The sequence below is a fragment of the Streptomyces sp. NPDC008137 genome (genome assembly GCF_042957035.1).
In the GTDB taxonomy this organism is placed as follows: Bacteria; Actinomycetota; Actinomycetes; order Streptomycetales; family Streptomycetaceae; genus Streptomyces.
Window position 1 is genome coordinate 1 of the sequence record NZ_JBIBHN010000009.1, and the last position, 55,358, is coordinate 55,358.

The 55,358-nt window shown below is 71.4% G+C and carries 57 protein-coding genes, 1 tRNA gene and 1 riboswitch (1 of these 59 running past the window's edge); of the genes, 42 read left to right on the plus strand and 16 right to left on the minus strand.

The genetic code is table 11. From position 1 onward, the window contains the following. Positions 1-492: 492 nt before the first annotated feature. Entirely contained in the window at positions 493-1,041 is a 549-nt protein-coding gene (locus ACFZBT_RS16770) for a MarR family transcriptional regulator (RefSeq protein ID WP_391103698.1), read from the minus strand. A gap of 122 nt (positions 1,042-1,163) precedes the next feature. On the opposite strand from ACFZBT_RS16770, the gene ACFZBT_RS16775 reads away from it, so the two are divergent. Further along, positions 1,164-2,429 (plus strand): MFS transporter, encoded by a 1,266-nt coding sequence (locus ACFZBT_RS16775; RefSeq protein ID WP_391104445.1) that lies wholly within the window; start codon positions 1,164-1,166, stop codon positions 2,427-2,429. A 10-nt stretch (positions 2,430-2,439) separates the two neighbouring features. On the opposite strand, the gene ACFZBT_RS16780 is transcribed toward ACFZBT_RS16775, so the two are convergent. Together ACFZBT_RS16780 and ACFZBT_RS16785 are read right to left on the minus strand one after the other, a co-directional pair. After that, the gene (locus ACFZBT_RS16780; RefSeq protein WP_391103701.1) at positions 2,440-4,101 is read right to left on the minus strand and encodes a SpoIIE family protein phosphatase; all 1,662 of its coding nucleotides are present in this window, start codon (positions 4,099-4,101) and stop codon (positions 2,440-2,442) included. 173 nt (positions 4,102-4,274) lie between these two features. Continuing rightward, positions 4,275-5,654 (minus strand): FAD-dependent oxidoreductase, encoded by a 1,380-nt coding sequence (locus ACFZBT_RS16785; RefSeq protein WP_391103703.1) that lies wholly within the window; start codon positions 5,652-5,654, stop codon positions 4,275-4,277. A gap of 376 nt (positions 5,655-6,030) precedes the next feature. Between ACFZBT_RS16785 and ACFZBT_RS16790 the strand changes: the two genes are divergently transcribed. Further along, positions 6,031-6,798, plus strand: a complete 768-nt coding sequence (locus ACFZBT_RS16790) for a TetR/AcrR family transcriptional regulator (RefSeq protein ID WP_215120508.1) — start codon at positions 6,031-6,033, stop codon at positions 6,796-6,798. 207 nt (positions 6,799-7,005) lie between these two features. After that, complete coding sequence (locus ACFZBT_RS16795) at positions 7,006-8,961, plus strand: sigma-70 family RNA polymerase sigma factor (RefSeq protein WP_391103707.1); 1,956 nt, start codon at positions 7,006-7,008, stop codon at positions 8,959-8,961. Between the two features lie 248 nt (positions 8,962-9,209). Here ACFZBT_RS16795 and ACFZBT_RS16800 read toward each other — a convergent pair whose 3' ends face one another. Continuing rightward, complete coding sequence (locus ACFZBT_RS16800; RefSeq protein WP_391103709.1) at positions 9,210-11,324, minus strand: asparagine synthase-related protein; 2,115 nt, start codon at positions 11,322-11,324, stop codon at positions 9,210-9,212. A 725-nt stretch (positions 11,325-12,049) separates the two neighbouring features. Between ACFZBT_RS16800 and ACFZBT_RS16805 the strand changes: the two genes are divergently transcribed. The 4 genes from ACFZBT_RS16805 (at position 12,050) to ACFZBT_RS16820 (ending at position 17,262) form a co-directional block, all read left to right on the plus strand. Further along, positions 12,050-13,474, plus strand: coding sequence for an MFS transporter (locus ACFZBT_RS16805; RefSeq protein ID WP_391103711.1), 1,425 nt, complete (start codon positions 12,050-12,052; stop codon positions 13,472-13,474). A gap of 71 nt (positions 13,475-13,545) precedes the next feature. Beyond that, positions 13,546-14,751, plus strand: a complete 1,206-nt coding sequence (lhgO, locus tag ACFZBT_RS16810; protein ID WP_391103713.1) for an L-2-hydroxyglutarate oxidase — start codon at positions 13,546-13,548, stop codon at positions 14,749-14,751. Positions 14,752-14,948: 197 nt separating this feature from the next. Then, positions 14,949-15,812 (plus strand): tRNA (guanosine(46)-N7)-methyltransferase TrmB, encoded by an 864-nt coding sequence (gene trmB / locus ACFZBT_RS16815; RefSeq protein WP_391103715.1) that lies wholly within the window; start codon positions 14,949-14,951, stop codon positions 15,810-15,812. 58 nt (positions 15,813-15,870) lie between these two features. After that, positions 15,871-17,262: a PrsW family glutamic-type intramembrane protease gene (locus ACFZBT_RS16820; RefSeq protein WP_391103718.1), complete on the plus strand. Its 1,392-nt coding sequence runs from the start codon at positions 15,871-15,873 to the stop codon at positions 17,260-17,262. Positions 17,263-17,609: 347 nt separating this feature from the next. Here ACFZBT_RS16820 and ACFZBT_RS16825 read toward each other — a convergent pair whose 3' ends face one another. The 4 genes from ACFZBT_RS16825 to ACFZBT_RS16840 all read right to left on the minus strand — a co-directional run bounded on the left by ACFZBT_RS16825 (position 17,610) and on the right by ACFZBT_RS16840 (position 21,499). Then, a complete protein-coding gene (locus tag ACFZBT_RS16825) occupies positions 17,610-18,554 on the minus strand; it encodes an aldo/keto reductase (protein ID WP_391103720.1) in 945 nt (314 codons plus the stop codon). A 191-nt stretch (positions 18,555-18,745) separates the two neighbouring features. Further along, the gene (locus ACFZBT_RS16830; RefSeq protein WP_391103722.1) at positions 18,746-19,780 is read right to left on the minus strand and encodes a peptidoglycan DD-metalloendopeptidase family protein; all 1,035 of its coding nucleotides are present in this window, start codon (positions 19,778-19,780) and stop codon (positions 18,746-18,748) included. 11 nt (positions 19,781-19,791) lie between these two features. Next, positions 19,792-19,948: riboswitch (cyclic di-AMP (ydaO/yuaA leader) on the minus strand. A 295-nt stretch (positions 19,949-20,243) separates the two neighbouring features. Then, positions 20,244-20,317 (minus strand) — tRNA-Met (locus ACFZBT_RS16835). Positions 20,318-20,371: 54 nt separating this feature from the next. After that, entirely contained in the window at positions 20,372-21,499 is a 1,128-nt protein-coding gene (locus ACFZBT_RS16840) for a dihydrofolate reductase family protein (protein ID WP_391103724.1), read from the minus strand. Between the two features lie 98 nt (positions 21,500-21,597). Between ACFZBT_RS16840 and ACFZBT_RS16845 the strand changes: the two genes are divergently transcribed. From ACFZBT_RS16845 to ACFZBT_RS16855, 3 genes are all read left to right on the plus strand, one after another. Further along, complete coding sequence (locus ACFZBT_RS16845) at positions 21,598-22,113, plus strand: MarR family transcriptional regulator (RefSeq protein ID WP_391103726.1); 516 nt, start codon at positions 21,598-21,600, stop codon at positions 22,111-22,113. Positions 22,114-22,280: 167 nt separating this feature from the next. Next, positions 22,281-22,922 (plus strand): GTP cyclohydrolase II RibA, encoded by a 642-nt coding sequence (gene ribA / locus ACFZBT_RS16850; protein ID WP_391103728.1) that lies wholly within the window; start codon positions 22,281-22,283, stop codon positions 22,920-22,922. Between the two features lie 116 nt (positions 22,923-23,038). Beyond that, positions 23,039-23,545, plus strand: a complete 507-nt coding sequence (locus tag ACFZBT_RS16855) for a MarR family transcriptional regulator (protein ID WP_391103731.1) — start codon at positions 23,039-23,041, stop codon at positions 23,543-23,545. Between the two features lie 17 nt (positions 23,546-23,562). Here the strand turns inward: ACFZBT_RS16855 and ACFZBT_RS16860 are convergent, their stop codons facing one another. The 5 genes from ACFZBT_RS16860 to ACFZBT_RS16880 form a co-directional block, all read right to left on the minus strand. Further along, positions 23,563-24,657, minus strand: coding sequence for a SpoIIE family protein phosphatase (locus tag ACFZBT_RS16860; RefSeq protein WP_391103733.1), 1,095 nt, complete (start codon positions 24,655-24,657; stop codon positions 23,563-23,565). After that, positions 24,657-25,100 carry an ATP-binding protein gene (locus ACFZBT_RS16865; protein ID WP_391103735.1) on the minus strand — a complete coding sequence of 148 codons (444 nt, stop codon included), beginning with the start codon at positions 25,098-25,100 and terminating at the stop codon, positions 24,657-24,659. Before ACFZBT_RS16865 ends, ACFZBT_RS16860 begins: the two co-directional genes overlap by 1 nt. Then, positions 25,100-25,519, minus strand: coding sequence for an STAS domain-containing protein (locus ACFZBT_RS16870; protein WP_391103738.1), 420 nt, complete (start codon positions 25,517-25,519; stop codon positions 25,100-25,102). The genes ACFZBT_RS16865 and ACFZBT_RS16870 overlap by 1 nt, the downstream gene beginning before the upstream one ends. Beyond that, positions 25,516-26,433 (minus strand): RsbRD N-terminal domain-containing protein, encoded by a 918-nt coding sequence (locus ACFZBT_RS16875; protein WP_391103741.1) that lies wholly within the window; start codon positions 26,431-26,433, stop codon positions 25,516-25,518. The genes ACFZBT_RS16870 and ACFZBT_RS16875 overlap by 4 nt, the downstream gene beginning before the upstream one ends. A 140-nt stretch (positions 26,434-26,573) precedes the next feature. Next, a complete protein-coding gene (locus tag ACFZBT_RS16880; protein ID WP_391104448.1) occupies positions 26,574-27,734 on the minus strand; it encodes a SpoIIE family protein phosphatase in 1,161 nt (386 codons plus the stop codon). A 133-nt stretch (positions 27,735-27,867) separates the two neighbouring features. Between ACFZBT_RS16880 and ACFZBT_RS16885 the strand changes: the two genes are divergently transcribed. Both ACFZBT_RS16885 and ACFZBT_RS16890 read left to right on the plus strand, forming a co-directional pair. Next, the gene (locus ACFZBT_RS16885) at positions 27,868-28,371 is read left to right on the plus strand and encodes a MarR family transcriptional regulator (protein ID WP_391103744.1); all 504 of its coding nucleotides are present in this window, start codon (positions 27,868-27,870) and stop codon (positions 28,369-28,371) included. A 204-nt stretch (positions 28,372-28,575) separates the two neighbouring features. Then, positions 28,576-29,436 (plus strand): SigB/SigF/SigG family RNA polymerase sigma factor, encoded by an 861-nt coding sequence (locus tag ACFZBT_RS16890; protein WP_391103747.1) that lies wholly within the window; start codon positions 28,576-28,578, stop codon positions 29,434-29,436. Between the two features lie 350 nt (positions 29,437-29,786). Here the strand turns inward: ACFZBT_RS16890 and ACFZBT_RS16895 are convergent, their stop codons facing one another. The 3 genes from ACFZBT_RS16895 to ACFZBT_RS16905 form a co-directional block, all read right to left on the minus strand. Further along, a complete protein-coding gene (locus ACFZBT_RS16895) occupies positions 29,787-31,445 on the minus strand; it encodes a site-specific integrase (RefSeq protein WP_391103750.1) in 1,659 nt (552 codons plus the stop codon). A 105-nt stretch (positions 31,446-31,550) separates the two neighbouring features. Next, positions 31,551-31,775, minus strand: coding sequence for a hypothetical protein (locus ACFZBT_RS16900; RefSeq protein WP_391103753.1), 225 nt, complete (start codon positions 31,773-31,775; stop codon positions 31,551-31,553). Between the two features lie 156 nt (positions 31,776-31,931). Continuing rightward, complete coding sequence (locus ACFZBT_RS16905; protein ID WP_391103756.1) at positions 31,932-32,363, minus strand: hypothetical protein; 432 nt, start codon at positions 32,361-32,363, stop codon at positions 31,932-31,934. Between the two features lie 280 nt (positions 32,364-32,643). Between ACFZBT_RS16905 and ACFZBT_RS16910 the strand changes: the two genes are divergently transcribed. From ACFZBT_RS16910 to ACFZBT_RS17055, 30 genes are all read left to right on the plus strand, one after another. After that, positions 32,644-32,934, plus strand: coding sequence for a helix-turn-helix domain-containing protein (locus ACFZBT_RS16910; RefSeq protein ID WP_391103759.1), 291 nt, complete (start codon positions 32,644-32,646; stop codon positions 32,932-32,934). Next, on the plus strand, positions 32,931-33,251 hold the full coding sequence (locus ACFZBT_RS16915) for a helix-turn-helix transcriptional regulator (RefSeq protein ID WP_391103762.1): 321 nt from the start codon (positions 32,931-32,933) through the stop codon (positions 33,249-33,251). The genes ACFZBT_RS16910 and ACFZBT_RS16915 overlap by 4 nt, the downstream gene beginning before the upstream one ends. Before the next feature lie 16 nt (positions 33,252-33,267). Continuing rightward, complete coding sequence (locus tag ACFZBT_RS16920; protein ID WP_391103765.1) at positions 33,268-33,750, plus strand: hypothetical protein; 483 nt, start codon at positions 33,268-33,270, stop codon at positions 33,748-33,750. A 223-nt stretch (positions 33,751-33,973) separates the two neighbouring features. Continuing rightward, complete coding sequence (locus ACFZBT_RS16925; protein WP_391103768.1) at positions 33,974-36,820, plus strand: DUF927 domain-containing protein; 2,847 nt, start codon at positions 33,974-33,976, stop codon at positions 36,818-36,820. Between the two features lie 326 nt (positions 36,821-37,146). Beyond that, positions 37,147-38,757: a DEAD/DEAH box helicase family protein gene (locus tag ACFZBT_RS16930; RefSeq protein WP_391103771.1), complete on the plus strand. Its 1,611-nt coding sequence runs from the start codon at positions 37,147-37,149 to the stop codon at positions 38,755-38,757. 59 nt (positions 38,758-38,816) lie between these two features. Next, the gene (locus ACFZBT_RS16935; protein ID WP_391103774.1) at positions 38,817-39,341 is read left to right on the plus strand and encodes a hypothetical protein; all 525 of its coding nucleotides are present in this window, start codon (positions 38,817-38,819) and stop codon (positions 39,339-39,341) included. Continuing rightward, positions 39,338-39,505, plus strand: coding sequence for a hypothetical protein (locus ACFZBT_RS16940; RefSeq protein WP_391103777.1), 168 nt, complete (start codon positions 39,338-39,340; stop codon positions 39,503-39,505). The genes ACFZBT_RS16935 and ACFZBT_RS16940 overlap by 4 nt, the downstream gene beginning before the upstream one ends. Then, positions 39,502-39,840: a hypothetical protein gene (locus tag ACFZBT_RS16945; RefSeq protein ID WP_391103780.1), complete on the plus strand. Its 339-nt coding sequence runs from the start codon at positions 39,502-39,504 to the stop codon at positions 39,838-39,840. Before ACFZBT_RS16940 ends, ACFZBT_RS16945 begins: the two co-directional genes overlap by 4 nt. Further along, the gene (locus ACFZBT_RS16950) at positions 39,837-40,082 is read left to right on the plus strand and encodes a hypothetical protein (RefSeq protein ID WP_391103783.1); all 246 of its coding nucleotides are present in this window, start codon (positions 39,837-39,839) and stop codon (positions 40,080-40,082) included. Before ACFZBT_RS16945 ends, ACFZBT_RS16950 begins: the two co-directional genes overlap by 4 nt. After that, positions 40,079-40,693: a hypothetical protein gene (locus ACFZBT_RS16955; protein WP_391103786.1), complete on the plus strand. Its 615-nt coding sequence runs from the start codon at positions 40,079-40,081 to the stop codon at positions 40,691-40,693. Before ACFZBT_RS16950 ends, ACFZBT_RS16955 begins: the two co-directional genes overlap by 4 nt. Positions 40,694-40,880: 187 nt before the next feature. Next, positions 40,881-41,420: a hypothetical protein gene (locus ACFZBT_RS16960; protein ID WP_391103789.1), complete on the plus strand. Its 540-nt coding sequence runs from the start codon at positions 40,881-40,883 to the stop codon at positions 41,418-41,420. Continuing rightward, on the plus strand, positions 41,417-41,632 hold the full coding sequence (locus ACFZBT_RS16965) for a hypothetical protein (RefSeq protein ID WP_391103792.1): 216 nt from the start codon (positions 41,417-41,419) through the stop codon (positions 41,630-41,632). The genes ACFZBT_RS16960 and ACFZBT_RS16965 overlap by 4 nt, the downstream gene beginning before the upstream one ends. Then, positions 41,629-41,847, plus strand: a complete 219-nt coding sequence (locus ACFZBT_RS16970) for a hypothetical protein (protein WP_391103795.1) — start codon at positions 41,629-41,631, stop codon at positions 41,845-41,847. The genes ACFZBT_RS16965 and ACFZBT_RS16970 overlap by 4 nt, the downstream gene beginning before the upstream one ends. Further along, positions 41,844-43,127, plus strand: a complete 1,284-nt coding sequence (locus ACFZBT_RS16975) for a hypothetical protein (protein ID WP_391103798.1) — start codon at positions 41,844-41,846, stop codon at positions 43,125-43,127. Before ACFZBT_RS16970 ends, ACFZBT_RS16975 begins: the two co-directional genes overlap by 4 nt. Beyond that, entirely contained in the window at positions 43,124-43,441 is a 318-nt protein-coding gene (locus ACFZBT_RS16980; protein WP_391103801.1) for a hypothetical protein, read from the plus strand. Before ACFZBT_RS16975 ends, ACFZBT_RS16980 begins: the two co-directional genes overlap by 4 nt. Before the next feature lie 83 nt (positions 43,442-43,524). Then, entirely contained in the window at positions 43,525-43,773 is a 249-nt protein-coding gene (locus tag ACFZBT_RS16985) for a hypothetical protein (RefSeq protein ID WP_391103804.1), read from the plus strand. Between the two features lie 22 nt (positions 43,774-43,795). Further along, the gene (locus ACFZBT_RS16990; protein WP_391103807.1) at positions 43,796-44,017 is read left to right on the plus strand and encodes a hypothetical protein; all 222 of its coding nucleotides are present in this window, start codon (positions 43,796-43,798) and stop codon (positions 44,015-44,017) included. Next, on the plus strand, positions 44,010-44,180 hold the full coding sequence (locus ACFZBT_RS16995; RefSeq protein ID WP_391103809.1) for a hypothetical protein: 171 nt from the start codon (positions 44,010-44,012) through the stop codon (positions 44,178-44,180). The genes ACFZBT_RS16990 and ACFZBT_RS16995 overlap by 8 nt, the downstream gene beginning before the upstream one ends. Before the next feature lie 84 nt (positions 44,181-44,264). After that, positions 44,265-46,346: a cell division protein FtsK gene (locus ACFZBT_RS17000; protein WP_391103811.1), complete on the plus strand. Its 2,082-nt coding sequence runs from the start codon at positions 44,265-44,267 to the stop codon at positions 46,344-46,346. A 149-nt stretch (positions 46,347-46,495) separates the two neighbouring features. Next, the gene (locus tag ACFZBT_RS17005) at positions 46,496-46,720 is read left to right on the plus strand and encodes a hypothetical protein (protein WP_391103814.1); all 225 of its coding nucleotides are present in this window, start codon (positions 46,496-46,498) and stop codon (positions 46,718-46,720) included. A gap of 15 nt (positions 46,721-46,735) precedes the next feature. Continuing rightward, positions 46,736-46,936 carry a hypothetical protein gene (locus ACFZBT_RS17010; RefSeq protein ID WP_391103817.1) on the plus strand — a complete coding sequence of 67 codons (201 nt, stop codon included), beginning with the start codon at positions 46,736-46,738 and terminating at the stop codon, positions 46,934-46,936. Positions 46,937-47,818: 882 nt separating this feature from the next. Then, the gene (locus tag ACFZBT_RS17015) at positions 47,819-48,298 is read left to right on the plus strand and encodes a hypothetical protein (protein WP_391103820.1); all 480 of its coding nucleotides are present in this window, start codon (positions 47,819-47,821) and stop codon (positions 48,296-48,298) included. Next, positions 48,282-49,919 (plus strand): hypothetical protein, encoded by a 1,638-nt coding sequence (locus tag ACFZBT_RS17020; protein WP_391103822.1) that lies wholly within the window; start codon positions 48,282-48,284, stop codon positions 49,917-49,919. The genes ACFZBT_RS17015 and ACFZBT_RS17020 overlap by 17 nt, the downstream gene beginning before the upstream one ends. Positions 49,920-49,931: 12 nt before the next feature. Continuing rightward, the gene (locus ACFZBT_RS17025) at positions 49,932-51,443 is read left to right on the plus strand and encodes a phage portal protein (protein WP_391103824.1); all 1,512 of its coding nucleotides are present in this window, start codon (positions 49,932-49,934) and stop codon (positions 51,441-51,443) included. After that, entirely contained in the window at positions 51,440-52,405 is a 966-nt protein-coding gene (locus ACFZBT_RS17030) for a hypothetical protein (RefSeq protein ID WP_391103826.1), read from the plus strand. The genes ACFZBT_RS17025 and ACFZBT_RS17030 overlap by 4 nt, the downstream gene beginning before the upstream one ends. Positions 52,406-52,450: 45 nt before the next feature. Then, positions 52,451-53,233, plus strand: a complete 783-nt coding sequence (locus ACFZBT_RS17035) for a hypothetical protein (protein ID WP_391103828.1) — start codon at positions 52,451-52,453, stop codon at positions 53,231-53,233. 16 nt (positions 53,234-53,249) lie between these two features. Then, the gene (locus ACFZBT_RS17040; RefSeq protein WP_391103831.1) at positions 53,250-54,113 is read left to right on the plus strand and encodes a P22 coat protein - protein 5 domain protein; all 864 of its coding nucleotides are present in this window, start codon (positions 53,250-53,252) and stop codon (positions 54,111-54,113) included. Between the two features lie 15 nt (positions 54,114-54,128). After that, on the plus strand, positions 54,129-54,500 hold the full coding sequence (locus tag ACFZBT_RS17045; protein WP_391103833.1) for a hypothetical protein: 372 nt from the start codon (positions 54,129-54,131) through the stop codon (positions 54,498-54,500). Then, positions 54,500-55,006 carry a hypothetical protein gene (locus ACFZBT_RS17050; protein ID WP_391103835.1) on the plus strand — a complete coding sequence of 169 codons (507 nt, stop codon included), beginning with the start codon at positions 54,500-54,502 and terminating at the stop codon, positions 55,004-55,006. Before ACFZBT_RS17045 ends, ACFZBT_RS17050 begins: the two co-directional genes overlap by 1 nt. 13 nt (positions 55,007-55,019) lie before the next feature. Continuing rightward, positions 55,020-55,358, plus strand: partial view of a hypothetical protein gene (locus ACFZBT_RS17055; protein ID WP_391103837.1) — the 5' portion only. The gene runs 255 nt beyond the window's last position; 339 of the gene's 594 nt are visible here — the first part of the coding sequence; the start codon lies at positions 55,020-55,022; the stop codon falls past the right edge of the window.

Sequence of the window (55,358 nt, forward strand, 5' to 3'; positions counted from 1 at the left end):
TCAAGGAACGGTCGCTTCCTTTGTACTCACCCTCTCGGGCTTTCCTCCGGGCGCTTCCCTTCGGTCTTGCGTTTCCGACTCTATCAGATCTTTCCGATCCGATTTCCTCGGTGCTTTCCAGGTTCCCGCTTCCGCGTTTCCCTTTCCGGCGGTTCCGACTCTATCAGATCCTTTCGGGCCTGATCCCCAGTCAGTGGGGTTTGTCTTTGCGGCTGTTGGGCCGTTCCGACGTGTCCAACCTTAGCGCGGTCTCTCGCCGTTTCCCAAATCGAGCCGATGTCGAGTCGATCAGGCCGTCGAGTCCCAATTCGAATTGAATTCGGGCACACCGAAATCAACCCCGCTGGGAGCGATCTTGCTAGTGGTTGGGTGCCGCTTGAGCGGCGGAAGTGCCGTCGCAGAACCGTTACGGCTCCGCGGCAACCCGAAGAACTTTACGGATCAGGCAGGGGGGGTGTCAAGCGGCCCTTGTCAAGATCTTTTGTGTGACCGTCAGTCCAAGTCCGAGAGGCGGCCGCCGGCGTCCGGCTGGGCGTCTTCCACTCTGCGCAACAGGCGGGTGAGGACGCCGCCGAGCGCGTTGCGCTCCACGGGGGACAGGTCCTGGAGCAGGTCCTCCTCGAAGACCGTCGCCAGGCGCATTGCCTCCAGCCACTTCTCACGCCCCTCGGATGTCAGCTCCACGATGACTCGTACGCGGTTGCTCTCGTCTCGCTCCCGGGTAACCAGCCCTTCGCCGACCATGCGGTCGATCCGGTGGGTCATGGCGGCCGGGGTGAGACCGAGGCGCTTGGCGAGGTCGCTGGGGCCCAGACGATAGGGAGCGCCGGAGAGGACGAGGGCCTTGAGGACCTCCCACTCCGTGTTGCTGATGCCGAGGGTCGAGGTCTGACGGCCGTAGGCGACGTTCATGCGGCGGTTCAGGCGGGAGAGGGCGGAGACGATCTGCTCCACCTGGGGGTCGAGGTCCTGGAACTCGCGCTGGTACGCGGCGATCTGCTCTTCGAGGGTCGGCTCGCTGGGGCCGGGGGTGTCGCCCATGGCGGCAGTATGGCACGGCCGTTCTTTGCCTTGAAGTCCTTGGGTATGTACTCTTTAGCTTCGAACTTTAGCTTCGAAGTCTTCACTCCTAACTTGTGGAAGAGGTGACCGTGACCAGGGCGATGGGCGCAGCGATGCGCCGGATTCACGTGGGTAACGCACTCAGCGCGTTCGGGCTCGGCTTCACGGTCCCGTACCTGTACGTCTATGTGGCGCAGGTAAGGGGACTGGGGGCCATGACGGCGGGGCTCGTGCTCGCCGTCTTCGCTGTGGCCGCGCTGGTCGTGCTGCCGTTCGCCGGGCGGGCCATCGTCCGGCGTGGCCCGCTGCCGGTGCTGCTCGCCGCCCTGATCACCGCCGCGATAGGTGCCTTGAGTCTGGGGGTCGCGAGCAGTGCGGCGGCCGTACTGGTGTCGGCCGCCCTGCTGGGGGCGGGTCAGGCCGTGATGCAGCCGGCGCTGGCGACGATGATCGTGGACTGCTCGTCGGCGGAGACGCGGTCGCGAGCGTTCGCCATGCAGTTCTTCCTGCAGAATCTCGGACTCGGTGTCGGCGGGCTCATCGGTGGTCATCTGGTCGACACGTCCAGCGCCGCCTCCTTCACCCTCCTCTTCGCGATCGAGGCGGCGATGTTCCTGCTGCTGGTCGTGGTGATGGTGACCGTGCGGATGCCGCATGCTCCGCGGATCGAGGACGCGCCGACGGCGTCGGGGCGGGGCAGTTGGAAGCGGCTGCTGGGCAACCGGGCCATGGTGCAGCTGTGTGTGCTGGGCTTCGTGTTGTTCTTCGCCTGCTACGGGCAGTTCGAGTCGGGGCTGAGCGCGTACGGGGTGGAGGCCGCCGGGATATCGACGTCCGCGCTGGGGACGGCTCTCGCGGCGAACACCTTGATGATCGTCGTGGCGCAGTTCGCCGTGCTGCGGTTCGTGGAGCGGCGTCGGCGGTCGCGGGTGATCGCGGCCGTGGGGCTGATCTGGGCCGTGGCGTGGGCCGTCGCGGGGTACGCGGGGCTCGGGCACGGGAGCCAGGAGATGGCGACGGCCGCGTTCGTCTCGACGTACGCGTTGTTCGGGCTGGGCGAGGCGATGCTGTCGCCGACCGTGGCCCCGCTGGTCGCGGATCTCGCGCCGGAGGGGATGGCCGGGCAGTACAACTCGGCGTTCGCCCTGGTCAAGCAGCTCGCGCTGGCGGTCGGGCCGGCGGTGGGCGGGCCGCTGGGGGCTTCGCTGCACGCGCCGTACATCGTGGCGTTCCTGGTGTTCTCCCTCGGGATCACCGTGCTGGCCGTGCGGTTGGGGCGGCAGCTGACCGAGGCGCAGGATCAGCCGTGGCTCGCGAAGAGCAGGGTCGTGGCGCGGGGCGGGGCGCCCGTTTCCGCTGACGTCTGATCCCGCCCGGCTACGACGGCCCGGTGCGTGGCAGGGCGAATTCGCACCACACCGCCTTGCCGCCGCCCGGGGTGCGTCTGCAGCCCCAGTTCGACGCGATCGTGGCGACGATGGCGATCCCTCGGCCCGACTCGTCGCCCGGTTCCGCGCGGCGGCGCCTGGGGAGGTGGTCGTCGCCGTCGGTGACCTCGATGATCAGGCGGCGGTCGGTGCGGCGCAGACGCAGGCGCATCGGCGGGGTGCCGTGCTGGAGGGAGTTGGCGACCAGTTCGCTGGTGGCGAGGACGCCCAGGTCGTGGAGGTCGGCGGGGAAGCGCCAGCTGGTCAGGACTCCGGAGGCGAAGGCACGCGCGCGGGGGGCCGCTTCGACGCCGCCGAGGAGTTCCAGGGCGGCGTTGCGGAAGAGCTCGCCCTCCGCGCCTGTGCGGGAGGGGTGCTGAAGGACCAGGACGGCGACGTCGTCGTCGTGGTCGGGTGTCACGCCGGCCGAGCGGACCAGGCGGTCGCAGACGACCTGGGGTGTGCCGGTGGCGCCGGCCAGGGCGCGTTCCAGGGCGGCGATGCCCTCGTCGAGGTCGGCGTCCCGGCGTTCGACCAGACCGTCCGTGTAGAGGACGGCCGTGGAGCCGGGGCTGAGGGGGATCGAGCCGGAGGAGTGCATCCAGCCGCCGGTGCCGAGCGGGGGGCCGGTGGGTTCCTCGGCGCGCAGGACCGTGCCGGTCTCGTCGCGGACCAGGATGGGGAGGTGGCCGGCCGAGGCGTAGACGAGCTTGCCCTCGTTCGGGTCGTGGACGGCGTACGCGCAGGTGGCGATCTGGTTGGCGTCGATCTCGGCTGCCAGGCCGTCGAGGAGCTGCAGGACCTCGTGCGGGGGCAGGTCGAGGCGGGCGTAGGCGCGGACCGCCGTGCGGAGCTGGCCCATGACCGCGGCCGCTCGGACGCCGCGGCCCATGACGTCTCCGATGACCAGGGCGGTGCGGCCGCCGCCCAGGGTGATCACGTCGTACCAGTCGCCGCCGACCGCGGCCTCCGTGCCGCCGGGGTGGTAGGTGGCGGCGATGCGCAGGTCGTCGGGTTCTTCGAGTTCCTGGGGGAGCAGGGATCTCTGCAGGGTCACCGCTGTTTCGCGCTGGCGGCGTTCGCTGGCGCGCAGGCGTTCGGCGGCTTCGGCGTGGTCGGTGACGTCGGTGGCGAAGACGAGGACGCCGCGGCCTTCGCTGCCGCCGTCGCCCGGGGCGACCGGGGTGCAGGTGAAGGTGTAGGAGCGGCCGTCGGGGGCCTTGCGGGACTTCACCGTGCGGGGCTTGCCGCTGCGCTGGACCTGGTCCAGGAGGGGGAACAGGCCGAGGGCGTCCAGCTCCGGGAGGACCTCGCGGGCGGGTTCGCCCAGGGGGCGTGCGCCGAAGGCGGTCGTGTAGGCGTCGTTGACGTAGGCGATGCGGTGGTCGGGGCCGTGGACCAGGGCGACGAGGGACGGGACGCGGTCGAGGACCTCACGCACCCGCAGTTCGTCGACGGCGGGTACGGACGGTGTCTCGTCGGTCAGTTGTTCGGCGCGGGCGGCGGGTACGGAGCCGTCCCCCCGCCGGTCCGGGGAGGCCGTCTGCTCGGTCCGCGCTGCGGCGCGGCGCTGCGTTCCGGGGAGCCGGGCGCTCCAGCGCGTGAAGTTCACGAATCCTTGCCTCGTGTAGTCGTCGGCGGCCGGCACCGGAACCGGCCGGGGCCCCGGGGGCCCGCACCGGGGCGAGCGGTGGCGCGCCCGCGGTGGTGGACCAGTCTGGCAGTGCGTCGGCCGGACCGGCATCCGTCAGACGCCGGGCCGGCCGGAGGAGTTCCTGGGTCCGGTCAGGACGACCCCTTCGGGTTGTGCGGGGGGTCTTGAGAAGGCTTTCCACCGGCCGCGAGTTCGAACTCCGCCCGGGGGTGTTCGAGTGAACCCAGGGAGACGATCTCCCGTTTGAACAGACCGGCCAGGGACCATTCGGCGAGCACGCGCGCCTTGCGGTTGAAGGTGGGCACGCGGCTGAGGTGGTAGGCGCGGTGCATGAACCAGGCGGGGTAGCCCTTGAGCTTGCGTCCGTAGACGTGGGCGACGCCCTTGTGCAGGCCCAGGGAGGCGACCGAGCCGACGTACTTGTGGGTGTAGGTGGTGAGGGGTTCGCCGCGCAGGGCGTGCACGATGTTGTCGCCGAGGACCCGGGCCTGGCGGACGGCGTGCTGGGCGTTGGGGGCGCATTCGCTGCCGGGTGCGTCGGCCGTGACATCGGGGACGGCGGCGGCGTCTCCCGCCGCCCACGCGTGCGTGGTGCCCTCGATCGTCAGTTCCGGTGTGCACCGGAGCCGTCCGCGGTCGTTGCGGGGCAGGTCGGTGGCGGCGAGCACCGGGTGGGGTTTCACACCGGCCGTCCAGACGACCGTACGGGTGGGGAAGCGGGCGCCGTCGCTGAGCGCCGCCACCCGGTCCGCGCAGGAGTCCAGGCGGGTCCGCAGGCGTACGTCGATGTTGCGGCGGCGCAGTTCGGTGACGGTGTAGCGGCCCATCTCCTCGCCGACCTCGGGCAGGATGCGGTCCGAGGCCTCGACGAGGATCCACTTCATGTCCTCGGGCCGGATGTTGTGGTAGTAGCGCGCGGCGTAGCGGGCCATGTCCTCCAGTTCGCCGAGTGCCTCCACACCGGCGAAGCCGCCGCCGACGAAGACGAAGGTGAGGGCCGCGTCCCGGATCGCGGGGTCGCGGGTGGAGGAGGCGATGTCCATCTGTTCGATGACGTGGTTGCGCAGGCCGATGGCCTCCTCGACGGTCTTGAAGCCGATGCCGTGGTCGGCGAGGCCGGGGACCGGCAGGGTGCGGGAGACGGAGCCGGGGGCGAGGACGAGCTGGTCGTAGGCCAGCCGCTCTCCGCCGGTGCCCTCTTCCGCGGTGGCGAGGGTGCTGATGGTGGCGGTGCGTTTCGCGTGGTCGACGGCGGTCGCCTCGCCGATGACGACGCGGCACCGGTCGAGGACTCGGCGCAGCGGTACGACGACGTGACGGGGGGAGATGGCTCCGGCGGCGGCCTCGGGGAGGAAGGGCTGGTACGTCATGTAGGGGTCGGGGGTGACGACCGTGATCTCCACCTCGCCCCGGTCCAGTTCCCGTCTCAGTCTGCGCTGCAGGCGCAGGGCCGTGTACATCCCGACGTAGCCGCCACCGACAACGAGAATGCGCGCACGTTCCTTCACCATCCCATGACGCACCCGTCGCTTGCGTTTGTCCACAGCCTCGACCAATTGTGTGACCGGCGCGGGAGAGCGCACGGAGTTGGCCGGATTATCGAGCCGCGCCTGATACGCGCAGGTCAGATGGGGTGGTGCGGGGGGCGCGCAGGGTCACATTCAGGACGTATACGGCCCGTACTCCGATCGGTGGGCGCTCCGTGCGGAACCTGCCCCTTCTGAATTGACTCCCTCTCAACTATGTTCGTGTGTCGACGGGGTGTAGGGGGATGCGCTCACCGGGTCCGCGACGGGCGGTCCCACGGACCAGGGCCTGTTCCCTCGCCCCGGCATCGAATGGCGGGGAGTGTCTCCGGGGGGAGACGTCATTACCGGGGGAATGCGTATGCATGTTCAGGATTCTCATTGGTCGTCCGCATCCGCTCTGGCGGGTGGCGCGACGTTGAGCGCGGCGGTGGGCGGCGGGCGCGGGGACGGCCCGCGCACGACACCGCTGCGCGTGGACGCACAGCGCAATCTGGAGCACGTGCTGCGTGCGGCGCGCGAGGTCTTCGGCGAGCTGGGGTACGGCGCGCCGATGGAGGACGTGGCGCGGCGCGCGCGGGTCGGTGTGGGCACGGTGTACCGGCGGTTCCCGAGCAAGGACGTCCTGGTGCGGCGGATAGCCGAGGAGGAGACCTCCCGGCTGACCGACCAGGCGCGTGCGGCGCTCGGGCAGGAGGACGAGCCGTGGTCGGCCCTGTCGCGCTTCCTGCGTACGTCGGTGGCCTCCGGCGCCGGGCGGCTGCTGCCGCCGCAGGTGCTGCGGGTCTCGGTCGAGGAGGACCGTGCCGGCCAGGCGCGGGTGCCGCAGCAGCGGACCCAGCCGGGTACGACGGAGCTGCGGCTGGTTCCGGAGGAGCCGGTGGCGGTGGCCGCGGTACCGGCGGTCGCCGCGGAGGACGATGCCGGGGCGGCGGCGCTGCTCGAGGTCGTGGGGCAGCTCGTGGAGCGGGCTCGTGCGGCGGGTGAGCTGCGGCCGGACGTGTCGGTGTCGGACGTACTGCTGGTGATCGCGACGGCCGCACCCTCGCTGCCGGACGCGGCGCAGCAGGCGGCCGCCTCGGCCCGGCTGCTGGACATCCTGCTGGAGGGGCTGCGCTCGCGGCCGTGAGTGGCCGTGATCGGCCGTGAGTGGAAGGGCCAGAGGGACCCGGAGTAAAGGGGAAGCCTTCCCCGACTGGGTGATGGCTAGTACCGACGTGCGATAAATCCCCACGGATGAGTGATCGTCCGAACTCCGGGGTCCCGTCCTGGAGCCCCTGTGGCACTCTGACCCGGTGGTCTGGACGGGTTGGGCGGCTGGCGGGGGCTTTCCGCGATGAACGTTGACGGGCGGGGCGAGCAGGTACCGAGCCAGGGCGGGCGCGCGAGCGTCCCGTCGGGCGGGCACCCCGCCGACGGTTCGGTCCCGGCACAGCGCGACCGGCACGAGGACGGCGTCCTGCCACCGCCTCGCGAGGTCCCGCCGGCCGACGCCGAACTCATCGTATGGATGCGTTCGGGCGACGACTCGGCGTACGAGGAGCTGTACCGGCGCCATGCGCAGGCCGTGCGCCGGTACGCCCGGACCTGCTGCCGTGACGCGTACACCGCTGACGACCTGACCGCCGAGGTCTTCGCCCGCATGCTCCAGGCGGTGCGCGGCGGCTCCGGCCCCCAGCACGCCGTCCGGGCGTATTTGCTCACCTCCGTACGGCGTGTCGCCGCCTCCTGGACGAGGTCGGCGCGGCGGGAGCAGCTCGTCGACGACTTCGCGGTGTTCGCCGCCCAGTCCGCGCACGGCCCCGACGTGTCCGACGGCGACACGGTCGAACTGGGCGCGGACGTCCGGGCGATGCACCAGGCCGAGCGGTCCATGGCCATGCAGGCCTTCCGGTCGCTGCCCGAGCGGTGGCAGGCCGTGCTCTGGCACACCGAGGTCGAGGACGAGTCGCCCAGCGAGGTCGCCACGCTCTTCGGCCTGGACGCCAACGGCACAAGGGTGCTCGCCAGCCGGGCCCGTGAGGGCCTCAAGCAGGCCTATCTCCAGGCCCACGTCAGCGCCACCCTCACCGGCGACGAGGAGTGCGCGCGCTACGCCGACCAGCTCGGCACCTACGCCCGCGGCCGGCTGCGCACCCGTGCCGAGCGAGGGCTGCGCAAGCACCTGGACGAGTGCGCGAAGTGCCGGCTGGCCGCGAGCCAGATCGCGGAAGTGGCCGGTGGCATCCCCGCGGTCGTCCCGGTCGCCGTCCTCGGCTGGTTCGGTGCCGCCGGGTATGCCAAGGTCGCCGGGCTCCTCGCCGGAGGGGCGGGGGCGGCCGGTGCCGCGGGTGCGGCCGCCGGTGCGGCCTCGACGGGGGGCGCGGGCTCGTCCGGCGCGGGTGCGAGTGCGGGTGCGGGTGCGGGCGCCGGTTCGTCCGGTGGGGCGGGAAGCGGTGGTGCGGCGGCTGCCGAGGGGGTCGGCGCGCCGGTCAAGGCCGGTATCGCGGCCGGTGTGGTCGCCGTAGGTGTCGTGGCCGCCGTGGTGATGGCCCTGGCCGGCAACGAGAAGCCGAAGGAGGAGGCGAGGACACCTCCCCCTTCCCCGGCTTCGCCGACGTCGCCGGTCGTGCGGCCCGGCGAGCCCACGCCCACGCCCGCCCCCTCGAAGCGGGAGCCCGGGCCGCGCATCGTGCCCGCGCGCGCCGAGGCACCCGCCCCGGCGCCGACCACGCCGGAGACCGGCCCGCGTCCCACCCGGTCCTCGGCCACAACGCCGGCTCCGACGCCCGAGCCCACCCCGCCGCCCGCGTCCCCGAAGCCGACACCGCCCCCGGCATACACGCCCACACCGCCCCCGACCGAGGCGCCACCCGCCCCGGTCGTCTACCAGTGGAGCGAACTGTCGTACGACATCAGCGGTGACGGCACCGAGCCCGAGATGCGGATCGGGTTGAGCAGCTGGGTCTGGAAGCGGTACGGCATGTCGATCGGCGACCAGCGGTACGCGCACGGCGTCACCGTGCACGGCCGGTCCTCCGTCACCATCGACCTCAACCGGTCCTGCTCCTCGTACGACGCGCTCGTCGGGGTGGACGACCTGACGCTGAGACTCGGCACGGTGCGCTTCTCCGTCTACGCCGACGGGGTCCGGCTGTGGCGGTCCGGGCTGGTCGACGGCGGGGACCCAGCCGTCCCCGTCCATGTGAATCTGGCTGGCCGCAGCACCGTACGGCTTGTCGTGGAACCGCGCGGCGCCCTCGACAACGTGGCCCTGGCGGACTGGGCGGAGTCGCGGTTCACCTGCGCCTAGCGTGGCTCGGCGGTGTACGAACCGCTCGCCTCGGCCAGCTCGCGTCCTTGGCCTCCTCGAAACGGTCGCGGGCCATGGTGGGGGCGCCGGGGGTGTTGCGCGGCTCGGCGCGAGGAGGTGCGCGGCGTTGGTGCTGGAGGCGGGGGGTGCGCGCAGCCCGGCGTAGCGAGGTGCCGCTGCGCCCACCCGTGCCGCCCCCAGCGGCACGCATGCCCGCAGCTGAGGCGGTGCGCATGCCCGCAGCTCGGTTATAGCCGCCGTCCCCCGGCCCCCGCTCCCAACGCCCCCCGCTGCGGCGCGATCCCCGCGGGAACCGCTCGCTGGCGAGCAGGCGTGCCCGTCCAGCACGTGCCTCGGCGGGCCAGGAGGCGGCGGAGCCAGAGTTCCAGGGAGACCAGGTCGGCGAGGCCGTCCAGGGGGAGGGGTTCGCCGGCCGCCGCGGAGCGCAGGGCCTTGCGGACCACGCGGGCCTCGACCAGGCCCGCTTCCGCGAGGAGGGGCGTGTCGAAGAGCGTCACCAGGGTGTCCGCCGCGACTCTCAGGCCCGTTCGGGCCGCGGCCGCCTCGGTCGCCTGGGTCGCGACGCCCCACCCGGGCGGCAGCTCCCGCACTCCGGCGCCCTCCAGCACCGTACGGAGGATCGCCGCCCGCGCCCCGGGGCGTACGCGCAATGCCTCGGGCAGCGCGCGCGCCGCGCGCACCACCTGGTTGTCGAGGAAGGGCGCGTGCAGCCGCTGGAAGCGGATCTCCGCGGCCTGTTCCAGGACCCGCAGGTCCGCCGCGTGCCGTGCCAGCGCCGCACGCGCGCGGAAGTCGCCCGGCCGCTGTCCCGGTCCCACCAGCTCCGACCGGTGTGTGGACGCCTGAAGGCGAACCGATACTTCAGCGAGTGCCTCACCGGTCAGCCAGCGCGCGGCCGGCCCGGGTCTGCCCCAGGTCAGCGCGGCGAGCGAGGCCTCCACAGCGCCCCCGGGCGCGTCGGGGCCGTCGCCCGGCCGGTGGTCGAGCAGGAGCTCGGCCAGGGACTCTATACCCGACCGGTACGGCGTACGGGACAGCCGTCGCGCCGCCGCGTACACGCGCGCGGGGACCAGCACCGAACCGTCCGCCTTGGCCAGCGCGGCGACCGGCCGCACGAGATGACGCCGCCGGCGGTCCATCAGCAGGTCGGCCAGCCGGGCCGGATGGGCGTCGAGGACCTGGCGTGCTCCGTGGCCGGTGAAGTGGTCCGCACTGCCGGACGCCAGCCGTGCCCGGTGCCGGGCCGCCGACACCAGGCACGGCCCGGGTTCGTCGGTCAGCGGGCCGTCCAGGTCTGCGTACGGGAGGGTCTCCTCACCGCCCGCCACGACCACGTGGTGCAGCCGCGGGTTCGCCGCCAGCGCGCCCGCCCGCTCCAGCTCGGCCTCCTGCCCCGCGACGGCGAGGTCGTTGAACGTGACCGCCAGCAGCCGCTCCCCCGCGCCCGTGCCGTGTCCCAGCACCGTGCCCGGCATCCCGGGCAGCCCCGAGGCCAGCAGCGCCAGCGTCCCCGAGGCCGGTCCGCCGGACAGGTCCGCCCCGATGCCCGGGACGGGCATCCCGCGCGCGGCACGCCGCTCGGCGGGTCCCATGCCGGGCACGGGGCCGGGGTCTATGTCCGCCCCGGGGACGTGCCGCGGCGCGGACAGCCGGGTCCGTACGGCCTCCACGAGCGCGTCGCGCACGGCGTCGACCGCGCTGTCGGGGTCGGCCGGAGGCGCCGCGACCGCGAGCGAGGCGACGGGCTCGTACCCGGCGATCTCCCTCGCACCGGCGCGCAGGATCAGCGCATGCCCGGGCGGAATGCGCTTCACGCCGTCGTACGGCGTGGAGTCGTGCAGCGCGGCGGGCACGTCGGGGGCGGCCAGCAGCGCGGCGAGGTGCCCGAAGTCGAGGTTGGCCTCGATGAGGTCGGCCAGCGGCAGCGCGGCCGTCGCGTACGCCGTGCCGCCGGCCCAGGGGGTGTGGAACACCGGCCGCGCGCCCGCGAGATCGCCGCAGACGGTGAGCCTCCTGCCGACCTGCACGATCGCGGTGTAGCTGCCCGGCCAGGCGGTCAGATGCCGAAGTGCCCCGCCGCGCGCGGCGAACAGCGCGACGCGCAGCTGCTCGTCGGTGGCACCGCAGATGCCGAGGACGGCGATTCGGGTCCGGTCGTCGGCCTTCACCACCCGCACCTCGTCGGGGCGCCAGTCACCGACCGCCCACAGCGGATCGGGGTCGCCCCACAGGAGTTGGGATCCCACCGGGTGCACGGTCTCGCCGTCCGGCCCCGTGGCCCCCGCCGAACCGGCAGCGAGTGCTCCCGCGGCGGTGCTGCTCCATCCCACCAACCACCGCATCGCCGCCTCCACAGGCTGTGGACAACCAGTGCACCGTACGAACCGGTTCACCATGCTGCCATGAAGGAAGCACTCCAGAGGGCCCCGACGCCGCTTGCGCTCCGTCGAATGCGCCCCGGCGGCGACACCCGCACCGCCCCGAGGGCCTCGAACGCAGAAAGGACGGCCAGGGCGCAAGGCGTACCGACGACACATCTCGCACACGATTGCGGCGCGAATGCGCCCCCGATTCGCGCCCCGACTACGCCCGATGCGCCCTCAACTGCCATGGTCGGAGCGTTGATACCCCACGACCGGCGGGGTCGATTTTCGGCCAAATCGCCGTTCCGTGGACAGCGTCGAACACGCTCCGTACAGGTTCGGCGCACCACCGCCCGCTCGCGCAGTCCGGGAGACGGAGCACGCCTCCCGGACCGTTCCGCCGCCCGCGGGGATGGAGGCGGCGGTGTCCCCCAGCCCACTGGATCCAGTACAGCGGGCCGACCCACGCAATGACCATGGAACCGCTCCCGCGATGGCTGGAGAAGAGCGCACGGGCGGGCGCACGGCCACACAGTGGGAGCACGCCGCAACAGCCCGTATCTGAACCGCACTTCAGTACGGACCACAATCCCGCCAACCGGAACAATGCCCCTTAACGCTTGGGATGCGGCGAACTACGCTGGGTTTACGAATGCCGCGTGGTTATGCCAGTGCCGGCAGCCGTCTGTGTCGAGGGGTGGCTCATGTCCAGGGAGCAACGCGGGCCGAACGAGAAACTCGGCGCCGTTCTCGCCCTCGCGGGAATCAGCAACGCGGGCCTCGCGCGGCGGGTCAACGACCTCGGCGCCCAGCGCGGTCTGACGCTTCGCTACGACAAGACGTCGGTGGCGCGCTGGGTGTCGAAGGGCATGGTGCCCCAGGGTGCGGCGCCGCACCTCATCGCCGCCGCCATCGGCCAGAAGCTCGGCCGCCCGGTGCCGCTGCACGAGATCGGCCTGGCGGACGCGGATCCCGCGCCCGAAGTCGGCCTCGCCTTCCCGCGGGACGTCGGCCAGGCGGTGACGTCCGCGACGGAGCTGTACCGCCTCGACCTCGCCGGCCGCCGGGCCGGGACCGGCGGCATCTGGCAGTCCCTGGCCGGATCGTTCGCGGTGAGCGCGTACGCGACGCCCGCCTCGCGATGGCTGATAACCCCGGCCGACAGTTCGGTCGCGCGTGACGTGGGCCCCGGCGATGGCTCCGGCGCACCGCTCAAAGTCGGCCACAGCGATGTGCAGAAGCTGCGGGAGGCCGCCGAGGACGCGCGGCGCTGGGACTCCAAGTACGGCGGCGGCGACTGGCGTTCTTCGATGGTCCCCGAGTGCTTAAGGGTGGAGGCGGCCCCCCTGCTGCTCGGCTCCTACTCCGACGAGGTCGGCCGGGCCCTCTTCGGCGCCTCCGCGGAACTCACCCGGCTCGCCGGCTGGATGGCCTTCGACACGGGCCAGCAGGAAGCGGCCCAGCGCTACTACATCCAGGCCCTGCGCCTGGCCCGGGCGGCGGCGGACGTCCCCCTCGGGGGCTACGTCCTGGCCTCCATGTCCCTCCAGGCCACCTACCGCGGCTTCGGCGACGAGGGCGTGGACCTCGCCCAGGCCGCCCTGGAACGCAACCGGGGCCTGGCGACCGCCCGCACCATGAGCTTCTTCCGTCTCGTCGAGGCGCGCGCGCATGCCCGCGCGAGTGACGCCCCGGCGGCCGGCGGCGCGCTGAAGGCGGCCGAGAGCTGGCTGGAGCGCGCCCGTCCCGGAGACAACGACCCGAGCTGGCTCGGCTTCTACTCCTACGACCGTTTCGCCGCCGACGCGGCCGAGTGCTACCGCGACCTCAAGGCGCCCCGCCAGGTCCGCCGCTTCACCGAGCAGGCCCTCTCCAAGCCGACGGAGGAGTTCGTCCGCTCGCACGGGCTGCGCCTCGTCGTCTCGGCGGTGGCCGAACTGGAGTCGGGGAATCTGGACGCGGCGTGCGAGCAGGGGGTGCGGGCGGTGGAGGTCGCCGGGCGCATCTCGTCCGCCCGGACCACCGAGTACGTGAAGGACCTACTGCACCGGCTGGAGCCGTACGGGGACGAGCCGCGGGTGGTGGAGCTCCGCGAGCGGGCCCGGCCGCTGCTGGTGGCTCCCGCGTGAGCGTCGGACCCGCCGCCGTCCCGCGCGTTTGAAGGCGATGTCAGTGGCGCAGTGCACTATCGAGGTGGGAGGTGGTGCTCGTGCGGTTCGCTTACGACTGTGACGTGCTGGTGATCGGCGGCGGGATCGTCGGTCTGTCGACGGCGTACGCGATCACCCGCGCCGCACCGGGCACACGTGTCACGGTGCTGGAGAAGGAACCGGGCCCCGCCCGGCATCAGACCGGCCGCAACAGCGGCGTCATCCACAGCGGCGTCTACTACCGCCCCGGCTCGCTCAAGGCGCGCTACGCGGTGCGGGGCGCCGCCGAGATGGTCAAGTTCTGCGCCGAGTACGGCATCGCGCACTCCGTCACCGGCAAGCTGATCGTCGCGACCGACCGCGCCGAGCTGCCCCGCCTGCACGCGCTCGTGCAGCGCGGCCGGGAGAACGGCATCCCGGTGCGGGAGCTGTGCGCGTCCCAGATCATGGAGTACGAGCCGGAGGTGCGGGGCCTCGCCGCCATACACGTCGGCACGACCGGCATCTGCGACTTCGTCGCGGTCGCCCGGCAGCTGGCCCACGGGTCGGGCGCGGAGATCCGCTACGGCACAAGGGTCGTGCGCGTCGACCGCCGTCCCGAGCTGGGCGTCGCCGCGCTCACCTCGGCCGGGGACGTGGTGCGCGGCCGGGTCCTGGTGAACTGCGCGGGCCTGTACAGCGACGAGATCGCCCGGCTGACCGGGGACGACCCGGACGTCCAGATCGTGCCGTTCCGGGGCGAGTACTACGAACTCGCCCGGCCGGAGCTCGTACGGGGCCTGGTCTACCCCGTGCCCGACCCGGCGTTCCCGTTCCTCGGGGTGCATCTCACCCGCGGCATCGACGGCGGTGTCCATGTCGGGCCCAACGCGGTGCCGGCCCTGGCCCGCGAAGGGTACGGCTGGGGCACGGTCCGCTGGCGCGAGCTGGGGTCGACGCTGGCCTGGCCGGGATCCTGGCGGATCGCGCGCCGGCACTGGCGGTACGGCGCGGGTGAGCTGCGGCGGTCGCTGTCCAAGGCGGCGTTCACGGACGCGGTGGGGAGGCTGCTGCCCGGGGTGACCGAGGGGGACCTGGTGCCGACGGCCGCGGGGGTGCGGGCCCAGGCCGTCCTGCGGGACGGCACGCTGGTGGACGACTTCCTGATCCGCGAGGGCGCTCGCACGGTGCATGTGCTGAACGCGCCGTCCCCCGCGGCCACGGCGAGCCTGCCGATCGGGCGGGAGGTGGCGCGGAGGGCGCTGAGCGGGCTGTGACGCCGGGCACGGATGGTTGTCGGGTGCTCGGCGTTGGTGCTGGGGGCGGGTGGGTCCGCAGCCCGGCGTGGCGGGGTGCCGCTGCGCCCACCCGTGCCGCCCTGGGGGCACCTGCCAGGCCCTTAAGGCACTGGGGGAGGCACGCATGCCCCGCAGCTCGGGCAGCTGAGCGTGAGGGCCGTAAAATCGGCCTCACTGTGTCTGACTCCGTGAATACCCCCGAAAGCACCCAGCAGCCCAGCACCCCCGACGGCGGGCACCCCGACCACGCGCCCGGTGTGTCCATCCGGCACACGCGGGCCAAGGGTGAGCCGCGCTTTCCCGACGGACCGAAGGCCGATCCCGCCGGGTCGCACTTCGAGCGGCGGATCCGGAGTTTCCAGCCTCGGCGGAGCCGGGTGACCGCAGGGCAGGCGGACGCGCTGCAGCGGTTGTGGCCCAAGTGGGGACTGGACATCGACGGGCAGCGGGGGCTCGACCTCCCCGACCTGTTCGGCAACGACAACCCCGTCGTCCTGGAGATCGGCTTCGGCATGGGCGAGGCGACCGCCGAGATGGCCGCCGCCGACCCGCGCACCAACATCCTCGCCGTCGACGTCCACACCCCCGGCCAGGGCAATCTGCTCAACCTCGCCGACCAGAACGGCATGTCCAACATCCGGGTCGCGAACGGCGACGCGATCATCCTGCTGCGCGAGATGCTCGCCCCGGACTCCCTCGACGGCCTGCGCGTCTACTTCCCCGACCCCTGGCCCAAGAAGCGGCACCACAAGCGCAGGCTCATCCAGCCCGACTTCCTGACCCTCACCGCGTCCCGCATCAAGCCCGGCGGGACCGTGCACTGCGCCACCGACTGGGAACCGTACGCCGAGCAGATGCTCGAGGTCCTCACCGCACACCCCGACTTCGAGAACACGCAGGCGGACGGCGGTTTCGCGCCCCGTCCCGACTTCCGTCCCCTGACCCGTTTCGAGGGCCAGGGACTGGACAAGGGACATGTCGTGAACGACCTCCTCTTCCGTCGCGTACAGCACATGGAGCAACCCCCCGCCGGCGCCTGACCGCCCCCGAATCTCTCCCGCCTGCGGACAGCGCCCATCCGTCGTTAGGGTCAATGCCGTGGCCACCTGCCCCCCGTATCCGTCGTACCCCAGCGGTCCACCCGACGGTGTGCCCTTCGCCGGCGCGGCCGCCGGCCCCCTGCGGCACGCCCACTGGTGGCAGCGCGCCTGGGTGCGCTACGGCGCGCTGTCCACGCTCCTCGTGATCTCCGGCCTGGTCATCCTCGCCCTGGTCCGCGAGGAGACCGGCACGGAGGGGTTCCTGGTCGGGCTGGGGCTGGCCGTTCTCCCGGTCCCTCTCCTCATAGCCGCGTTCCGCTGGCTGGACCGGGTCGAACCGGGCCCCTGGCGGAACCTGCTCTTCTCCTTCGCCTGGGGCGCCTGCGCGGCGGCGCTGATAGCGATCGTCGCCAACAGCTTCGCGACCCAGTGGATAGCGACGGCGACCGCGGACCCGACGAGCGCGGACACCCTCGGCGCGACCGTCATCGCGCCGGTGGTCGAGGAGTCCGCCAAGGCGGCGGCCGTTTTACTGGTCTTCCTCTTCCGGCGGCGTGACTTCACCGGCATCGTCGACGGAGTCGTCATAGCCGGCGTCACGGCCACCGGCTTCGCGTTCACGGAGAACATCCTCTATCTGGGCATCGCCTTCGGTACCGACCAGCTCGCCGGGCACAGCGGCATCGCCTCCGTCACGGCGGCGACCTTCTTCGTGCGGATCGTCATGTCGCCGTTCGCGCACCCGCTCTTCACGGTACTCACGGGCATCGGCTTCGGCATCGCCGCGCTCTCGGCGGACCGCCGGCACCTGCGCCGCGTCGCCTTTCCGCTCGCCGGGCTGCTGCTCGCGATGGGCATGCACGCGATGTGGAACGGCTCGTCGGCGTTCGGCGAGTACGGGTTCCTCGCCGTGTACGCGGCGTTCATGGTGCCCATCTTCGGGCTGCTGACCTGGCTGGTGATCTGGACCCGGCAGCGGGAGCTGAGGACCGTACGGGCGGAGCTGCCCGCGTACGCCGTCGCCGGCTGGCTGACCCCGGCCGAGCCGTACGCGCTCGGCTCGATGCGGGCCCGGCGGATCGCCCGCCAGTACGCCCGCCGCCACGCGGGGAAGACCGCGGCGCTGGCGGTGGCACAGTACGAAGCCTACGCGACATCTCTGGCGTTCCTGCGCCACCGGGGCCGCCGCGGCCGCGCCGGTGCCGACTTCGTCGTACGGGAACGGGAGCTTCTGGAGGAACTGTGGCGCCGCCGCGAGGCCGCCCGCCCCGCACTGGACCACGCGGCCCGGATCACGGCCCCACCCGTCCCGGTGGCGGCGCCGCCCTGGCCGGTGCACGGGGCATACGGCTACGGCCACCCGACAGGGGTGTACGGCTACGGCTATCCGACGACGCCCTACCCCGCCGCGCCGATGCCGTACCCCGCGTACAACCCGTACCGCTCGTAGCCGAGACGCCGACGGCAACCGCGGACAACTGGGCCGGTCGCCGGGGGCCGGTCGACGGCCGGTCCGGGGCAGGTCGCCCGCCCGGCTCCGGGCGTGGCGCCATCGCACGGACCGTTCCCGGCGATGCCTTCCGAGGCCGGTCGGCGCGACCGCAGGCAAGCCGGGTCTGCCGCCGGCCTTGTGCCGGGCGCCGCGGCCACAGCCCCACCGCACAGACCAGCCCCAGCGGCACGCGCCGAGAGCGGTCAGCCCGCACCCGCCGACAACACAGCCGGGGCGCTGCGCCCCAGCCGTTCAGACGGCGAGCGCGCTCACCCGGCCGGACGAAACCCCGCCGCGGCGACCGCTCAGGCCGAGGCCGCTGTGAGGCGGTCGACCTCCGGCTCCGTCAGCGTGAGCTCCCCGACCCCGACCAGTGCCGGCAGTTGCTCCACCGTGCGTGCGGACGCGATCGGGGCCGCCACCGTCGGCTGGGCCGCGAGCCAGGCCAGGGCGACCGTGGCGACGGGGACGTCGTGGGCCGCGGCGATCTCGTCGAGGGCGTGGAGGACCCGGAGGCCCCGCTCGGTCTCCAGGTGCTTGGCGGCGCCGCCGGCCCGCGCGCTGTCGACGGTCGTACCGGGCCGGTACTTGCCGGTGAGGAAGCCGGACGCGAGCGCGTAGTAGGGGACGGCCGCCAGGCCGGAGCGCTCGGCGAGGTCCTGGAGCTCGCCCTCGTAGGTGTCGCGGGAGACCAGGTTGTAGTGGGGCTGGAGCGCCACATAACGGGCGAGGCCCTCGCGGTCGGAGAACTCCAGGGAGGCCCGCAGCCGCTCCGCCGAGATGTTCGAGGCGGCGATGTGCCGCACCTTCCCGGCCTTCACCAGCTCGTCGAGCGCCCCGATGATCTCCTCCACCGGCACGTCGGGCCGGTCGAAGTGGGTGTAGTAGAGGTCGATGTAGTCGGTGCGCAGGCGGCGCAGCGAGGCGTCGGCGGCGGCCTTGATGTTGGCGGCGGACAGACCCTGGAACTCGGGGTGCTGACTGACCTTCGTGGCGACGACGACATCGGCGCGGTTGCCGCGCGCCTGAAGCCACTTGCCGAGGACGGTCTCGGACTCGCCGCCCTGGTTGCCGTCGACCCACGCCGAGTAGACGTCGGCGGTGTCGACGAAGTTGCCGCCGGCGGCGGTGTAGGCGTCGAGGACGGCGAAGGACTGTGCCTCGTCGGCGGTCCAGCCGAAGACGTTGCCGCCGAGGGCGAGCGGGAAGATCTCGAGGTCGGAGGAGCCGAGCTTGCGAAGAGAAGTCATGCCTCTCGTCAACGGCCCTACCGGAGCGGCTCATTCCAGGTCGGGAGCAAAGGTCCTGTAAACGCGCCCGCGGCGCACAGCGGGACCGCTGCCCGCAGCGCACAGCGGGACCGCAACACGCCGAGAACCGGCAGCCCTGACGTCGGGGGGTCGTCGTCAGGGCTGCCGGTGCTTCGACTGGCTTGTGGCGCTTACGGGTTGAGGCCCTTGCCCCGCAGCCACGCCGTCGGGTCGATCCCGCTGCTGGAGCCACCGGTGTGAACCTCGAGGTGCAGGTGGGCACCGGTGACGTTGCCGGTGGCACCGACTCGGCCGATGACATCACCCGTGCTGACCTTCTGGCCGACGCTGACGCCGATGGAGGACTGGTGCGCGTACCAGATCTCGGTGCCGTCATCGAGCGTGAGGACGGTCTTGTAGCCGTACGAGCCGTTCCAGCCCGCCTCGGTGATGGTGCCGCTGTGCACCGCCTTGATCGGCGTGCCCGTGGGGGCGGCGAAGTCGAGACCCGTGTGGTAGCCGGAGGACCAGTAGGCGCCGGCCTGACCGAAGGTCGAGGTGAGGGTGTAGGAGGAGGTCGGCAGCGTGAACTGCTTGGCGAGGGCGGCGAGCCGCTCGGCCTCGGCCTTCTTCTCGGCCTCCTCCTCCGCCTTCCGCTTGGCCTCGGCGGCCTTGGCCTTGGCCTCTTCCTCGGCCTTGGCCACGGCTTCCGCGGCCGCCTTCTCGGCGGCGTCGGCGGCGTCCTGCGCGGCCTTGGTGTCGATCTGGTCCTGCTGGTGCTCGACCTGGGCCATGATCCGGGCGCGCAGCGCCTCGCCTGCGCCGGAGGAGCCCTCCTCGGCCTTCGCCGTGGCCGTGCTCCCGAGACCGCTGAGCGGAGTCGAGGAACCCGCGGGGGTGTCGTCGTCCGAGATGAGGGAACCCACCGAGGGAAGGTCCGACACGGAGATGGACACCGGCGGCTTGCCGGTCTGGGCGCTGGCCATGCCGCCCGCGCCCACGGCGGCTATGACGCCGACGCCCAGGACGGTGGAGCTGCGGGCGAGACCTCCGCCGCGCTGCTTGGTGACGCGATGCCGGCCACGGACGGGACGGATGGATTCCTCGGTGGGGTTCCACTCCTGGAACGGGCCCTCGTCGGTGCGCTGACCGCCGTAGCCGAAAGTCTCGGTGTCGCGCTGGTTCCGCGCGAACGGGGCCGCGGGGGCAGGCCGGTTGGACGCCACGTGGGCGTACTCCTTTCCTTCCTTCTCGCCTACCGGGTTAGCTGACGGGTTCGGAGCAGGAAGGTCTCCTACGCGCGTATACCGACCGTGCTTCCACGGCGGTTTACGCCCGATTCACCCCAAGTGGTGGTTCCCCGGTTCCCTTTCGGGATTCGGCGCGTGCGCACGGAGCCGCCTTCTGTGACGGCTGGGACGACCGCGCTGCGTTATCGAACGTTAATAGACCCGGGGAGTGGATTCCAGCGATTCCACTTGATCATTAACCTTTTTCGTGCGGACTTACCTGGCATGACCGGCTTAAATCGGGCGAGTTGACCGCTCCGTAAGTGACCGCGGGGTATTGACGGGGTGTCAGTCGTTGCGCGGAGTGGTGTGGTTCACTCACGGAAAGTAACGGGAGTGTGGAGAACCCGAAATACACCTAGGGCCGGAACCCTTTCGGATTCCGGCCCTAGGCCTTCAGTAGCGGGGACAGGATTTGAACCTGCGACCTCTGGGTTATGAGCCCAGCGAGCTACCGAGCTGCTCCACCCCGCGTCGTTGTGATTCCAGTGTACGCCATCCGCGGGACCACTCGTGACCACCCGCCCGCTACAGCAGATGGCGGTTGGGGGCCTTGGCCCGGTGCTCGTGTTCCGGGAGGACGACGACCTCCGCGCCACCGGCCGCCAGGACCCCGCTGCCGTCGGCGTCCCGGACGAAGGTGTCCGGCTCCCGCCAGGCGGTGACCACGCGGCGGACGCCCGCGTCGAGGAGCAGCCGGGCGCAGGGTGCGGGGCGGGAGGCGCGGCGGGCGCAGGGCTCCAGGCTGCTGTAGACCGTGGCGGTGGCGAGGCGCGGGTCGGACGGGTCGAGCTTCGCCAGGGCCGCCTCCTCGGCATGCGCGAGAGGGTCGCCGCCCTCGCGGGAGTGGCCGCGGGCCAGTTCCGTGCCGTCGGCCGCGACCACCACCGCGCCCACGCTGAACGCCGTGTCCGACGGCGGGCAGAGGTCCGCCAGTTCGCAGGCGAGGGCCAGCCAGTGATGGTCGGCCGCGGCGGGGAGGTGGCCGGTGCCCGGGGCGGTGGGTTCGTAGCGCATGAGGACCACGTCCTCGATCCGCCGTGTCTCCAGCAGCCGGAGCCGGCCGCCCTGGTAGCCGCCGGGCCCGAAGAGGCGGGGCGCCTTCGGATCGCCCACGAAGAGCGGGGCGAGGACCAGCTGGAGTTCGTCGGCGAGGCCCTGGGTGAGGAGCTGGGTGTGGATGAGGCCGCCGCCCTCGACCATGAGCCGTCGCACACCCCGTACGTCGTGCAGGTGGGTGAGGAGCCGGCGCCAGTCGAGGTCGGTGCCGAGGGCCACCACGTCGGTGGCGAGGCCGAGGGCCCGGGCACGCTCGGCGCCCTGGTCGGTCGTGTAGAGGACCTTCTCGCCGCCGGTGTGCCAGAAGCGTGCCTCGGGGTCGAGGTCGCCGGTGCCGCTGACGGTGACCTTGAGGGGATATTCGGGTCGGCCGGCGGCCGTACGGGCGGCGCGGCGCTCCTCCGAGTTGACCAGCAGGCGCGGGTTGTCGGCGCGGATGGTGCCGGCGCCGACCAGGATCGCGTCGACGGACGCCCGGACCTCGTCGACCCGGTCGAAGTCGGCCGGGCCGGACAGCAGCAGGCGTTCGGGCCCGGTGTCGTCCAGGTAGCCGTCGAGGGAGACGGCGGCGGACAGCAGGACGTACGGGTGAGGCATCGACGCTCCCCGGTCGGATGGGACGGCGGACCGGCGGGACCTATGGCGTGTCCCGCCGGGGTCTTGGTTCAAGTTTGAAACAAACCTACACTGGCGGCATGACGACTCGCTGGCTCACCCCCGAGGAGCAACGCGCCTGGCGCGCGTACATCGCCTCCTCGCTGCTCCTGGAGGACGCGATCGACCGGCAGCTCCAGCAGGACGCCGGCATGCCGCACCTTTACTACTCCATCCTGTCCGTCCTCTCGGAGTCCCCCGAACAGCGCCTGCGCATGACCGATCTCGCCGAGCGGCTGAAGATCACGCGCAGCCGCCTGACGTACGCGGTGACCCGGCTGGAGAAGGACGGCATGCTGCGGCGCGAGGCCTGCCGGTACGACAAGCGGGGCAGCATCGCCGCGCTGACCGAGGCGGGGTTCGCCGTACTGGAGCGGGCGGCGCCCGGGCATGTCGAGACCGTGCGGAGTTTCGTGTTCGACCGGCTGAGCGAGGAGCAGGTGGCGCAACTGGAGGAGATCTCCGCGGCGATCGCCCAGGGGCTCCAGGAGGACGGCACCCGGGCGGCGTCGGACGATGTGCCGTGGCGGCGAAGGTCTTCCACGGCCTGTTCGTGAGGCGGCCCGCAGCGACTTCAGGGGGCTCTTCAGTGAGGCACGTCACAAGCACCTGAAGCTCATTGCTTCAAATTTAAAGCAAGGGTAGTGTTCCGGACCGTGGATCTGCTTCAAATCTGAAACAGACGGCTGTGCAGCCGAACAGGAACGGAACCCGGAGGCCCCGCATGCCCGACACCCCCGCCGCCCTCGCCACCCCGCGCTCCCGCGTCCGGGTACCGCTGCGCTTCCACGACGGCTACCAGGTCGACACCGAACTCGTCACCTTCCACGGACTGGCCGACGGCCAGGAACACGTGGCCGTCGTCCTGGGCGAGCCGGGCCCGGTCCCGCTGGTGCGACTGCACTCCGAGTGCCTGACCGGGGACGTGTTCGGCTCGGCCCGCTGCGACTGCGGTCCGCAGCTGCGCGAGGCGGTCGAGCGCATAGCCGACCGCGGCGGCGTGCTGCTCTACCTCCGCCAGGAGGGCCGGGGCATCGGCCTCTACAACAAGCTCGACGCGTACGCCCTCCAGGACGAGGGCCTCGACACGTACGAGGCGAACGCGGCCCTGGGGCTGCCGGAGGACGCCCGCGACTACACGGCGGCGGCCCAGATACTGAAGGCCCTGGGCATCAAGGAGCTGGACCTGCTCTCGAACAACCCCGACAAAGCGGACCAGTTGCGCACCCTGGGCGTCGATGTGCGCGACCGCGTCCCCACGGGCGTCTTCACCACCGCGCACAACGTCCGCTATCTGCGCGCCAAGGTGCTGCAGACCCAGCACACGCTGCCGCTGGCCGCGCTGACGGAGCTCAGCGCGGGCTGAACGGGACCGGCCCGGCCGGGTGCTGAACGGGGCTGCTTGTCCCTCGGAACATCGGGTACAGCCTTTGCAAGAGGGCGATCTCCGTAGTACCCGAAGCTTATGGAAAGTGACGTTTCGTGACCGATCTCGGCGCCCCCGGCGACCCCAGGGCGAGGGGACCGGGCGACGGCCCGGAGGCCGTCGCGTCGCGGATCGCCAATGCCGTGGACAGTCTGGCGGCCCTGTGGTCGTTCGCCGCGCAGGAGGCCTCCCTGCGGCTGTCCCCGCACCAGTTGCGGGCGTTGCGCACGGTGGAGGCGGGGCCCGGCCTGAACGTCACGGCCCTGGCGGACGAGCTGGACATCGGCCTCCCCACGGCCAGCCGGCTCTGCGACCGGCTCGCGGCGGCCGGGCTGCTGGAACGGGCGCCGCACCCGGGGACCCGCCGCGAGGTGCAGCTGTGGCTCACCCCGCACGGCCGCCATGTCCTGGGCGACGTCGCGGACCGCCGGACCGAGGCCTTGGCCACGGCGCTGGCGGCGATGGAACCGGCGGAACGGGTGGCTCTGAGCCGGGGGTTGCTGGGATTCCTGGCGGCACGGGAGGCGGTCGCGCCGCACCCTGACGGAACCGGCGGCCAATGAGGGCGGTGGAAGGCGGGTCAGGTCCCTGAGCCGTGCCGGTCACCGGCACCGGCACCGGCACCCAGTACGGCCACACACGTATCGTCCCGCACCGGCAGAGCCGCACTCCCCGCGTCCCGCAGCACCGCCACGGCCACCACCGCCGGGTCGCAGGAGAGGAGCACGCCGTCGTCGGGCGGTGTCCATCGGCCGGGCAGCCCGTCGCTGTGCAGGACGAGCAGGCTGTCCTCCCGCCAGGGAACGCGCTGCACGGGCACGGACGCCGGGGCCTGCGCGCCCACGATGCCGGGATGGGAAAGCAGCGGCTTCCAGGTGCCGTCGGTGCGCAGCCGGCCGCCGATGTTGCCGATACCGGCGAAGCTCAACTGCCCGGATGTGAGTTCGAGTTGGGCCACGGCGACGGCCGCGCCGCGGGTGGGCCGCAGGGCGCTGCCCAGGCGCCGCAGGATCTCGGCGGGCGGCAGATCGGCCACCCCGCGCAGTGCGGCCACGGCGGCGCCGGACGCCTCGGCGGCCTTGGGGCCGTGGCCGAGCCCGTCGGCGAGCAGCAGGGTGACGCGGTCACCGCCGTACACCCGGCTCCACGCGTCGCCGGAGTACTCGGCCCGGCCGAGCGGGACGTTGACGCCGCCGACACGCGGGCCCGGCAGGGGCTGCGGCCCCTGCGGCTCCTGCGATCGCTTGGCGGCCCGCTCGTGGCCGATGCGGGCCACGGCCACGGTGCCCCGCCCGAGGGCGCTGTGCAGGTCGAAGTCGTTCGCTATGCGCCGGCACGTGCCGAGGCCCGCCCCCAGGGAGGACGCGGTGGTGTAGCCGTCGCGCATCGCCGCCGCGATGTCCGGGATGCCGGGTCCGTGATCGAGCGAGACGATCTGCACGGACGTCTCCGGGGTGCCGTCGCCGCCTCGCTCGCCTCGCTCGACGAGGTTGATGACGACGCGCCCGCCGTCGGCGTGCCGCAGCAGGTTGGTCGCCAGCTCCGTCGCCACGAGCGCGGCGGTCGCGGTGCGGGGCGCGGGCAGCCCGGCGAGGGCGCTGGCCTCCTCGGCCGCCACCCGGACGTCGCGCACCCGGGTCGAGTCGTCCACCGGCACATCCCACACCCTGCTCATCAGACCCCCGGCCGGGACGGCGGTACGGCGGTGGCCCAGGCGGTGACGGTGACGGTGGTCCCCTCACCGGGACGGCTCTCCACCTCGAACTCGTGGACCAGCCGCTTGGCCCCGCTCATACCGAGACCGAGCCCGCCGCCGCTGGTGTAGCCGTCGGTCATCGCCTGGTCCAGGTCTCGGATGCCGGGCCCGCTGTCGACGAAGGCCAGCCGCAGTCCGCTCGACGGCCCGAGGCCCAGCGGGGTGATCTCCACATGGCCGCCCCCGCCGTGGACGAGGGTGTTGCGGGCCAGTTCGCTGGCCGCCGTGACGAGCTTGGTCTGCTGCACCAGCCCGAAACCGAGCTCGGCGGCCGCCTGCCGGACCTGCTGCCGCACCCAGGCCAGATCGGCGTCCGAGCCGATCGGCAGGCTCGTCGGCACGGCATGGCGGGAGGCCTGCATCAGGGACTCCCCTCACTGTGAGGCTCACCGGCGGCGAGCAGCTCCATCGCGCGTTCGACGTCCAGGGCCGTACGCAGTCCCGGCAGGGTGAGCCCCAGTTCGACCAGGGTGATCGCCACCGCCGGACGCATCCCGGCCAGCACCGTACGGGCGGCCAGCAGTCCGGCTCCGGCGGCGATCTCGGCGAGGACCCGCCCCAGGAAAGAGTCGACCATGTCCACGCCGGAGATGTCGATGACCACTCCGGTCACGCGGGTGTGCGCGATCCGGCCCGTGATGTCCTGCTGGAGCTGCTCGGCCATCCCGTCGTGCAGCTCTCCCTGGAGGGTGACCAGCAGGGTGTCGCCGAGCTGGAGGACCGGCACCGTGAAGGCGTGTCCTCCCGCGGGTCCGGGCACCGCCGCCCCGAACCCGCTCATCGCACGCCCGCGTCGGCCGCCGGGCCGGCTGACCGGAGCGGCGCGATCTCGACACCCTGCCGACTGAGCGCGTAGGCCAGCGCGTCCTCCAGGCTGGAGCGGGTGAGCACCGTGCCGAGGTCGATGCCCAGGTGGACGATGGTCTGGGCGATCGCGGGCCGGATCCCGGAGACGATGCACTCGGCGCCCATCAGCCGGGCCGCCGCGACCGTCTTCATCAGATGCTGGGCGACCAGCGAGTCGACCGTGGGCACGCCGGTGATGTCGAGGATGGCGAACCGGGCGCGCTCGGCGACGATCGCGTCCAGCAGGCTCTCCATGACGACCTGGCTGCGCGCGCTGTCCAGTGTGCCGATCAGCGGCACGGCTACGGTGCTCTCCCAGAGTTTGATCACCGGGGTGGACGCTTCGAGCAGCTGCTCCCGCTGCCGTGCGATCAGTTCCTCGCCCGCGCTGACCAGCGTCTCCATCACGACCAGACGCAGCGTGCCCATGAGCACCGTCAGGGCCAGCACACACTCCTGGGCCTCGGGGGCGTACGGGTCCGGGAACTCGGCGCGCAGCAGTTCGGTCACCGGCTCGCGCAGGGCGGCCACCTCGGCGGCGACCCCGTCCGGGTCGAGCCCCGTACGGGCGCGGGAGGCCGCCATCCGGCCCAACTGGTCGCGCACCGGCTCGAATCCGGGTGCCCGGATGTCCTCCGTCCGCCCGGCGGCCGCCACCGCGGCCAGCGCGGCGGCCACGGACCTGCCCGCGTCCACGGCCTCGTCCCGTGAGACGGTGAAGACCGTGCGGAACAGCGCGGCGTCCGCCCATCGTTGGGCGACCTGCTCGCGGCGCCGTTCGAGGAAGGCGCTCACCTGGTAATGGGCCGGCTCCTGTTCCACGTTCCGTTCCGAATCCGACACTTGCATCGCTCCCTCGCACGAGCCGGACCGAGGCCACGTGGCGGCGCCTCAGCCGTTACTTGCCGTATGACAAACATTAGTGGCGACGGGGGGCAACGCCAAACAACTGCCCACCGTCGTCCCCCGACCTGCGCCTTCCCCGTCCCTTATCGCCCACGCCAGTCCAGACACACCACCAGGGCGTCGTCGTCCGCGACGGGCCCGCCGCGATGGCCGTTCAGTTCGCGCAGGACGGCCCGGGGCACATCGGCGGCCGGGAGCAGCCGGGTCGACTGGATCGCCTTGGCCAGGGCGATGTCGCCGTACGCCTCTCCGCCCGGGGAGGCGACGTCGTACACCCCGTCGCTGACGAAGACGAGCCGGTCGCCGGGCTCGGCCCGGAGTTCCTGGGCCACGTAGTCGGTCTCCTCGAACATGCCGAGCGGCAACTGGGCGTCGAACTCGACCCGTTCCACCACCCCCCGGCGCAGCCGCAGCATTCGCGGGGACCCGGCGTCCACCGCCAGGACCCGCCCGGTGGCCAGATCGAAGTCGAGCATGAGCACGGACAGATAGCAGCGGCCCGAGTAGTGCGCGTAGACCGCCTGGTCGGCCAGGGCGGCCTGGTCGGCGAGCGGGAGACCGGCCCGGCGCGCGTTGCGCAGGGCGTTGATCGCCAGGTTCGTCAGCAGGGAGGCCTCGATGCCCTCGCCCATGCCGTTGGTGACGTACAGGCTGAGCCGGTCGGCCGTGGCGGACCAGTCGAAGTTGTCGCCGAAGATCGCGTACGCCGGTTCCAGCTGGGCGCCGAGCTCGTACTCGGGGCGGGCGCAGGAGCGGCCCGGCAGCAGCTGCCACTGCATCTCGGCGGCGAGGGTGAGGCGGTCCCTGCGGCGTGCCTGGAGGTACACGTCGGTGTCCCGCTCGGCGACGACGACCTCGTGCCCCAGCACCTGGGCGATCTCCGCCAGTTCGCCGAGGCAGCCGTCGGCGTGCTCGCCGCCCGGCAGGACGACGGTCAGCACCCCGAGCCGGTCGCCGCGCACGGTGACGGGCAGATGCGCGCGTACGACATCACTCGACGGGATCTCCACATACGGTTCCTGCGCCCCGAAGGCCCGCCCCGCCGGGCTGTTGTGCACGGACACCGGCTGGAGGGTGTGCGGCGGCACGGACACCGGCTGAAGCACCGTCATTCCGTAGTCGGCCAGGAAAAGCTCGACGGAGTCCGCCGCGTACTGATCGGTCAGTACACGACGGACCGCGTCCAGCAGCTGATGGGGGGCCGCCGTGCGCAAGGCGCGCTCGGCGGCCACGAATCTGTTCACGATCGTCGTCACGATGGTCGACACACCAATCCTTGGTCTGAATATGCTGTGGGCGGCCGTGCCCCTTGCCCGGACCGCCCCCGGTTCTTCGCGCGCCTAGTACGCTGACGGCCATCCCGGTGCCTGCGAGAGTGTGACTGTGACTTCCCTCCGACCCCGCCCTGAGCCAGCAGAGGTCGCCCGCCTGACCTCAACGGCCGCGGAGTTGCTGGAAGTCCTCTGGGGCCGGGCCTCGACGGCACCCGCCTCCGCCTCCCAGTTGCGCGTGCTGCTCATCCTCGAACACCACGAGGGCATCAACCTGCGCACGCTCGCCGACTCCCTGGCCTCCACCCCGCCCTCGACGAGCCGGCTCTGCGACCGGCTGCAGGCGACCGGGTTCGTCGAGCGTGTGGTGAGTCCGGTGGACCGGCGCGAGGTACGCCTGCGGCTGAGCGGCCGGGGCCGTACGTTCCTCGCCGATCTGCGGGTACGACGGGAGCAGGCGCTGCGCGAGGTGCTCGACCAGATGCCCGGGGCCAAGCGGGTCGCGCTGCTGCAGGGCCTCGAGGCGTTCTGCGACGCGGCGGCGGCCCGGATACACGACGACTCCGTTGAATCCGACGACTCCCGCGCGCCCGGCACCCGGACGGCCTGAACTCCTCCCCACTGCACAGCCCCACCCTCCCGTCCCGTACCGTCACAGACTGTTGCGGGTACCCCCGCACCGCCCCGACCTGCACCGACTGTGTTCAACGTCTCGATGGGGCATATGCGGGGCATGAGCCGGAGGACTGCGGGTAGCGGCGCTGGAGGTGGCCTGTCGGGGGATGGGAGCGGGCCGGGACTAGAGGGAGGGCCCGTGACGGCGACCACGCGCATCGGCACGACGACGGATTCCGGTACCGGGACCGATGAGGTGCTGCCCCGGATCGCCGAGCCGCAGAAGCTCGCCCCGCAGGACGCGCGCGGGCTGACCGGGCAGTTCCTGGAGCGGCTCGCCGTGCTGGAGGAGGGCACTCCCGAACACCAGTACGCGCGCAACACGCTCATCGAGATGAACATGTCGCTGGTGCGGTTCGCGGCCCGCCGGTTCCGGGGCAGCGGCCAGGCGATGGAGGACGTCGTCCAGGTCGGCATCATCGGGCTGATCAAGGCGATCGACCGCTTCGAGGTCTCCCGCGAGGTGCAGTTCACCAGCTTCGCGGTGCCCTACATCGTGGGTGAGATCAAGCGGTTCTTCCGTGACACGTCCTGGGCCGTGCACGTGCCGCGCCGCCTCCAGGAAGCCCGTACGGAACTCGCCAAGGCCACCGAGGAACTGGCCTCCCGCCTCGGCCGCGCGCCCCGGGTCGCCGAACTGGCCGCCCTGATGAACATCAGCGAGGAGCAGGTCGTCGAGGCCCAGGTCGCGGCGAACGGCTACCTGTCCTCGTCCCTCGACGCGACGGTCGGCGGCGACGCGGACGAAAGCGACGCGACGCTCTCGGAGTTCATCGGCGAGGAGGACCCGGCCCTCGAACTGGTCGAGGACTTCCACGCCCTGGCCCCCCTGCTCGCCGAACTCGACGAACGCCAGCGCCTCATCCTCCACCTGCGCTTCGTCGAGGAACTCACCCAGGCGGAGATCGGTGCCCGGCTCGGCATCTCCCAGATGCACGTGTCCCGACTGCTGTCCCGGACGGTGGCACGGCTGCGGACGGGGATGCTGACGACGGGGTGACGCCGCCCGCTGCCCCGAGAACGAACCGAGCCCCAGTTCAGAGTCTCTGAACTGGGGCTCTTCGGTAGGCCCTGTGGGACTCGAACCCACAACCAATGGATTAAAAGTCTGATGAGCGCTCATGACGCCTCACCCCGTCATGTTCAGCTCACCCCGTCGCGCCCCATGGAGTGCAGGTCAGCGGAAGTTTCACTCCACCCGCTGGGGGTGCTTCACCCCGTCTCGCCCCACGGTGTTGCACGCTCTTACGTGGCGTTCGGTTGAGCACCGGCTGAGCAGACAGGGCCCCTGACCTGCTGGTCAGGGGCCCTGTGCCTGTCCTTCAATACTACGTCCGCGCCCGCTCGTTGTCAGTGCTGCGCCGTACCGTGAGAGTCGTCCATTACAGCGTCTGCTGGCTGCGGCGCTTCCGCCCTCTGCTCCGGTCTCGGGCCCGGGGCAGAGGGCGCGTCATCGGACCGTCGAGCCCGCGGTACGGCCGCCGCCGCCTTCTCCGTCAGCTCGTCCTCGTACTCCTCGAACAGCTCCATGTAGGTATCGCTGGTCAAGGTGATCGTCGAGTGGCGCAGCTTCACCTTCGCGTCATGCAGGTCTCCCCCGCCCGCCTTCACCAAAGCGGCGGCACCATGGCGGAGGTCGCGAAGGTTGATGGGCGGTAGGCCGGCGGCCTCGGAGATGCGGCGGAACGACTTCGACACGAAGTCCGGATGCAGCCACGCGCCATCCTCGGCGGTGAACATCTTCCCCGTGTCCGTCCAGTCCAGGGTGTCCTTGCCCTTCTGCCGTTCCTCAGCGGCCCGCACGTTCCACTCCTCGCGCTCCCGCTGCTGCCGCTCGCGGTGCTGGAGGAGGACCCGCACGGTGCCTGCGTCCAGCTTCACGATGCCGACGGACCCGTCCGTCTTCGGCGCTGTCTCGATCGGCGTCCATCCATCCACCACGATCTCGGCGGACACCCGGATCTCCTTGCGCTCAGGCGAGAAGTCCGACCACCCCTGACCGACGCCCTCGCCGCGGCGAAGCCCGTGGTGGGAGATCAGGTGGAACAGTGCGTACAGCCGGTCCGTCTCGGCCTCGTCGAGGAAACGGCCGAGCTGGGTGGGCGTCCACACCATGACCGGGCCTGGCTTCTCCCCAGTCTTCCGCCAACGCGCGACCCGCTCGTCTGTCCACAGCAGACCCTTGGGGCGGGCCGCCGCCGACAGCTCGACGTGGGCGGCCGCGTTGAAGGTGATCAGCTGCTTCGCGATCGCCCGGTTCAGTGCCATGCGGAGCGTGCGGCGGACGGCTTGTTTCGTGGCCGGGCCGGTGATGCGGCGAAAAGGCGGCATCTCGGCGAGCTTGGCCCGCTCGGCCGCCAGCTGCGCGCGCTCGCTGGCCTTGGGCGCCCCGGGCCTGCCGCGCTTGCAGCGGGCGACTTGCTCGCGTCGAGCGGCGTTCTCGGCCTTGATGACGTCGTTGCGGTCGTCGATCGCGGCGAACATGTCCTCAACGTGGCCGACGGTCAGCCGGTCCAGGCGCAGGTGCCCGATCGCGGGCTTGAGGTGGACGCGGATGTGGCTCGCGTAGCCGTGGTTCGTGGTGGCCCTGGTGGCCTTGTTCGCCATGACGTGGTCGAGCCAGTCGCCGACCGTCGTCTTCCCGTCCAGCGGTACGCCGACGCCCAGCTTGCGGGACACCTCGGTGGGCTCGGGAATGGGGCCGCGCGTCTTCTGCAGCTCGGCGAGAAGGTCGCCGACTCGGCGGAGGCCGTCTTCGTCGTCGCCGGCCAGGTCGAGGATGGCGCGGATGCGGTCGAGGTCTTTCTGCGCGTCCGTAGATTTCGCGTACCCGGTGCGCTGGAAGCGGCGACGCTCGCCGGTCGCGTCCTCGGGTAGTTCCTGACTGACGCGGTACTTGCCGTGCGACCGCTTCGACAGGTCGGGGCACTTCGCACCGAGACGCTTTCCGTCGGGGCCGCGGCATTCACACCGCTTGCTGATGCCGCCGGCGCGGCGCAATACGGGCATCGGCTGCCCCTCCTGCTTCTCGTGCTCCCTGTTGAGCTGGGAAGGAAGGACAGGGCCACTGGGCGGGAGAGGTCGCCCTGGGCCACCGTGTCGCTTCTACCCCTGTCAGTCCGAATTGGGCGGCATCTCAGGCTGGCTGATATGCCCCAGTCCCACGTCAAGAACAAACCGGGCGGTTTCGTTCAGGCTGTCGAGTATCTCCTGGGGTTCCGCCCCCTTCTTGACCGCGAAGGCCAAGCCGTGCTTGCTCTTGATCGGTACGATCACCTCCCCTTCTGGTAGATCTTCACTGAAGAAGTACCAGGCTCGCGCCTTGGCCGGTGACTCCATGCAGCAGCCCCCATGCTCCGCTCATGCGTTCGAATGCACCATCAGACCAGCACCTTCCTGCCCGTCGGTGTCCGGACATGATCGCACCGTGGGTACTGAATCTCTACGGTTTGCAAAGAATTGTCACTCTAAGTGATTCCGTGGGGAGAGGGTCGGTCAGCGATCCTCGTCCCCATCAGGCGGAACTAGCGTGTCAATGAGGCGCATTAGTCGGTCGCGCTGCTCCGCAGGAATCCGGTCAAGTTTCCTCACATAAGCGACCGCTTCCCCCGTTCCGCTACGCAGGGGGTCCACGCCATGGAACTGCTGCCCGGCGGCGTCCTGCATTCGCTCGACCGGCAAGCGCGCCGCTTCGGCGAGGGCGCACAGCTCTTCGTACACCGGCGGCGTGATCTTCTCCCCCGTCTCAAGCCGGTAGATCCACCCTCGGGTGACACGCACACCACTGACGGGGTCGACGGCTCGCGCCGCGAACCTGTCCAGGCCCTCGTTGAGCTCCGCCCTGCGATTTCGAATCAGGTCGGAGAGCTGTGTTCGCCGTTCAGGGTTGCCGGTCATCTCGCCGGGTTCGATCTCCTCAGCCGCCATGGGCGTCATCCTGCCACTCCTGGGGTCCATGTCATTCAAGCGCCGTTCAGGATCCATGCACGTTACTGATGCGTACGGGCAGGTCACGTGCGGCGTTCATTCAAGTCACTGCACGGATTGTTCAACAGATAAGGCAACCCTGGCTAGGTAGCGCAGAGGCATTGGCCGATTACAGACGCGCGCCCCCGACCCTTCAACACGCTGGACAAAGCGTTCATCTCATGGAATGCTCACGGCCATCTCGTTCAACGTGCAGAACGAACCATCCCATGAGGTGAACGTGAGCAAGGAAGCCAGCACACCCACGAGGTACGCGGTCCACAGCGCTGACCGCCTCAAGCTCCTCATGGAGCGCACCGGCACCGGTGAACCCGTCACCAGCCGCGAACTCGCCGAGAAGGCGGGAGTCGCCCACGGCACTATCGGCGCCCTGATGAACGGGCAGCAGCGGACCGTCCCCGAGCCCAAGGCCAAGGCCATCGCCGCCGCCCTCGGCATCGACCTGCTGGTCCTGTTCGTGCCGATGGAGCGCGCCGGCCGCGTCTTCATCCCTGCGCAGGTGGCCGTATGAGCACCGCCACCGAAGCACTCACGCCCGAGCAGGTCCTGGCCCTCCCCGCCATGCCCGCCGTGAAGCAGGCATTCGCCGCGATGAACATCGGCGAGGGCACCGGCTACCAGCTCATCCGCGACGGCGAGTTCCCCATCCCGGTCGTCGAGTTCGGCCGCGCGAAGCGTGTGCGCAAGACCGAGCTGTGCGCCTTCCTCGGTCTCTCCCAGTCCGCCGCTGTCGAGGTCCAGTCGACAGCGGCCACCAACGACGGCGCCCCCGGGGTCCAGCCGGGGGCGCCGTCCCAGCAGTCCGAATCCACCCGCGCCAGCAAGTAGAGAACGGGGTCCGCTCATGGCTGAGCTTCCCACGGTCGCAACCGCGACCACCACGCCGGAGGTGGCCCGCGCCCTGGCCGGCATCGAGGCAGCCAAGCTGCTCGCCGACAAGGACGTCACCGAGTGCCTCGACGCCATCGGTGACCTCGTCCGAATCACCGGGGCCCCGAACGCCATCTTCGCCTGGGTCCGTCACATCTTCGGCCGCGAGAACCTCCGGCAGTACGCCGCGCAGCAGCACCTCAAGCTGCACGAGTCCCGAGCCAGCGAAGAGGAGCAACTGGACCGCACGGTCATCATCTGGACCGTCGACGGTGAAGGGCTCGCCATCGTGCCCGCCGGTCAGGACCCGGCGACCACACTGCTGCAGCTGCGCGAGGAGATCGCCCAGCGGGCCGAAGAGAAACAGCGCGCCGGCGACTTCCAGGCGTCCGTCCAGGCCGGACACGTCGAGGCCGTCGACACCTGGCACGCGCGCACCACCCAGGCGCAGCAGTGACCGCCCCTACGGCGCAGGCCCGGGATACCCCGGGCTGTACGCCCGCCACCCAGACGATCGCTGGCCTGCTGGTCATCGATCCGGAGCGATGCCGGGCTCGCTACGAGTGCTACCGGCCCGGGTGCCCGAAGCCCCGCGAAGAGCCGATCAAACCCTCCGCCATCAGGGCGTTCATCGACGGGATCAAGTCCCGCCACCTGAGCCAGTACCACGGGGGGACCCCTTGACCGACGAACAGTCACCCGACCTCCGGGCCGTAGCCCGCGAACTGCACGACGCAGGTCTGTGCGTCCTCCCCGTTCGGGCCGACGGGACCAAAGCCCCCGACGTCCGCAGCTGGATGCAGTACAAGGTCAACCGATCCACGCCCGAGGACCACGACCGCTGGTTCGGCGACGGCCAGCGCACCGGCATCGGCGTCGTCACCGGCGCCGTCTCTGGCAACGTCGAACTGATCGAGTTCGAGGGCCTGGCCGTCAAGGAAGGACTCCTCGACGAGGTCGCCGAGCTGGCCCAAAACAGCCAGCTCGGCGACCTCTGGGAAGCCGTCACAACCGGCTGGGCCGACCGATCGCCCTCCGGCGGCGTCCACTACAAGGTCGTCGTCAAAGGCAGGCCCGCCGCAGCGAACACCAAGCTGGCGCGGCGCCTGGCCCGAGAAGACGAGTACACCCCGGAAGAGCGGCAGCGCGTCGCCGAGAAGCCCGGCACGAAGATCGTGCGGGTCCTCATCGAGACGCGCGGCGAGGGTGGCTTCGTCGTCATCGCCCCGTCGCACGGCTCCACTCACCCCAGCGGCGAGCCCTACACCCGGCTCTCGGGCGGGCCCACGACCATGGCCGTCGTCGAGCCGGAGGAACTCGACGCGCTCTATGCCCTCTGCCAGGCGTTCGACGCGATGCCCATGCCCGAGGCGCCGAAGACCGCGCCCCGGCCCGCACCGCCGCGCTCGGACGGGACCCTGCGGCCCGGCGACGACTTCGAGGCCCGGGCCACGTGGGAGGAGATCCTCCGCGGCACCTTCCGGCCACTGAGCACCCGCGGCAGCGAGACCTACTGGGGGTGGGCTGACGGCGTCGGTGGTGTGAAGGCCACGACGGGCAAGGACGAGCACGACAGGCTGTACGTCTTCACCACCAGCAGCGAATTCGCCGCCGAGGTGCCGTACAGCAAGTTCGGTGCCTACGCGCTGCTGAACCACGGCGGCGACCACAAGGCCGCCGCGCGGGAGCTGGCCCGGCTCGGCTACGGCAGTCGGCACCTCGCCGTGGCCGGGGCCCGCCCCGCTGCGCCCGCCGCCCCGGCCCCGGCCGAGGCCCCCGCCGAGGACGAGCACGAGGACCAGGCGCCCGCGGACGACACGGCCGGCGACCCGCAAGGCTTCGACTACGCCGACACGTTCGGCCTTCCCCGCTCAGTGCGCACGCCCTACGACTACCGGGTCACCGGCCGCGGGGTGGAGGTGCTCAGCACCAGCGGTGAGAACTGGCAGCGCGTGACGTTCGCACCGCTGGTCATCGCCGCGACGTTCGAGGACCCCGAGGGTGACCAGTACGTCGAACTGTCCTGGATCGACCGGAGCCTCGGCCGGCCTCGCCGCATCTCCCGCATCGTCAGCCGCGAGACCGCGAAGCGCGGCCGGAAGCTGATCGAGACACTCGGATCCGCCGGCCTGCCCGCGGTCGAGGGCGACGCCCGGGCCGTCGAGAAGTGGCTGGCCGAGTTCGAGGCGGCCAACGTCGGCCGCATTCCCTCCGAGCAGCTGGCCCGGTGGCTGGGCTGGCAGGACGACGGCACGTTCGTCTCCTCGCCGGAGGACGGCATCAAGGTCGACGTCCCCTTCGAGGAGCAGCGCGGCCCGGCCCGCGCGCACGCCAGGAAAGGGACGCTGGATGGCTGGCGCGAGACCGTCGCCCACCTGGCCGCCTTCCCTGTCCCGCGCGTCGCCGTCGCGGCCGCGCTCGCCGCTCCCCTGCTGAAGCCGCTGGGCCTCAACTCCTTCACGCTGGACATCTCCAGCCGATCCACCAAGGGCAAGACCACCGCCCTTCAGTGCGCGCTCAGTGTCTGGGCCGACCCGTCCGAGCACGCCAGCGCCATGTCCAACTGGCGTACGACGCTGTACGCGATCGAGAAGCGGCTCAACCTGGTCCGAGGGATCGTCACCGTCTTCGACGAGACGATGGCCGTCACGGACGACACCCTGATCGACGAGGTGCTGTACCAGCTCCCGATGAACCACGGGAAAGCTCGCAGCGGCGGCGCGTTCGGCAACATGCTCCCCTGGGAGACCATCCTCCTGTCCTCCGGCGAGCGGCCGGCGCTGAGCTTCACAACCAGCCAGGGCGCGGCGGCGCGCATCCTCGGAACGACGATCGCGCCGTTCGGCGAGGGCGGGGGTGCGGCGGCGGCCGCGGCGCGGGAAGGCGTGCTCGCCAACCACGGGCATGCCGGGCCGGAGTTCATCCAGTACATCCTCAGCGGCCTCGCCCAGCCGAACGGGCGGGACGCTCTGAAGCAGCGGCACCGCGCCCTGGTGGACGAATTCCGTGGCGCTGGGGACATGACGAACCGGCGCGCCCCCATGGTCGCTGCCCTGGTACTGGCGGAGACCTTGGCGTGCGGCATCGGGCTGCTGCCGTTCGAGCCGCTCGACCATGACGTGTGGCGCGGCCTGTTCACCGCCCACAACCCCACTGACAACCGCCCCGAGATGGCGCTGGACGTCCTGCGGGAGTACGTGGCAGGCCACGCTCACGAGCTGTTCAGCGCGTCCCGAGCGGTCCTCGGGGAGCGCCCGCCCTACGCCGGGTGGCTGGGCGTCATCTCGGCGAAGAACGGCGTCCAGACGGTCGCCCTGCTGCCCGAGCGCGTCCGAAAGATCCTCGCCGACGCCGGATATTCCCTCGACGCGGTCGTGGGCAGCTGGGTCGACGCCGGATATCTGGAGACGCTCAAGAGCCAGCGCCCGCCGCACCTGGTGCCTCGCCGCTTCGACGGCGCCCGGGCCAAGTGCCTCGCTTTCACCCCCGAGGGCATGCCCTTCGGCGAGCAGGACGAGGCGGCATGACGGCCGCCAGGGCGGTGGTACGCACGGAGTGCGTACCACCGTCGCCCCGCCGTTCTCGCAGGTCAGACGCGTCTCAGCCGTCACTTTCGGGCCGGTACGCAGCAGCCCGGAAAAGACACCCCTCAGGCGTGGGCGCGTGTGCGTGCCTGCGTGTGCGTGCCTGCGCACATCGACCCCTGTCTGTTTCTGCGTACCTGCGTACCACTGTCTCTAGAGAGAGACATAACAGCAGGTCAGAGCCCATTTTTGCCCGGTACGCAGCCGGTACGCAGCCGGTACGCAACGCGTACCGCCCCTCTCCCCTCTCCACCGAATCGAGGTGACGCATGTCCTTCACCCCCCGCCCCTACCAGCTCGACGCCATCGAGGCGCTGCGCCAGGGCTGGGCCGACGGCAAGAACCGTGTGGCCGTCGTCCTCCCGACCGGCGCCGGCAAGACCGTCGTCTTCTCCCACCTGGCCCACCAGATGCTCGACAGCCTCGGCGGCCGCCGAGCCCTCGTCATCGCGCACCGTGAAGAGCTGATCGAGCAGGCCGCTTCCAAGCTGCTCGCCGTCGACCCGATGCTGCGCGTCGGCATCGTCAAGGCCCAGCGCGACGACCACGCCGACGCCGACGTGATCGTGGCCAGCGTCCAGACCCTGGCCGTCGCCCGCCGCCGCGAGGCCATCCGGGATATCGGCCTGATCATCGTGGACGAGTGCCACCATGCGGCCGCCCCCACCTACATGGAGGTACTCCGGCACTTCGGCGCCTGGGACGGCGTCCCGGTGGCCGGTTTCACCGCGACGATGACCCGGGAGGACGGCGGCCTGGCCGAGGTGTGGGAGGACGTCGTCTTCCGCCTGGACATCCTCGACATGATCAGCGACGGCTACCTCTGCGACGTCCGCGGCAAGAGCATCACGGTCGACACCTTGGACCTCAACAAGGTGAAGACCCGCGGTGGCGACCTCGTCGACGGGCAACTGGGCAAGGCCCTCGAAGACTCCGGCGCCCTCGACGCCATCGCCAAGGCCTACCTGGACCACGCGGCCGACCGGCCCGGGGTCGTCTTCACACCCACCGTGGCGACCGCCCAGCAGGCCGCCGCCGCGCTGGAGGCCGTGGGCATCAAGGCAGCCCCGGTGTGGGGCGACATGGGCCGCGACGAGCGACGCGCGACCCTCGCCCGCTACACCGCAGGCGAACTCCAGGTGCTCACCAACTGCATGGTTCTCACCGAGGGATTCGACGCTCCGCACACCAGCTGCGTCGTGGTCGCGCGCCCGACCAAGTCGGCCGGCCTGTACGTGCAGATGGTCGGCCGCGGGCTCCGGCCAGCGCCCGGCAAGACGGACGCGTTGCTGCTGGACGTCATGGGCGCCGCGAGCCGCCACAAGCTCGCCAGCATGGTCGACCTCACTGACCGGGAGATCGGCCAGGCCGAGCCGGGCAAGAGCCTCCGGCAGGTCGCCGAGGAGCACGCGGCCGCCGAGAAGCGCCGAACGCTGACTGCCCGGGTCGAGGCCGAGGAGATCAACCTGTTCGGCTCGTCGGCGATTCGCTGGCTGCGCACCCCGGACGGCATCTGGTTCATCCGCCTGACCGGCGCGATGTTCCTGTTCCTGCAGCGGGACCCCGGGACCCGGCTGTACCGGATGCGCCGCTGGACCGAGGCGCACGGCGTGCACCCGCCCAAGGACGACGTGGCCCGGCCGCTGCCGGAGGCACTGGCGTGGCTGGAGCAGCAGGCCAAGGTGCTGGCGCCGGGGGCGTTCGTCTCCCGCCAGGCCCGTTGGAGGGCCGGGAAGCCCAGCCCGAAAGCTCTGGGCCTGTGCCGCCGCCTCGGCATCACGGTGCCGCGCGGCGCGTCGGCCGGCGACGTCGCCGACCTGATCGACCAGGACCGCGTCGGCCGCGTCCTGGGCCAGCTCGTCCTTCCCACCGCCGCGTAGCGGTCCGGGCCTGCCCTTAACAGGCCCGGACCTCCACCCATCACACCACGGAGGAACCCATGACCAGCGATCGCCACCTCGCCCTGATGGGGCTCATGAACGAGATCATCGCCCCGAGCCGCACCTACCAGCAGTGCGTCCGCCGGGCCTCCGCCGCCAGCAGCATCAGCCCGCAATACGACGCGGCCGTCAAGCGCGGCAACGCAGCCCTCGACGACATCGAGGAGGCAGTCCGCCGCTGGGTCGCCAAGTACCCCGCGCCCGTCGCCGACGCCCCCGACCCCACCCCGCTCCGCTGGGGCCTCAACGACGTCATGTGGGGCGACGACGACACCGTCACCGTGCTGCTGTCCGGGCCCGACGGCGAGCCGTACTGGCTGGAGCTCGATCCCGAACGTGCCGCCGTATTGCGGCAGGACCTGGCCGGACCCCAGGACGAGGAGCGGGCCGACACCGAGGAGCAGCCCGCGCCCCGCACCCAGCAGTGCGGCCACGACGACTATCACGACCCGCACGAGTGGGCCGACCAGCCGCACGTCTGGTGCCCCGGCCACAGCCTCGACGCCGATGAGGCGCAGCCGTGACCGCCCGCCCCCGGTGCCCGCGTGGGCACTTCCTCGCCGCGTCCGGCACCTGCCGCTGCGAACTGCCCCGCCCCCGCTGGGCCGCCGACCTGTGGGGCCAGGGCCTCACCGCCCGCCAGCGCCACAGCATCACCACCATCCCCCTCACCGGGAGGTTCCTGTGACCCGCACAACCCGCGCCCTCGGCTGGGCGTACCTGCTCGCCGCCCTCCTCACCGGACACTGCGCCATCAACAGCGTCCGCAACGAGGCCTGGTGGCACGGCGCCGGCCTGTTCGTCGCCTCGCTGCTCCTGGGCGTCGCCCTCGCCCGCGAGTACGTCGCCGCCGACGAGCGCCGAGCGGCCGCCGTGAAGGCCGAGCGTGCCGCCCGCCTCCGCGCCTGGGCGAGCCAGACGAAGCCCGACCTGGAAGACGGCTGTTGCGAGCGCTGGTGGACCAGCTGCGGCACCGAGCACGACGACCTGCCCAACTGCACCAGGAAGGACCAAGCCGCATGAGCCCGCAGCGCTACACCGCCGACACCATCACAGACGACGCCCTGGACGAGCTGTACGAGAACGCGAGCCGAGGCTGGCGCCGCGGGGACGAGTGGAAGGACCGGGCGCGGAAGGCCGAGCGTGCCCTTGAGCGGGTCGAGGCCCTCGCATACCGGTGGGAAACCGCCCTCCCGGTCGACGAGCCCTACGCCCGCAGCCTCCGTGCCGCCCTTGCGGGCCCGAAGGAGAACAGCACCCCGTGACCTGCGAACTGTGCGGCAACGCGGCCAGCGGCTACCTGTGCAACCGGCACCGGGAGCAGCTGGCCGCGCGCCTGCAAGAACTCCCAGCCCTATACGCCGAGGTCGGCGAGTGCCTCGTGCCCCGCCGCACCGGCTACAGCGACATCGTGGCCACCAAGAGCGCGGCCGGCCCCCGCTCCCCAGTCAACGAAGACGTCCTCGACACGGTCAACGTGGCCCGGGCCACCGAGGTAGTCCACTCGTGGCGGGCGGACGTCCGACGGCTGCGCTGGCCCCACCGCGGGGCCCCGCCGCCCGCCCGGCTGGACGCCGACTGCCGATGGCTCGCCCAAGAGCTGGACTGGATCGTCGCGCAGTACCCGGCGGCCGGCGACCTCGCGCGCGAAGTGGCCGAGCTGAACAGCGCGGTGCGCTCGATCGTCGGCGACCCGGAGCCGCGGCCGCAGCGTCTCGGCCATTGCGTGGCGCTGGTGGGCGAGGGCGTGGTGTGCGGGGCGGTGATCTCCCGATTGCCCGGCGAGACGCAGCTGACATGCAGGTGGTGCAGGACTGAGTACGGGCCCGACGACTACCTGATGTTGGCCCACTTCCAGCCCGGCGAGGCCGCCTGACCCCCTGGGGGCGTCACTCTCGTGGCGGGATCCGCCCACCAATCGTATTCAATAGCTTGAACAAAGCGTTCAGGTTGTGGAATGCTCGATGTACACGAAAGGCCGGGCAGCAGCTCGGGGGTTGCAGCCCCCGGCGCGCGCACCGCCCGGCCCTTCACCGCACATCCTGATCAGACCAGGAGTCGGCATGACCGATCATTTCGCGCGCTCCAACAGCGCCGCAACCTCTCCTAAGGCGGCCCGTGTCGCCGAGCTGCACCGCCTCTGCGACGAGGACTACGCCAAGGGCAAGCAGCAGCGCGCCACCGCCGGCCCGGCCCCGGCCTACAACCCGCTCGCCGTCACCGACCGCAGCCAGACGACCGTCAAGCCGAGCAACCTCGACATCGCCATCAGCGTCGCCCAGCAGCTGCTCGACAGCGACCAGGTCCTCTCCCTGCGCGAGGCCCTGCGCCTCCTGCTCCGCGCCCTCGGCGCCGAGCCCGCGCAGGCCCCCGCCGGCCGCTGCCCGGCCGCGCTCCCCGACGACCCCACCCCGTGCGACGGCTCGCCGATCGTGACCGTCATCGACCGCCGCAACGCGGGCGTTGACGCGTGCGAGCGCCACGGTGTCCGTCTCCTCACCCTGCTGAACGGCAGCTACGTCATCAGCCTCCCGGACGCCCCGGCCGGTACCGCCGCCCGCGTCTTCCGCGCCGCCGACGGGCCGCACGGGGGTGGCCAGTGAGCACCTACGACCCGTTGCACGAGCCGGGCAAGTCGCCGTCCGGGCCCTTCGACCTCGACGTCGAGCTCGCCGTCACCCGGCAGATCCTCGACGAGACCGCCGGCCTGAACATCCACGATGCCGTCGACATGCTGAAGGCCGCCTTCTCCCTGAACGCCCGCCTGCGGTGCCTGCTGGCCGCGATCGAGTCCGAGCGGGGTGAGCGCCGATGACCCGAGCCCTGTTCCTCGTCCTGGTCCTGCCCTTGCTGGCCGCCGAGTGCGTCGCCCAGTTCGTGCTGCGCGACCAGGAATGGGCCACCGTCTTCGCCCTGCTGGCTCTTGCTGTCATCGCCGTCCGCTGGGCCCTCGGCCCGCCGGCCAGCGAGGAGCAGTGCCCGGCCGACTGCCCCAAGTGCGCTGAGTCGCTGTCCGGGGGTGAGTCATGAGCACCCTGACCGCGTGGGCACAGACCCACCCGTGGGCGGCCGGCGCTGCTGGCGTCGCCGCCCTGGCCGTAGCCGCGATCCTGCTGCGGCCCTTGCGCCGCACCCCGGCCGCCGTAGCAGTCGCCTCCCTCGCCGCGATGGCCTGCACCGCCTACAGCGCAGACACCAGCTGGCGCTTCGCCGAACACGAACTGGCCATGGTCGACCCCGGCGAGCGCGCCGCCCTGTTCGCCGCCGCTGAACTCGCCCTGTTCGCCTGCGCCCTCATGGCCCGCCAGAACCTGCGCACCCAAGGCGCCCCGGGTACACCCGGTGTACTCGTCTGGGTGATCACCGGAGTACAGGTCATCCCGGCGTACTCCGAGTCCGGGTTCATCGGCGGCACCGTTCGCGCCGTCGTGGGCCCCGTACTCGCCGCGCTCCTGTGGCACCTCGCCATGGGCATCGAGTTGCGACACACCAAGCCCGACGCCGAGTCGGCCGGGCTGCTCGCTGTGCTCGCCCGAGAGGTACGCGAACGGCTCCTGTCCCGCCTCGGCCTGGCCGTGCGCGACCGGTCCGCCGAGCAGATCTCCCGCGACCGGTGGACCGTGAAGGCGGTCGCCCTGGCCGCGAAGCTGTCCGAGATGAAGCCCGGTCAGCGTGGCCGTGCCCGTGTCGCCCGGCGCCTGTCCGTGGCCGTGGGTAAGGCGCAGGCCGGCGCCTCCGATGAGCAGCGGCAGAAGCTGCTCGACCTGCTGGCGGCCCGCCGCCACGCGGCCTCCCTCGCCACGATCGACCTTCCCTCGCCGTGGCAGCCCGAGTCGGAGCCGGTCGTCGAGTACACGGAGCTGGTCGACGCCGAGCCGTACCCGGCACCCTCGAACGCTGTACCCGAGGGCGCACGGCTGCTGCCGATCGTGGCCCGGCCCGAGCCCCAGAAGTACCGGCTCGACCACTTCGCACGGCGCTACGTCCCCGTCGAGAAGCCCGCCGAGCAGGCCCCCGTACTTGCCGCCGAGGCGCCGCGTACCCGCACCGAGGTACGCGCCGAGTACGTACCCGAGCCCGTACCTGACGACGAGCAGGGCAACCCGGCGCAAGAGGACCCGCTCACCGAACTCGGCCTCGGCTGGGCTGCCGAGCAGTTCAAGGAGGAGCTGCTGGCGGGCACCGTCCCGTCCATCCGGGCCATCAAGGACCGGCTGCATGTCGGCCAGAACCGGGCCAAGGAGATTCAGGACGGCTTCAAGCAGGCTCAGGCCGCGTGGGCGCTCGCCGGATCGGGGGCGACGTCGTGAGTGACGCCTTGGAGAAGGCCGAGGCCGCCGTCGCCAAGGCCGAGAGCAACTCGGACGTCCTCGCCGTGGCCATGGCCGCGCTGGAGCTCGCCAAGGCAGCCCAGGCCCAGCAGCCCGCCCAGCACCCGGCCTGCCAGCACCAGCCCAAGCAGGGCCGGAGCGCGGGTGAGTGGCTGGGCATCGCCTGCGCAGTGTGCGTCGGCGGTGTCGGGATCGCGTTCGCGTCGCTGGCTCTGGCCATCCTCGGCGGCGTCGCCGCGATCGTCGTCCTGGTCCTGCGGGACATGTGGCGCGACATGAAGAAGGGCCGCTGACCTGCCCTTCCGTCCCCCACGGCCCGCCCGTGGGGGAGCGGTGGGGCCGGACAGCCCGGCCCACAACCCGAGAGGACCCCGCCGTGCACGACACCACCGAGACCACCGCCCCGGCCGCCCCGCAGCAGGGCACCCACCAGTACCTGCTCACCCTGCAGGTGCCCATGGGTGGCGGCTTCGCCGTCGGTAGCTGGACCGGGACGTGGACCCCGCACCCGGGCACGACCCGCCACGACCTCTACCTGGCGCTGCGCGACGACATCGCCAGGAAGAACCCGGAGTACGGCGACGCGTCGGTGCTGTTCTTCGACGTCCAGTCCAACCAGATCTGACGACAACTTAGGGGCGATTGCCATGGACCGCATCAAGCACCTGAACTGCGCCGACGAGGCCCTGCTCCGAGCCGAGCGTCTCGCCGGATACGCGGAGGACGCCGCCCACAGCCACAACGACCGGCACCGGGCGGAACCGTTCGCCGCAGTCGGCGCCCTGTGGGCGGACATCGCCCGCACCCACGCCGCCCTCGCCGCCGCCCTGCCCGAGCAGACCGACGAGACGGAGGACACCGATGTCTGAGCCCGAGGTGAAGCTGACGCTCAGCGAGAAGGCCGCCATCGTCCGCCTGGAGGTGAAGGGCCTGCGCCGCGCGGCCGCCGGCATCACCCACCAGCCGGACATCGACCGCGGCATCGAGCGCATCAAGGACAAGGCCCGGAAGCGGGCCGCCAGCAAGAAGTAGCTACGCCCCGGGGCGGCGTCCACCGCCAAGCAGACCGCCGCCCCGGGCCCCGGACCGCCCTACAGAACGACCGGAGAGACCAGCATGACGGACACCTTCGTACCCGCCAACGCCGAGGCCACAGACACACCCGCCCCGCCCGTACCTGAAGCGCCCAGCGCGCCCACCCCCGTGGACAACCCGAAGCTCCCGGCCCCGGGCGTGGTCGACGAGAAGCGGCGTCCGATCCTGCCCGCCTGGCTGAAGGACCGCACGGAGTTCGCCACGGCCGCCCGCCACACCGCCAACCGCCTGGGCTACGCCGCCGCCTACCACGGGCTCCGCGCCCCCTGGTACGCCGTGCAGCTGGCCTACATGGCACCGCGCGGCGCCTGCCGCTTCGTCAACGAGACCAACCGCTGGGTGTGGGACCGCGAGGCCGCACCCCTGCGCGGCCACGCCGTACGCACCGAGGACGTCGACGAGTACCTCCACCTGGCCCGCCTGCGCGGCAACCGCGTCCGCCTGCGCAGCCTCGTCGTCATGGTCAATGCCGTGTTCGGCACCGGCTTCGCCCTCTGGCTGTACGTCATGGCCCCCGCCTACCTGTGGGTGTTCGCCGCCGGCGCCGTACTCACCCTCGGCTACTTCGGCCAGCAGCCCGACGCCCCCGTCATCGGCCCCGCCGTGATGCGCACCGAGCTGCAGAAGCTCACCGGCACCATCGTGCTGCGCGGCCTGGAGTCCATCGGCAACCCGAAGATCTCCGCCGCCATCAAGAAGGGCGGCGACATGGACGGCATGCGCTTCACCAGCGAAATCGTCCGCGACGGGCCCGGCTACCGCGCCGACCTCGACCTGCCCTACGGCGTCACCCCCGACGACGTCATGGAGAAGCGCGAGCAGCTGGCCTCCGGCCTGCGCCGCAAGGTCGGCTGCGTCTGGCCGTCCGGCGACCCCGACGAGCACGAGGGCCGCCTGGTGCTGTGGGTCGGCGACCGGCCCATGAACGAGACGACGAAACCCGCCTGGCCGCTGCTGAAGGACGGCCAGGTCGACCTCTTCAAGCCCGTCGTGTTCGGCAACGACCAGCGCATGCGCTGGGTCGAGGTCACCCTCATGTTCGCCGCCATCGTCATCGGCTCCGTGCCCCGCATGGGCAAGACGTTCCTGCTGCGCCTGCTGCTGCTGATCTGCGCCCTCGACCCGCGCGCCGCCATCCTGGCGTTCGACCTGAAAGGCACCGGCGACCTCGGCGCCCTCGAACCGGTCGCGCACCGCTACCGGGCAGGCGAGGAGGACGACGACATCGACTACATCGTCCAGGCGCTGCGGGAGGTCAAGGAGGAGCTGCGCCGCCGGGCCAAGGTCATCAAGTCCCTGCCCCGCTCCCGCTGCCCTGAGTCGAAGGTGACCCCGGCCCTGGCCAGCGACAAGAGCCTCGGCCTGCACCCCATCGCGATCGGTATCGACGAGTGCCAGGTCGTGTTCGAGCACGAGAAGCACGGCGCCGAGATCGAATCCATCTGCACGGACATCACCAAGCGCGGCCCCGCCCTCGGCATCATCGGCATGTTCGCCACCCAGCGGCCCGACTCCAAGTCGCTGCCCACCGGCATCAGCGCCAACGCCATCCTGCGGTTCTGCCTGAAGGTGATGAACCACCAGGCCAACGACATGGTCCTCGGCACCGGCATGTACAAGTCCGGCATCCGCGCCACCATGTTCAGCCGCCGCGATCTGGGCATCTGCTTCCAGGCCGGCGAGGGCGACGACCCCCGCATCGTCGCCTCGGCATTCGTCGACGCCCCCGGGGCTGAAGTGGTCGTGGCCCGGGCCCGGAAGATGCGCGAGGAGTACGGCAACATCACCGGCCACGCCATCGGCGAGGGCCCCTCCGCCACGGTCGGCATGGACGTCCTCAGCGACGTGCTCCAGGTCGTGGCCGCCAAGGAGGAGCAGGTCTGGAACGAGCGCGTGGCCGCCCGCCTCGCCGAGCTCAGGCCGGACGTCTACGCCGGGTGGACGGCCGCCAACGTCACGGCCGCGCTAAAGCCCTGGGGCGTCACCATCCGCGACGTGTGGGGCGAGACCGACGAAGGAGAGAAGGCCACCCGCCGCGGCTTCCGCAGGGCCGACGTCGTCACCGCCGTCACCCGCCGTGAAGCCGACAGGCTCGCCGCCTGACCCACAAACGACCACTAGGCCTAGCAGACCGACCTGCTAGGCCTAGCAGCCCCGCTAGCAACGAATCCGGGCCCTGAGCAGGCACCTAGCGTCTAGCAGCGGCCGCCCGGGAAACGGGCAACACCCACGATCCGAAGGAGTCAGACCCCGTGCTGATTGCGATGGCCACCCTCGTTGCCGCGCTCGGCGGCTACGCCGTGTTGTGTGCCGTGAAGCCGTTCGGCCCGTGCCGCCGATGCCGCGGAGCGGGCGAGATCGAACGGTTCCGCAAGGCGCGGCCGTGCCCCCGGTGCCGAGGGAAGCGGCTCCGGCTGCGCGTCGGCCGGCGGGCACACAACGCCTGGCGCCGCACCCACCAGGCCGGCGTGCGCTGACGGCATCATGGGGTCATGGAGTCGCAGATGATCCGGCCCGGACACCTCACCGCACACCAGACCGCGCGCCTGCTCGGCATCGAACTCGGCAGCGTCCGCCAGCTCGTCCACCGCGGCAAGCTGACCCGCTCCGGCGGCACCCCGCGCCAGCCCTGGTACGCCGTGGCCGAGGTCACCGCACTCGTCGCCGAACGCCGCACAGCCAAGGTCGCTTGACCGCAGGTCAGAGGCGTGTCACGATCCCGGTGTACAACTGTGCCCTGAATCGGCACCACAGACGCACGACGAAGCCCCGACTCGGTCCCCCCGGTCGGGGCTTTGTCGTGCCACCCACGGAGGTCGGCATGCTGGCGTACACCGTCCACGACGTCCGAGTCACGAACGAGGTTCACGAACTCCCTCCGCAAGACGGCTGGCGTTGCTTCGAGCAGACGGGACAGGCCAGCCTCAGTTGTAGCTGCGGGCATACCGAGGGCCCGATGCTCAAGCCGCTCGCCATGCTCATTGCCAAGCTGCACGTCCATGGCCTCGCGTAGGGCCATGCAGGTATGCCCGACCCCGGGCTGCCCCACCCTCACGGCCGGCGGGCGCTGTGACCGATGCCAGCGCACCGCCGGTCGCCAACGCACCACCGCAGCAGCCAAGGGCTACGACGCACGATGGACACGCACACGAGCTGCCTACCTCCGTGCGAACCCCTACTGCGAGTGCGAGGAGTGCGAGACCCTGCCGCCTCTGCTCAGGCCCAGGGCGACCGAGGTCAACCACCGTGATGGTCTCGGTCCCCTCGGTCCTCGTGGCCATGACTGGGCGAACTTGCAGGCCATGACCAAGGCTCATCACTCCCGCGAGACCTCAAGGCACCAGCCCGGAGGCTGGAACGATCGCGAAGAGTGATCAGATCACAAAGTCGCAGGTCAGAGCCATGATTCAGAGCAAAGGTGCAGGTCAGGGGGGTGGGGGTGGACCCCTGGCCATTAGGGGGCCCGGAACGCCGGGGAGGGCTCTGGGAAGTCCGTCAGGTTCAGAAGGTCGAGATCGTCACGCAAGGTGACGGTCGTCTGTGCTGCGCAACGCAGCGTGGAGGAGGGATCACCGATGCCCAAGGGTGGAGCTCGCGCGGTCTCCGGACCGGCGCCGGACCCGAACGCACTGCGCCGGAACCGGCCCTCCGACAAGGCCGGTTGGACCACGTTGCCCGCCGAGGGCCGCCACGGTGGGCCGCCGGCCTGGCCGCTGTCGGAGATGACGGACCGCGAGTTCGAGCTGTGGCGGGACCTGTGGGCCAAGCCCCAGGCCGTAGCGTGGGAGGCCCTCGACCAGGGTTACGAGGTCGCTCTGTTCGTGCGCGCGCTTGCCCATGCCGAGCAGCCGGACGCCAAGGTGGACCTGCAGCGGATCGTGCGCCAGTACCTTGACAGCCTCGGCCTGTCCGTTCAGGGCATGCTCCGCAACCGCTGGAAGATCGGCCCGGCCGCCGAGGTGGCGACCTCGCCCGAGCCGGCCGCCGAGCCCGCGCCCCGGCGCCCGAGCGCGCGCGACCGTTTGAGGGTCGTGCCTCGTGACGAAGGCGCCTGACGGGTTCGTCGTCGACTTTCCCACGATGTGGGTGGTCCCTGACTGGATCGAAGAGCACTGCCCCGTACCGGACGGGTTCCGTGCGGGCGAGCGCATGGAGCTCTACCCGTGGCAGCTGTGGTGCACGGTCAACCACTACCGCGTGAAGCCGACGGCGACCTTGGGCCAGCTGGCGCCGGCCTTCCACTACCGGCGCAGCCAGGTCGTCGCTCCGCAGAAGACTGGCAAGGGCCCGTGGTCGGCGACGATCGTCCTGGCCGAGGCTGCGGGGCCGGTCGTCTTCAACGGCTGGGCCAGGGGCGGTGAGCGGTACCGGTGTGCGGACCACGGCTGCTCGTGCGGCTGGTGGTACGAGTACGAGCCGGGCGACCCCATGGGTACTCCGTGGCCTACCCCGCTGATCCAGTTGACGGCGACGTCCGAGGATCAGGTCGCGAACGTCTACCGGCCGTTGCAGAACATGGTGAAGCTGGGACCGCTCGGCGACATCATGCGCGTGGGTGAGGAGTTCACCCGGGTTGGCGAGCAGGGCCGCATCGACGTCGTCACCTCGTCTGCCCTGTCCCGGCTGGGCAACCCCATCATCTTCGCGCTGCAGGACGAGACCGGCCTGTACAACGACGCGAACAAGCTGCGCCGGGTCGCCGAGACCCAGCGCCGCGGTACGGCCGGCATGGGTGGCCGCTCGATGGAGACGACGAACGCGTGGGATCCCTCCGAAGACTCGGTGGCGCAGCGCACCAGCGAGGCCAAGGCGCGGGACATCTTCCGCTACCACCCGCAGGCGCCCAAGACGCTGTCCTACGGCAACAAGCGGGACCGTCGGAAGATCCACACGGTGGTGTACGCCGGGTCGGCGCACGTCGACCTCGACGCGATCGAGGCCGAGACCGCCGAGATCATGGAGAAGGACCCGGCGCAGGGGGAGCGGTTCTTCGGCAACCGGTGCGTGGCCGGTTCTGCTGGCTGGCTGGACGGGAAGAAGTGGGCGGCCAAGGCCAAGCCGCGCCGCGTGCGGCCGATGACCCGGATCGTGCTCGGGTTCGACGGCAGCGACATGGACGACTGGACGGCGATCCGGGCCGAGACGATGGACGGCTACCAGTTCACCCCGCTGTACGGGGGGAACGACGAGCCGACCATCTGGAACCCGGCCGACTACGGCGGCCAGGTCCCGCGCGCCGAGGTGCGCGCGGCGATGGACCAGTTGATGAACCGCTACGACGTGGTCCGGCTGTACGCGGATCCTCCGTACTGGGACACCGAGGTCGACGAGTGGGTGGACCTGTACGGCGAGGAGCGCGTGATCCGCTGGTACACGCGCCGCATGGTGCAGATGCACGCGGCGGCCGAGCGGCTGAAGACCGACGTGGTCAAGCGGAACACCGGTGAAGGTTCGCGCGCGGCCGCGTTCACGCACGACGGCTGCCCGTTGACGCAGGCACACGTCGAGAACACCCGCCAAGCCGAGCGGCCGAGCGGGCTGTACGTGCTCCGCAAGGCCAGCCCGGCCCAGAAGATCGACGCCAGTGTGGCGTCGGTCCTCGCGCACGAGGCGCTCGGCGACGTCATCGCGGCCGGCCTGGCCGAGCAGGAAGTGTCCTACTACTACGGCTCGTGAAAGGGGGCGTGGATGGCCACCCTGCCGCAGGCCCTGCAGCTGGTGTCCCTGCTGGAGTCGGAGCTCATCCGGCGACGGGCGGAGATCGACCGGAACGGCGAGTACTACCGTGGCAAGCAGCCGCTGAAATTCGCATCCGATGACTTCGCGAAGTTCCACGGCGACCGCTACCAGGAGTTCAGCGACAACTGGGTCCAGGTCGTGGCCGACAGCCCGGTGGAGCGCCTCGACGTCACCGGGTTCCAGGCCTCCGGCGAGGACAAGGCGGACGCAGACCTGTGGCAGGTGTGGCAGGTCAACGGCCTCGACTGCGACTCGCAGCTGGGGTTCCTCGGCGCGGTCAACTCGGCACGCAGCTTCGTGCTGGTGTGGGGTGACCCAGACGACGAGGACACCCCGAGTGTCACGTTCGAGGACGCCGCGCAGTGCATCGTCGCCTACGAGCCCGGCTCGCGCGTGCGCCGGCGGGCGGGCCTGAAGCGGTGGCAGGACGGTGGCATGGACTTCGCCACCCTCTACCTGCCCCACGAGCTGTGGAAGTTCGAGCGGCCGCTGTCACGGCAGGACAAGAGTCCGCAGATGGCGGACGTCGACGAGGCGATGCGGCTGTGGCTGCCGCCCGGCGAGGAACAGCGCCGGCGTACCTGGGAGCCCCGGGACGAGGAGCAGCTGGGCGAGCCGAACCCGCAGCCCAACCCGATGGGCCTGGTCCCGCTGGTGGAGCTGCCCAACAAGCCGATGTTGGTGGACGACCCGATCAGCGACATCACCGGCGTGGTGGCCATGCAGGACGCCATCAACCTGATCTGGGCGCAGCTGTTCACCGCCTCCGACTACGCCTCGTTCCCGCAGCGGGTCGTGCTCGGGGCCGAGCGGCCGATGATCCCGAAGCTGAACTCGGCCGGGGAGATCGTCGGCAAGGAGCCCGTCGACCTGTCGAAATTCGCGGTGGACCGCGTGGCGTGGATCACCGGCAAGGACGCCAAGATCGCTGAGTGGCAGGCGGCCAACCTGGCCGCGTACACGTCGATTATCGAGGTCGCGGTCGGCCACCTCGCCGCGCAGACGAGGACCCCCCAGCACTACCTGATCGGCAAGATGGCCAACCTGTCCGGCGATGCGCTGCTGGCCGCCGAGACCGGCCTGGTGAAGCGGGTCAACGAGAAGAAACTCTGGTTCGGGCAGGCCCTGAGGGAGGTCGCCCGCCTGATCTACCTGGCCCGGGGCGAGGACGCCAAGGCGAAGGCGATGCGCGCCGGCAGCGTGCTGTGGGCCGACTCCGAGTCCCGCTCCTACGCCCAGCTCGCCGACGCGCTCGTGAAGTTGAAGGACATCGGGTTCCCCTTCGAGTGGCTGGCCCTCAAGTACGGGCTCACCCCCACCGAGGTCGCCGACGTCGTCGCGATGCGCGAACGCGAGGCCGAGATGGACCCCGTGGCCGCAGCCACCGCCATGCTCGGGCAGCGGCGGCCGCCGCCCGACGACGCCGAGGGCGAGGACGAGCCGGAGGAGGAGGCCGCGTGACGGTCCCCGCGACGGACCAGGCGCACCAGGCCGAGCGGGCCGCCCAGGCGGCGACGACGGCGGCCGCCGTGCGCGCGGTCTGGGGCGGCGTCGACCCGGAGGACCTCGAAGGCTCGTGGCTGACGCAGGCCGTGCTGGCGGCCGAGCTGATCCGTGCCGGGCAGCTGGCCGCCGCAGCGACGGCCGACCCCTGGCTGACGCAGGCCGCCGGCGAGGGCGAGGGCCCCGTGGCGCCGGAGGCTGCGGTGGCCGCGACCGGCGACCTGGCCGTGCCGCTGGTGTATCCGCTGCTGATCGCCCTCAACAGGATGCGCCGAGGGCTCGGCACCGCGATGTCCATCCTGTCCGGAGCGGCGTTCCTGGAGATGGTCACCCGGTCGCTGGTGGCCGACGCGGGCCGGATCGCCGACATGGCCGGGATGATCGCCCGCCCCCGGGTGGTGTCCTACGTGCGCGTCGTGCACCTGCCCGCGTGCGCGCGCTGCATCATCCTCGCCGGGCGGGAGTACTCCCTGTCGGAGGGGTTCCTGCGGCACCCGCGCTGCGACTGCACCGTGGCCCCGCGCCGCCCGGGCGACACCTGGGCCCTGCCCACGCCGCGGAGTCTTCTCGAGGAGATGACGCCCGGGCAGCAGCGCCGCGCGTTCGGCGAGGACGGCATGAAAGCCATCGGCGAGGGCGCGGACGTCGAGCAGGTCGTCAACGCCCGCCGGGGCATGGCCACGGTGACCCGCTACGGCCGCGAGGTGCAGGCCACCAGCGAGGGCACCACCCGGCGCGGCCTGTACGGCTCGCGCGCCGCGAAGTTCCAGAAGGCCGCCGGGACCCGGTTCGGCGAGGCCACCGGGGCCCGCGCCCGCGCGAAGACTCCCCGGCTCATGCCGGAGGAGATCTACCGCCTTGCCGACGGCGACCGCGATCACGCGATCCGGCTGCTGAAGCGCAACGGCTACATCGTCTGACCGCGCGCAACGCGCGGCCCTTTCACCCGCAACGGGAGACCCATCATGCACGCACTCCTGCCCGTACACCCGCTCACCGGTATCACCGCCGTCGGCTGGCGCAAGGCCCGCTCCGGCGAGGACGACGGCGAGCTGCACCCGATCTGGCCCATCCTCGGCGGCGCCCCCGACGAGGACGACGACCAGGACGACGACGCCGGTGACGACGGTGGCGAGGGCGACAATGACGGCCAGGACGACGACGCCGGCGCCGGTGACGACGACCAGGACGACGAGGGAGCGGGGGACCACGACGACACGGACCCCGAGGGCGCCGACCAACTCGGCGACAAAGGCAAGCGTGCCCTGGCCTCTATGAAGGGCAAGTGGCGCAGCGAGCGCGACAAACGCAAGGCGCTCGAGGCGCAGCTGCGGGACAAGGACGGCACCGACGAGGCCGAGCAGGCCCGCCGCAAGGCGGCCGACGAGGCCATGACCCGGGCCAACACGCGGATCCTCAAGGCCGAGATCCGCTCGGCCGCCAAGGGCCGGCTGAACGACCCGAAGGACGCGCTGACCTTCCTCGACCTCGACCAGTTCGAGGTCGGCGAGGACGGCGAGATCGACACCGAGGAGATCGAGGACGCGATCGACGATCTCCTCAACAACAAGCCCTACCTGGCAGCCGCAACGGCGAAGAGGTTCCAGGGCACTGGCGACGGCGGAGCAGCGCGCAAGGCCTCCCGTCCGAAGCAGCTCACCCGAGCAGACCTGAAGTCCATGTCGCCCGAGGCGATCGAGCAGGCCCGTATCGACGGCAAGCTCGACGACCTCATGGGCGGCAAGTAGCCAGGAGGCACACCCCATGACCATCAGGAACTTCGTTCCCGAGATCTGGAGCTCGCGACTGCTCGTCGCGACCCGCAAAGCTCTCGTCTACGCGGCCCCCCGGGTCGTGAACCGCGACTACGAGGGCGAGATCGCCGAGGCGGGCGACACCGTCCGCATCACCTCGATTTCCCGCCCGGCGATCGGCACCTACGTGCCGGGCTCGACGACGATCACCCCGGAGAAGCTGACCACCGGCCAGCGCACGCTGGTCGTGGACCAGTCGAAGTATTGGGCGTTCTCCGTCGACGACGTCGACAAGCGGCAGGCCAAGTCCAACGTGATCCCGGCGGCGATGAGCGAGGCCGCCTACGCGCTGGCCGACACCATCGACCAGCACGTGGCCGGGCTCTACACGCAGATCGTCGCGGCGAACTTCCTGAACGTGGTGGGCTCGCCGATCGACACCTACACCACGCCGACGGACGCCTACGACAAGGTGCTCGTGCCCCTGCGCACGAAGCTCACCAAGGCCAACGTCCCCTCGGCAGGCCGGTACGTGATCGTGCCGCCGGAGTTCTACGCCTCGCTGCTGCTCGACTCCCGGTTCATCAAGTCCGACGAGGCCGGCACCGACGCCGGTCTGCGCAACGGCTTCGTGGGCCGGGCCGCGAACTTCGACATCTACGAGTCGAACAACTGCCCGGTCCCGACCGGCGACACCACCGTGGTCCAGGCCGGTGTGAACGCGGCCATCACGTTTGCCGAGCAGATCAACAAGACCGAGGCGTACCGGCCGGAGTCCTCGTTCTCCGACGCGGTCAAGGGCCTGGCCCTGTACGGCGCCAAGGTCATCCGCCCGGACCACCTGGCGGCCGCGTTCATCAACCCCGCCGCCTGATCGGAGGCCTGAACCATGGCGACCACTCAGCTCAGCTACACGAATCTGCCGCCCAACAGCGGCGTCGTGAACCCGACCGGCACGACCCTCGTGGCCGCGCCGACCCACGACATGCAGCTGGCGAACGCCGAGCCGGAGAAGACCGTGCTCCGCGTCACCAACACCGACGACGACACGGCCCTGACGATCACGGTGAAGGCGGGCGACCACCCGCCCGCGCTCGCTGCCGGGCAGGGGGACCTCGCCGTCAGCGTGGCGTTCGGCACCACGCACTACATCGGCCCCTTCGAGTCCGGCCGGTTCGTCCAGTCCGACGGCAGCCTGATGATCACGTCGTCCACGGCGACGGGCACCATCGCCGCCCTGAAGGTCCCGAGGAACACCTGATGGCCGAGACAATCTTTCTGCGCGGGGAGGGCGGGGCCGTCATCGCGATGGACCTGCCCCTGCCCGAAGGCATCGCCGAGCGCTTCGAGCGCGGCCAGCTCACCCGCGTGCACAGCGACGGCTCCCCGTACTACGGCGCGCACGCCCCGGCCCCGGCGCCCTCCAAGGGCAGCGCCCTGACCGAGGGCAGGGCGCCCCGCCCCAGCGCCCGGGCGAGCAAGGAGGAGTGGGTGACGTGGGCGCTGGCCGTCCACGGTCAGGACTCCGACTCTGCCGCGGCGATCGAGGAGATGACGAAGGCGCAGCTCGTCGAGCTGCCTGACGAGCCGGTGCCCGGCGGCGACAGCGGCAACGGCGGCAGCGACCTGACCACGGGGAAGCCCGGGCGGCCGTCCGAGGGCGCCCCGAAGTCTGAGTGGATCGCGCACGTCGTCTCTCTCGGCCTGCTGTCGGCCGAGGACGCCGCGAACTACACCAAGGACGACCTGATCGAACTCGCGACCTGACAGGGGGGCCACCGTGGCACTGGACCCATTGGCGACGGTGGCCGACCTCGAGGCCCGCGGCCTGGCCGTCGACCCGGCCGAGGAAGCCAGCGTCGCCGTCTACCTGGCGGAGGCCTCGGCCTCCGTGCGGGAAGCGGCCGGCGTACCGATCAGCCAGACCACATCCACCGTGACGCTGGAGGGCGAGCCCACCCAGTGGCTGCACCTGCCCGGCCAGCCCATCCAGTCCGTGTCCTCCGTCGCAATCGATGGCGTACCGGTCACCGACTGGCGGCTGCGCTCGGGGCAGTTGTGGCGGGCGGGCGGCTGGTCGCCCGGCAGTGAGCCGTCCGAGGTCACCGTCACCCAGACA

Bases quoted from the DNA above. Each gene is read 5' to 3' on its own strand.
- ACFZBT_RS16995 (WP_391103809.1), top strand. From the start codon at position 44,010: ATGTCTGAGCCCGAGGTGAAGCTGACGCTCAGCGAGAAGGCCGCCATC.
- ACFZBT_RS17050 (WP_391103835.1), top strand. From the start codon at position 54,500: ATGGCCGAGACAATCTTTCTGCGCGGGGAGGGCGGGGCCGTCATCGCG.
- ACFZBT_RS16860 (WP_391103733.1), bottom strand. From the start codon at position 24,657: ATGAGCAGGGTGTGGGATGTGCCGGTGGACGACTCGACCCGGGTGCGC.
- ACFZBT_RS16905 (WP_391103756.1), bottom strand. From the start codon at position 32,363: ATGGCGGCTGAGGAGATCGAACCCGGCGAGATGACCGGCAACCCTGAA.
- ACFZBT_RS16915 (WP_391103762.1), top strand. From the start codon at position 32,931: ATGAGCACCGCCACCGAAGCACTCACGCCCGAGCAGGTCCTGGCCCTC.
- ACFZBT_RS16845 (WP_391103726.1), top strand. From the start codon at position 21,598: ATGACGACTCGCTGGCTCACCCCCGAGGAGCAACGCGCCTGGCGCGCG.
- ribA (WP_391103728.1), top strand. From the start codon at position 22,281: ATGCCCGACACCCCCGCCGCCCTCGCCACCCCGCGCTCCCGCGTCCGG.
- ACFZBT_RS16975 (WP_391103798.1), top strand. From the start codon at position 41,844: ATGAGCACCCTGACCGCGTGGGCACAGACCCACCCGTGGGCGGCCGGC.
- ACFZBT_RS16770 (WP_391103698.1), bottom strand. From the start codon at position 1,041: ATGGGCGACACCCCCGGCCCCAGCGAGCCGACCCTCGAAGAGCAGATC.
- ACFZBT_RS16790 (WP_215120508.1), top strand. From the start codon at position 6,031: ATGCATGTTCAGGATTCTCATTGGTCGTCCGCATCCGCTCTGGCGGGT.
- ACFZBT_RS16870 (WP_391103738.1), bottom strand. From the start codon at position 25,519: ATGAGCGGGTTCGGGGCGGCGGTGCCCGGACCCGCGGGAGGACACGCC.
- ACFZBT_RS16805 (WP_391103711.1), top strand. From the start codon at position 12,050: ATGTCCAGGGAGCAACGCGGGCCGAACGAGAAACTCGGCGCCGTTCTC.
- ACFZBT_RS16775 (WP_391104445.1), top strand. From the start codon at position 1,164: ATGGGCGCAGCGATGCGCCGGATTCACGTGGGTAACGCACTCAGCGCG.
- ACFZBT_RS16800 (WP_391103709.1), bottom strand. From the start codon at position 11,324: ATGCGGTGGTTGGTGGGATGGAGCAGCACCGCCGCGGGAGCACTCGCT.
- ACFZBT_RS17025 (WP_391103824.1), top strand. From the start codon at position 49,932: ATGGCCACCCTGCCGCAGGCCCTGCAGCTGGTGTCCCTGCTGGAGTCG.
- ACFZBT_RS16865 (WP_391103735.1), bottom strand. From the start codon at position 25,100: ATGCAGGCCTCCCGCCATGCCGTGCCGACGAGCCTGCCGATCGGCTCG.
- ACFZBT_RS16950 (WP_391103783.1), top strand. From the start codon at position 39,837: ATGAGCCCGCAGCGCTACACCGCCGACACCATCACAGACGACGCCCTG.
- ACFZBT_RS16930 (WP_391103771.1), top strand. From the start codon at position 37,147: ATGTCCTTCACCCCCCGCCCCTACCAGCTCGACGCCATCGAGGCGCTG.
- ACFZBT_RS16840 (WP_391103724.1), bottom strand. From the start codon at position 21,499: ATGCCTCACCCGTACGTCCTGCTGTCCGCCGCCGTCTCCCTCGACGGC.
- ACFZBT_RS16900 (WP_391103753.1), bottom strand. From the start codon at position 31,775: ATGGAGTCACCGGCCAAGGCGCGAGCCTGGTACTTCTTCAGTGAAGAT.
- ACFZBT_RS16960 (WP_391103789.1), top strand. From the start codon at position 40,881: ATGACCGATCATTTCGCGCGCTCCAACAGCGCCGCAACCTCTCCTAAG.
- ACFZBT_RS17000 (WP_391103811.1), top strand. From the start codon at position 44,265: ATGACGGACACCTTCGTACCCGCCAACGCCGAGGCCACAGACACACCC.
- ACFZBT_RS17035 (WP_391103828.1), top strand. From the start codon at position 52,451: ATGCACGCACTCCTGCCCGTACACCCGCTCACCGGTATCACCGCCGTC.
- ACFZBT_RS17040 (WP_391103831.1), top strand. From the start codon at position 53,250: ATGACCATCAGGAACTTCGTTCCCGAGATCTGGAGCTCGCGACTGCTC.
- ACFZBT_RS16920 (WP_391103765.1), top strand. From the start codon at position 33,268: ATGGCTGAGCTTCCCACGGTCGCAACCGCGACCACCACGCCGGAGGTG.
- ACFZBT_RS17015 (WP_391103820.1), top strand. From the start codon at position 47,819: ATGCCCAAGGGTGGAGCTCGCGCGGTCTCCGGACCGGCGCCGGACCCG.
- ACFZBT_RS16935 (WP_391103774.1), top strand. From the start codon at position 38,817: ATGACCAGCGATCGCCACCTCGCCCTGATGGGGCTCATGAACGAGATC.
- ACFZBT_RS16795 (WP_391103707.1), top strand. From the start codon at position 7,006: ATGAACGTTGACGGGCGGGGCGAGCAGGTACCGAGCCAGGGCGGGCGC.
- ACFZBT_RS17010 (WP_391103817.1), top strand. From the start codon at position 46,736: ATGGAGTCGCAGATGATCCGGCCCGGACACCTCACCGCACACCAGACC.
- ACFZBT_RS17045 (WP_391103833.1), top strand. From the start codon at position 54,129: ATGGCGACCACTCAGCTCAGCTACACGAATCTGCCGCCCAACAGCGGC.
- ACFZBT_RS16825 (WP_391103720.1), bottom strand. From the start codon at position 18,554: ATGACTTCTCTTCGCAAGCTCGGCTCCTCCGACCTCGAGATCTTCCCG.
- ACFZBT_RS16875 (WP_391103741.1), bottom strand. From the start codon at position 26,433: ATGCAAGTGTCGGATTCGGAACGGAACGTGGAACAGGAGCCGGCCCAT.
- ACFZBT_RS16895 (WP_391103750.1), bottom strand. From the start codon at position 31,445: ATGCCCGTATTGCGCCGCGCCGGCGGCATCAGCAAGCGGTGTGAATGC.
- ACFZBT_RS16990 (WP_391103807.1), top strand. From the start codon at position 43,796: ATGGACCGCATCAAGCACCTGAACTGCGCCGACGAGGCCCTGCTCCGA.
- ACFZBT_RS16970 (WP_391103795.1), top strand. From the start codon at position 41,629: ATGACCCGAGCCCTGTTCCTCGTCCTGGTCCTGCCCTTGCTGGCCGCC.
- ACFZBT_RS16785 (WP_391103703.1), bottom strand. From the start codon at position 5,654: ATGGTGAAGGAACGTGCGCGCATTCTCGTTGTCGGTGGCGGCTACGTC.